At 65.4% G+C, this 56,246-nt stretch carries 54 protein-coding genes (2 of these 54 running past the window's edge); 24 read left to right on the top strand and 30 right to left on the bottom strand.

What is annotated here, in order from left to right:
- A protein-coding gene (hemW, locus tag LX81_RS03245) for a radical SAM family heme chaperone HemW (RefSeq protein ID WP_111535851.1) crosses the window boundary here: on the top strand, nt 1-1,030 show its 3' portion. Its footprint begins 137 nt before the window's first position; only the last 1,030 of its 1,167 coding nucleotides appear in the window; its start codon lies beyond the left edge, outside the window; it ends in the stop codon at nt 1,028-1,030.
- Here hemW and LX81_RS03250 read toward each other — a convergent pair.
- From LX81_RS03250 to hemJ, 7 genes are all read right to left on the bottom strand, one after another.
- Nucleotides 1,027-1,920, bottom strand: a complete 894-nt coding sequence (locus tag LX81_RS03250) for a ParB/RepB/Spo0J family partition protein (protein WP_111535852.1) — start codon at nt 1,918-1,920, stop codon at nt 1,027-1,029. The genes hemW and LX81_RS03250 overlap by 4 nt on opposite strands.
- Nucleotides 1,921-1,933: 13 nt before the next feature.
- A complete protein-coding gene (locus tag LX81_RS03255) occupies nt 1,934-2,740 on the bottom strand; it encodes a ParA family protein (protein ID WP_111536024.1) in 807 nt (268 codons plus the stop codon).
- On the bottom strand, nt 2,733-3,317 hold the full coding sequence (gene rsmG / locus LX81_RS23285) for a 16S rRNA (guanine(527)-N(7))-methyltransferase RsmG (protein WP_111535853.1): 585 nt from the start codon (nt 3,315-3,317) through the stop codon (nt 2,733-2,735). Before rsmG ends, LX81_RS03255 begins: the two co-directional genes overlap by 8 nt.
- Nucleotides 3,317-5,179 carry a tRNA uridine-5-carboxymethylaminomethyl(34) synthesis enzyme MnmG gene (gene mnmG / locus LX81_RS03265; protein ID WP_308418328.1) on the bottom strand — a complete coding sequence of 621 codons (1,863 nt, stop codon included), beginning with the start codon at nt 5,177-5,179 and terminating at the stop codon, nt 3,317-3,319. The genes rsmG and mnmG overlap by 1 nt, the downstream gene beginning before the upstream one ends.
- A gap of 9 nt (nt 5,180-5,188) precedes the next feature.
- Nucleotides 5,189-6,487 (bottom strand): tRNA uridine-5-carboxymethylaminomethyl(34) synthesis GTPase MnmE, encoded by a 1,299-nt coding sequence (gene mnmE, locus LX81_RS03270; protein WP_111535855.1) that lies wholly within the window; start codon nt 6,485-6,487, stop codon nt 5,189-5,191.
- A 15-nt stretch (nt 6,488-6,502) separates the two neighbouring features.
- Nucleotides 6,503-7,774, bottom strand: a complete 1,272-nt coding sequence (gene rho / locus LX81_RS03275) for a transcription termination factor Rho (RefSeq protein WP_111535856.1) — start codon at nt 7,772-7,774, stop codon at nt 6,503-6,505.
- 110 nt (nt 7,775-7,884) lie between these two features.
- Complete coding sequence (gene hemJ, locus LX81_RS03280) at nt 7,885-8,334, bottom strand: protoporphyrinogen oxidase HemJ (RefSeq protein ID WP_234822470.1); 450 nt, start codon at nt 8,332-8,334, stop codon at nt 7,885-7,887.
- Nucleotides 8,335-8,717: 383 nt separating this feature from the next.
- Between hemJ and LX81_RS03285 the strand changes: the two genes are divergently transcribed.
- Genes LX81_RS03285 through dnaQ form a run of 4 tightly spaced genes read left to right on the top strand, consistent with a single transcriptional unit; the run spans nt 8,718 to nt 11,419 of the window.
- Entirely contained in the window at nt 8,718-9,311 is a 594-nt protein-coding gene (locus LX81_RS03285; RefSeq protein ID WP_111536025.1) for a Maf family protein, read from the top strand.
- On the top strand, nt 9,308-10,144 hold the full coding sequence (locus LX81_RS03290; RefSeq protein ID WP_111535858.1) for a shikimate dehydrogenase: 837 nt from the start codon (nt 9,308-9,310) through the stop codon (nt 10,142-10,144). The genes LX81_RS03285 and LX81_RS03290 overlap by 4 nt, the downstream gene beginning before the upstream one ends.
- Entirely contained in the window at nt 10,141-10,740 is a 600-nt protein-coding gene (gene coaE / locus LX81_RS03295; RefSeq protein WP_111535859.1) for a dephospho-CoA kinase, read from the top strand. Before LX81_RS03290 ends, coaE begins: the two co-directional genes overlap by 4 nt.
- Nucleotides 10,733-11,419: a DNA polymerase III subunit epsilon gene (gene dnaQ / locus LX81_RS03300; protein ID WP_111535860.1), complete on the top strand. Its 687-nt coding sequence runs from the start codon at nt 10,733-10,735 to the stop codon at nt 11,417-11,419. Before coaE ends, dnaQ begins: the two co-directional genes overlap by 8 nt.
- Before the next feature lie 6 nt (nt 11,420-11,425).
- Here the strand turns inward: dnaQ and secB are convergent, their stop codons facing one another.
- Together secB and LX81_RS03310 are read right to left on the bottom strand one after the other, a co-directional pair.
- On the bottom strand, nt 11,426-11,941 hold the full coding sequence (gene secB / locus LX81_RS03305; protein WP_111535861.1) for a protein-export chaperone SecB: 516 nt from the start codon (nt 11,939-11,941) through the stop codon (nt 11,426-11,428).
- Nucleotides 11,942-12,009: 68 nt separating this feature from the next.
- Nucleotides 12,010-12,516, bottom strand: a complete 507-nt coding sequence (locus LX81_RS03310; protein WP_111535862.1) for an FxsA family protein — start codon at nt 12,514-12,516, stop codon at nt 12,010-12,012.
- A 109-nt stretch (nt 12,517-12,625) separates the two neighbouring features.
- Between LX81_RS03310 and LX81_RS03315 the strand changes: the two genes are divergently transcribed.
- From LX81_RS03315 to LX81_RS03325, 3 genes are read left to right on the top strand one after another with little or no spacing between them, the layout of a single operon-like run.
- A complete protein-coding gene (locus tag LX81_RS03315) occupies nt 12,626-13,294 on the top strand; it encodes a Tim44/TimA family putative adaptor protein (protein WP_111535863.1) in 669 nt (222 codons plus the stop codon).
- On the top strand, nt 13,294-14,322 hold the full coding sequence (mltA, locus tag LX81_RS03320) for a murein transglycosylase A (protein WP_111535864.1): 1,029 nt from the start codon (nt 13,294-13,296) through the stop codon (nt 14,320-14,322). The genes LX81_RS03315 and mltA overlap by 1 nt, the downstream gene beginning before the upstream one ends.
- Nucleotides 14,323-14,326: 4 nt before the next feature.
- Nucleotides 14,327-14,914, top strand: coding sequence for a Smr/MutS family protein (locus LX81_RS03325; RefSeq protein ID WP_111535865.1), 588 nt, complete (start codon nt 14,327-14,329; stop codon nt 14,912-14,914).
- On the opposite strand, the gene LX81_RS03330 is transcribed toward LX81_RS03325, so the two are convergent.
- The 11 genes from LX81_RS03330 to regB form a co-directional block, all read right to left on the bottom strand.
- Nucleotides 14,894-16,117, bottom strand: a complete 1,224-nt coding sequence (locus LX81_RS03330; RefSeq protein WP_111535866.1) for an MFS transporter — start codon at nt 16,115-16,117, stop codon at nt 14,894-14,896. The two genes, LX81_RS03325 and LX81_RS03330, sit on opposite strands and share 21 nt — an antisense overlap.
- A gap of 59 nt (nt 16,118-16,176) precedes the next feature.
- Complete coding sequence (gene hslU / locus LX81_RS03335) at nt 16,177-17,481, bottom strand: ATP-dependent protease ATPase subunit HslU (protein ID WP_111535867.1); 1,305 nt, start codon at nt 17,479-17,481, stop codon at nt 16,177-16,179.
- A 73-nt stretch (nt 17,482-17,554) separates the two neighbouring features.
- Nucleotides 17,555-18,115, bottom strand: coding sequence for an ATP-dependent protease subunit HslV (gene hslV, locus LX81_RS03340; RefSeq protein ID WP_111535868.1), 561 nt, complete (start codon nt 18,113-18,115; stop codon nt 17,555-17,557).
- A 69-nt stretch (nt 18,116-18,184) separates the two neighbouring features.
- On the bottom strand, nt 18,185-18,505 hold the full coding sequence (gene trxA, locus LX81_RS03345; RefSeq protein WP_111535869.1) for a thioredoxin: 321 nt from the start codon (nt 18,503-18,505) through the stop codon (nt 18,185-18,187).
- Between the two features lie 54 nt (nt 18,506-18,559).
- On the bottom strand, nt 18,560-21,901 hold the full coding sequence (gene addA, locus LX81_RS03350) for a double-strand break repair helicase AddA (protein WP_111535870.1): 3,342 nt from the start codon (nt 21,899-21,901) through the stop codon (nt 18,560-18,562).
- Complete coding sequence (gene addB / locus LX81_RS03355; protein WP_111535871.1) at nt 21,898-24,855, bottom strand: double-strand break repair protein AddB; 2,958 nt, start codon at nt 24,853-24,855, stop codon at nt 21,898-21,900. The genes addA and addB overlap by 4 nt, the downstream gene beginning before the upstream one ends.
- Entirely contained in the window at nt 24,848-25,531 is a 684-nt protein-coding gene (locus LX81_RS03360; protein WP_234822472.1) for a nucleotidyltransferase family protein, read from the bottom strand. The genes addB and LX81_RS03360 overlap by 8 nt, the downstream gene beginning before the upstream one ends.
- Nucleotides 25,528-26,517 (bottom strand): aminoglycoside phosphotransferase family protein, encoded by a 990-nt coding sequence (locus LX81_RS03365; protein ID WP_111535872.1) that lies wholly within the window; start codon nt 26,515-26,517, stop codon nt 25,528-25,530. The genes LX81_RS03360 and LX81_RS03365 overlap by 4 nt, the downstream gene beginning before the upstream one ends.
- Nucleotides 26,510-26,995, bottom strand: a complete 486-nt coding sequence (tsaE, locus tag LX81_RS03370) for a tRNA (adenosine(37)-N6)-threonylcarbamoyltransferase complex ATPase subunit type 1 TsaE (RefSeq protein ID WP_111535873.1) — start codon at nt 26,993-26,995, stop codon at nt 26,510-26,512. The genes LX81_RS03365 and tsaE overlap by 8 nt, the downstream gene beginning before the upstream one ends.
- A gap of 40 nt (nt 26,996-27,035) precedes the next feature.
- Nucleotides 27,036-28,595 (bottom strand): PAS-domain containing protein, encoded by a 1,560-nt coding sequence (locus LX81_RS03375; protein ID WP_111535874.1) that lies wholly within the window; start codon nt 28,593-28,595, stop codon nt 27,036-27,038.
- Between the two features lie 81 nt (nt 28,596-28,676).
- Complete coding sequence (gene regB / locus LX81_RS03380) at nt 28,677-30,098, bottom strand: sensor histidine kinase RegB (RefSeq protein ID WP_111535875.1); 1,422 nt, start codon at nt 30,096-30,098, stop codon at nt 28,677-28,679.
- A gap of 152 nt (nt 30,099-30,250) precedes the next feature.
- Between regB and LX81_RS03385 the strand changes: the two genes are divergently transcribed.
- Nucleotides 30,251-30,805, top strand: coding sequence for an ActR/PrrA/RegA family redox response regulator transcription factor (locus tag LX81_RS03385; RefSeq protein ID WP_111535876.1), 555 nt, complete (start codon nt 30,251-30,253; stop codon nt 30,803-30,805).
- Between the two features lie 3 nt (nt 30,806-30,808).
- On the opposite strand, the gene LX81_RS03390 is transcribed toward LX81_RS03385, so the two are convergent.
- The gene (locus LX81_RS03390) at nt 30,809-31,681 is read right to left on the bottom strand and encodes a LysR family transcriptional regulator (protein ID WP_111535877.1); all 873 of its coding nucleotides are present in this window, start codon (nt 31,679-31,681) and stop codon (nt 30,809-30,811) included.
- A gap of 217 nt (nt 31,682-31,898) precedes the next feature.
- Between LX81_RS03390 and LX81_RS22090 the strand changes: the two genes are divergently transcribed.
- On the top strand, nt 31,899-32,060 hold the full coding sequence (locus tag LX81_RS22090) for a hypothetical protein (RefSeq protein WP_170133835.1): 162 nt from the start codon (nt 31,899-31,901) through the stop codon (nt 32,058-32,060).
- On the opposite strand, the gene LX81_RS03400 is transcribed toward LX81_RS22090, so the two are convergent.
- Complete coding sequence (locus LX81_RS03400) at nt 32,057-32,647, bottom strand: HD domain-containing protein (RefSeq protein ID WP_111535879.1); 591 nt, start codon at nt 32,645-32,647, stop codon at nt 32,057-32,059. The two genes, LX81_RS22090 and LX81_RS03400, sit on opposite strands and share 4 nt — an antisense overlap.
- Nucleotides 32,648-32,789: 142 nt before the next feature.
- Here LX81_RS03400 and ahcY point away from each other — a divergent pair, with 142 nt between their 5' ends.
- The 4 genes from ahcY to LX81_RS03420 all read left to right on the top strand — a co-directional run bounded on the left by ahcY (nt 32,790) and on the right by LX81_RS03420 (nt 36,212).
- Nucleotides 32,790-34,181, top strand: a complete 1,392-nt coding sequence (ahcY, locus tag LX81_RS03405; RefSeq protein ID WP_111535880.1) for an adenosylhomocysteinase — start codon at nt 32,790-32,792, stop codon at nt 34,179-34,181.
- Entirely contained in the window at nt 34,181-34,783 is a 603-nt protein-coding gene (locus LX81_RS03410; protein ID WP_111535881.1) for a pyridoxamine 5'-phosphate oxidase family protein, read from the top strand. Before ahcY ends, LX81_RS03410 begins: the two co-directional genes overlap by 1 nt.
- Before the next feature lie 36 nt (nt 34,784-34,819).
- On the top strand, nt 34,820-35,158 hold the full coding sequence (locus tag LX81_RS03415; protein WP_111536027.1) for a DUF2853 family protein: 339 nt from the start codon (nt 34,820-34,822) through the stop codon (nt 35,156-35,158).
- A gap of 70 nt (nt 35,159-35,228) precedes the next feature.
- Nucleotides 35,229-36,212, top strand: coding sequence for an FUSC family protein (locus LX81_RS03420; RefSeq protein WP_170133836.1), 984 nt, complete (start codon nt 35,229-35,231; stop codon nt 36,210-36,212).
- A 21-nt stretch (nt 36,213-36,233) separates the two neighbouring features.
- Here the strand turns inward: LX81_RS03420 and LX81_RS03425 are convergent, their stop codons facing one another.
- From LX81_RS03425 to tsaD, 3 genes are all read right to left on the bottom strand, one after another.
- A complete protein-coding gene (locus LX81_RS03425) occupies nt 36,234-37,379 on the bottom strand; it encodes a glycosyltransferase (protein ID WP_111535883.1) in 1,146 nt (381 codons plus the stop codon).
- A gap of 127 nt (nt 37,380-37,506) precedes the next feature.
- On the bottom strand, nt 37,507-37,929 hold the full coding sequence (locus tag LX81_RS03430) for an EVE domain-containing protein (RefSeq protein ID WP_111535884.1): 423 nt from the start codon (nt 37,927-37,929) through the stop codon (nt 37,507-37,509).
- Nucleotides 37,926-39,008, bottom strand: a complete 1,083-nt coding sequence (tsaD, locus tag LX81_RS03435; RefSeq protein ID WP_111536028.1) for a tRNA (adenosine(37)-N6)-threonylcarbamoyltransferase complex transferase subunit TsaD — start codon at nt 39,006-39,008, stop codon at nt 37,926-37,928. Before tsaD ends, LX81_RS03430 begins: the two co-directional genes overlap by 4 nt.
- A gap of 57 nt (nt 39,009-39,065) precedes the next feature.
- Here tsaD and LX81_RS03440 point away from each other — a divergent pair, with 57 nt between their 5' ends.
- The 4 genes from LX81_RS03440 to LX81_RS03455 all read left to right on the top strand — a co-directional run bounded on the left by LX81_RS03440 (nt 39,066) and on the right by LX81_RS03455 (nt 44,458).
- Nucleotides 39,066-39,770, top strand: a complete 705-nt coding sequence (locus LX81_RS03440) for a uroporphyrinogen-III synthase (RefSeq protein WP_111535885.1) — start codon at nt 39,066-39,068, stop codon at nt 39,768-39,770.
- Nucleotides 39,771-39,831: 61 nt separating this feature from the next.
- Entirely contained in the window at nt 39,832-41,148 is a 1,317-nt protein-coding gene (locus LX81_RS03445) for a COG4223 family protein (RefSeq protein ID WP_111535886.1), read from the top strand.
- A gap of 11 nt (nt 41,149-41,159) precedes the next feature.
- A complete protein-coding gene (locus LX81_RS03450; protein WP_111535887.1) occupies nt 41,160-42,776 on the top strand; it encodes a heme biosynthesis protein HemY in 1,617 nt (538 codons plus the stop codon).
- 128 nt (nt 42,777-42,904) lie between these two features.
- Nucleotides 42,905-44,458 carry a substrate-binding domain-containing protein gene (locus tag LX81_RS03455; RefSeq protein WP_234822473.1) on the top strand — a complete coding sequence of 518 codons (1,554 nt, stop codon included), beginning with the start codon at nt 42,905-42,907 and terminating at the stop codon, nt 44,456-44,458.
- A 15-nt stretch (nt 44,459-44,473) separates the two neighbouring features.
- Here the strand turns inward: LX81_RS03455 and dnaJ are convergent, their stop codons facing one another.
- Both dnaJ and dnaK read right to left on the bottom strand, forming a co-directional pair.
- Nucleotides 44,474-45,628, bottom strand: coding sequence for a molecular chaperone DnaJ (gene dnaJ, locus LX81_RS03460; protein ID WP_111535889.1), 1,155 nt, complete (start codon nt 45,626-45,628; stop codon nt 44,474-44,476).
- Nucleotides 45,629-45,705: 77 nt separating this feature from the next.
- Complete coding sequence (gene dnaK / locus LX81_RS03465) at nt 45,706-47,625, bottom strand: molecular chaperone DnaK (protein WP_111535890.1); 1,920 nt, start codon at nt 47,623-47,625, stop codon at nt 45,706-45,708.
- Between the two features lie 209 nt (nt 47,626-47,834).
- Here dnaK and LX81_RS03470 point away from each other — a divergent pair, with 209 nt between their 5' ends.
- The 5 genes from LX81_RS03470 (at nt 47,835) to LX81_RS03490 (ending at nt 52,722) form a co-directional block, all read left to right on the top strand.
- Nucleotides 47,835-48,458, top strand: a complete 624-nt coding sequence (locus tag LX81_RS03470; RefSeq protein ID WP_111535891.1) for an alpha-ketoglutarate-dependent dioxygenase AlkB family protein — start codon at nt 47,835-47,837, stop codon at nt 48,456-48,458.
- A gap of 97 nt (nt 48,459-48,555) precedes the next feature.
- Nucleotides 48,556-49,353, top strand: a complete 798-nt coding sequence (gene cysQ / locus LX81_RS03475) for a 3'(2'),5'-bisphosphate nucleotidase CysQ (protein WP_211322699.1) — start codon at nt 48,556-48,558, stop codon at nt 49,351-49,353.
- A gap of 68 nt (nt 49,354-49,421) precedes the next feature.
- Complete coding sequence (galU, locus tag LX81_RS03480; RefSeq protein WP_111535893.1) at nt 49,422-50,309, top strand: UTP--glucose-1-phosphate uridylyltransferase GalU; 888 nt, start codon at nt 49,422-49,424, stop codon at nt 50,307-50,309.
- Between the two features lie 12 nt (nt 50,310-50,321).
- Entirely contained in the window at nt 50,322-51,305 is a 984-nt protein-coding gene (gene galE / locus LX81_RS03485; RefSeq protein WP_111535894.1) for a UDP-glucose 4-epimerase GalE, read from the top strand.
- A 16-nt stretch (nt 51,306-51,321) separates the two neighbouring features.
- The gene (locus tag LX81_RS03490; protein ID WP_111535895.1) at nt 51,322-52,722 is read left to right on the top strand and encodes a sulfotransferase family protein; all 1,401 of its coding nucleotides are present in this window, start codon (nt 51,322-51,324) and stop codon (nt 52,720-52,722) included.
- Nucleotides 52,723-52,729: 7 nt separating this feature from the next.
- Here LX81_RS03490 and pncB read toward each other — a convergent pair whose 3' ends face one another.
- On the bottom strand, nt 52,730-54,022 hold the full coding sequence (gene pncB, locus LX81_RS03495) for a nicotinate phosphoribosyltransferase (protein WP_111535896.1): 1,293 nt from the start codon (nt 54,020-54,022) through the stop codon (nt 52,730-52,732).
- A gap of 146 nt (nt 54,023-54,168) precedes the next feature.
- Between pncB and LX81_RS03500 the strand changes: the two genes are divergently transcribed.
- A complete protein-coding gene (locus LX81_RS03500; RefSeq protein ID WP_211322700.1) occupies nt 54,169-55,359 on the top strand; it encodes a GAF domain-containing sensor histidine kinase in 1,191 nt (396 codons plus the stop codon).
- Here LX81_RS03500 and arfB read toward each other — a convergent pair.
- Nucleotides 55,356-55,790 carry an alternative ribosome rescue aminoacyl-tRNA hydrolase ArfB gene (arfB, locus tag LX81_RS03505; RefSeq protein WP_111535897.1) on the bottom strand — a complete coding sequence of 145 codons (435 nt, stop codon included), beginning with the start codon at nt 55,788-55,790 and terminating at the stop codon, nt 55,356-55,358. The genes LX81_RS03500 and arfB overlap by 4 nt on opposite strands.
- Nucleotides 55,791-56,212: 422 nt before the next feature.
- On the bottom strand, nt 56,213-56,246 hold the 3' end of the coding sequence (locus LX81_RS03510; protein ID WP_111535898.1) for a queuosine precursor transporter. The gene runs 587 nt beyond the window's last position; only the last 34 of its 621 coding nucleotides appear in the window; the start codon falls outside the window, past its right edge — the gene reads right to left on this strand; it ends in the stop codon at nt 56,213-56,215.

The following is a 56,246-nucleotide window of genomic DNA, read 5'->3' on the forward strand; positions in this document are numbered from 1 at the left end:
TTCCGCGTGGCGCACGGCGTTTCTCGGAGAAGTCGCACGCGCGGCCGAGGAGATTCCGGATCGGATCGTCGGATCGGTGTATTTCGGCGGCGGCACGCCAAGCCTTATGGATCCGCGGACGGTCGGCGCAGTGATCGACGCGATCCGTCGGCACTGGCGGACGGTCAACGACGTGGAAATCACACTGGAGGCAAATCCGACTTCCGTGGAAGCTAACCGCCTCCGGGCCTACAAGGACGCAGGTGTAAATCGAATTTCCATGGGTATTCAGGCCCTGAACGATACGGACTTGAAAAGGTTGGGGCGCCTGCACAGCGCGACGGAGGCCCGGACCGCCTTCGGAATCGCCAGGCAAACTTTCGACCGGGTCAGCTTCGATCTTATCTATGCAAGACAGGATCAAAGCTTCGAAGACTGGAAGACAGAACTCGATCAGGCGCTCGACATGGCGGCCGATCATCTTTCGCTCTACCAGTTGACGATCGAAGACGAAACGGCCTTCGGCGAGCGTTTCCGCCGCGGCGGCCTCCACGGTCTTCCCAATGAGGACCTTTCCGCCGATCTCTTCGAGTTGACGCAAGAGATGACAGAGGCCGCCGGAATACCGGCTTACGAGATCTCGAACCATTCCGTACCGGGGGCACAATCCCGGCACAACATGGTCTATTGGACTGGGGGAGATTGTCTCGGAATTGGCCCTGGAGCTCACGGTCGATTGACGTTGAACGGGCGGCGCCATGCGACGGAGGAGATCAGCAGTCCTACCGCATGGCTCGCGGCTGCACGCGAGGGCCAAACGAGTGCGAGAACCGTATTAAGTCAGAAGGACGCTCAGGAAGAGCTGTTGCTCATGGGACTGCGGATTCGGGAGGGCGTCGCCCTTACCGCCCTCGATCAGATTGAGGGTCTACAACAGAAGGTTGCGAACCTCCGGGATATAGACTTGGTGGACGTCACAGACGGCCGTTTGAGTACGACCAAACGAGGTCGGCCTCTTCTGAACGGAATTCTTCGGGAAATACTGGCTTAGGCGTTTTGGCTTTCTGACAAGATCCGGCAGAGGTCGTCGAGTTCGGTTAGATTGCGGTAGGTAATCACAACCTTCCCCGATTCACGTCCCGGCTTGTGCTCGATGGACACTCCCATGCCGAGGTTCGCCTTCAAATCGCTTTCCAACGCCCGCGTGTCGGCATCCTTTTCGCGGACCTCGCCGCCATCCGAAGAGCGCGGCCGGGTTTTTGGTTTTCGCGTCAGCGTTTCGACATCCCGCACCGAAAGGTTTTTCGCCACAATCTGGCGAGCAAGTTCCGACGCGTTCTCAAGGGGAACGAGCGCTCTCGCATGGCCAGCGCTGAGCTTTCCCTGCGCAAGAAGGGCAAGAACGTCCGCCGGAAGATTAAGTAATCTCAATGCATTAGCGATGTGACTACGGCTTTTCCCCAATGCCGTTGCCATTTGCTCCTGAGTATGTCCGAATCGCTCCATCAGCTGACGGTATCCGGATGCTTCGTCGACGGGATTGAGATCCGATCTCTGGATATTCTCGATGATCGCGACTTCAAGCACCTCGGTATCGTCCAGCTCACGAACGATCACGGGGACATCATGTTTCTGCGCGATCTGTGCGGCACGCCACCGCCGCTCCCCGGCGACGATCTGATAGCGGTCCCCACCTTCCGGATGGCGGCGAACGATTAGCGGCTGGATGATCCCCCGCTGGGAAATCGACGCCGCCAGCTCTTCGAGGCTTTCGGATTCGAAGCTACGTCTCGGCTGGTCCGAATTCGGCTCAATCTGCTCTATCGGAATGTGCATCTCGGGAACTCGGCGACGTTCCTGTTCTCCGTCGTTGTAATCGACGTCGGCCATTAACGCCGTCAAACCACGACCCAACCCTCTGCGTTCTCGTTTTTCCATCATCCAGGCTCCCAGGTTATGCCGCAGTCGCTTTAGTGCGTGACGTCAATTCGAGCGCCAGATCCCGGTATGCGAGACTACCTTTCGAACCTGTGTCGTATTGCAAGACAGGAAGAGCGTGCGAAGGTGCTTCACTCACCCGTACATTTCGCGGAATGATCGTCTTGAACACGAGTTCACCGAGAGTTTCTCGCGCATCAACAAGTACTTGCTGGGCCAGCCGATTACGGCCGTCAAACATGGTCAAGACCACCCCCTCGATACGTAAGTCCGGGTTTGCGCTCTGCCGAACCTCGCGAACAGTAAGCATTAATTGTGATAAACCTTCCAGTGCAAAGAACTCGCTCTGTAGGGGAACCAGAACAGAATGCGCAGACACCATCGCATTCACTGTCAAGAGGCTGAGCGACGGAGGACAGTCTATAAGAATAAAGTCTAAATTCAGCTCATCGACATCCGAAGAACGAAGAGCATCGCGTAATAAGAACGAACGATTCTTACTCTTGTACATTTCGATATCTGCAGAACTCAAATCTGCAGTAGCCGGTACGATGAATAGGCCGTCAATATTTGTCTTGTGTAAAACAGCGGCTAATGACCTGCCCTCTAAAATAAGATCGTAGGTCGTCAATTCACGATCATTACTCTCAAGGCCTAACCCAGTCGATGCATTTCCCTGGGGGTCAAGATCGATGATAGCAACGCGGTGGCCGACCTCAGCTAACGCAGCACCAAGGTTGATTGCAGTGGTCGTCTTCCCAACACCACCCTTCTGGTTGACGATTGCGATGACCTTTCGGTACCCCGAATCACGATCAGGCATGACGGACATTCCCTAATTCCAGGATCATCGAACCCGCGCCATTCTTACTCTCATGTTTGATTAGTGAGAAGTCCCATTCCGCCCTCGCGTGCTCGATTTCGTAATCGGCATTCTTACCCTTAAGGAAAAGGTATTTTGATGAGGGTTTCGCATGCTGGATACCGAGAGCAAATAGCCTATGTAGCGGCGCAAGAGCGCGAGCGATCACAATGTCCGCTTGGATTGGCGCTACATCCTCAATTCGTGCGTTTAAAACAGTCGCAGAAATTCCGACGTCTTGGCATACTGTGCTCAAAAAAACTGCCTTTCTCCGATCAGATTCGATCATGTTCACATGTAGATCTGGGCGGGATAAAGCAACGACAACTCCCGGGAGTCCCCCGCCAGAACCCATATCACAAATACTGTAAGGCTCTGCCGGTATATACGAGCATAAGCGGTGGCAGTCCGCGATATGTCGACACCAAATAACGCGCTCATCCGTTTTAGAGATGAGGTTGATTGTCGAATTCCACTTCAGGAGTAGCTCGACATACCGGTTTAGCTTCTCCCTTGTTTCACGTGAAACATATAACATCAGGCGGGAATATTTGCATTTCGAACAGCAAAAATTAAGGCATTCAAGGCGACCGGGGTCATACCTTCAATCCTTGACGCCTGCCCGATACTCTCAGGCTGAACTCGCAGAAGTCTTTCCGTGATTTCGTGAGAAAGCCCCGCGACTTCGCTGAAGTTGAAGAACTTCGGCACTTTCAGGTCTTCGAAACGCTTCAGACGCAAGATGTCGCTCGATTGCCGGTCTATATAATTCGAATACAGTGCCTCCACGCGAAGTTGGTTCCAAATACCGGTCTCGATCTCCGCGAGGACAGGTCGAATACTTTTGAGGCTCTGATGAGCTATGTTGGCGCTCGAGAGAAGCGAATACACGCTTCTGCGCTTACCGCTTTTTGATGACGGGCCACCGATTTTCTGGACTTCCCCGTTAGAAAGCGTTTCACCGTCTGTGATATCCTTGGCCCTGTTCAACAATCGCAATTTCTCTTCAAATTGGGAAAATCGGTTTTTACTGACCAGGCCAAGTACCTCGGCCGCGGGAGTAAGGCGCTGATCCGCGTTATCGGGTCTAAGGGTCAATCTGTACTCGGCGCGAGACGTGAACATCCTATAAGGCTCTGAAACGCCTTTAGTTACTAGGTCATCGATAAGAACTCCAATGTATGATGACGTGCGCGAAAATCTGAATTGGTCCAGACCTCGAGCGACTAGTACGGCATCTATAGCTGCCGCCAAACCCTGCGCAGCAGCCTCCTCGTAGCCCGTCGTCCCATTGATTTGGCCTGCAAGCCACAAACCTGGGAGCGCGGTTACCTGGAGACCAGTATCTAGAGACCGAGGGTCAACATAGTCGTACTCGATGGCGTACCCGGGCTGGGCGATCTCCGCACGGGCTAAACCCTCAATCGCGCGAACGAACTCACGCTGGATATCTAACGGCAGGGACGTTGAGATACCGTTGGGATATACTAGCGGCGAATTCAATCCTTCAGGTTCAAGAAAGATCTGGTGTGAACTCTTTTCGGCGAAGCGAGAAATTTTGTCTTCAACAGAGGGGCAGTAGCGAGGGCCTTTCCCGGTAATTGCACCACTATGCATTGCGGAGAAAGCGAGATTACTTGCAATGATTTCGTGTACGGCGGAATTCGTCGCGGTGATCCCGCAACTTAGAATCGGATTCTGTGGTGCTTTGCTTTGAAAGGAGAGCATCGTAGGGTCGGGGTCACTATTCTGAAACTGAAGCGACGCCCAGTCAATTGACGAAGAAACGATGCGAGGGGGGGTTCCGGTCTTTAGACGACCCAATTCGGTGCCCGCATCTTTCAGCCGGTCACTAAGCCGATTCGATGCCCTATCTCCAATCCTGCCCCCGGAGCGAGTTTCCCGCCCCATATGTATCACGCCATTCAGAAAAGTTCCGGTGGTAAGGATGACTGCATTGCACCTTACCTCCGTGCGATCTTCGAGTTTTACACCGCAAACACGGCCCGCTACTGTCAGAACATCTTCAACGGTTCCAGCAATGATGGAAATGTTCTGTTGCGACCTCAAGGTTTCCTGGACTGCGCAGCGATATAGCTCGCGGTCGACCTGAGCTCGTGGCCCGTGAACCGCTGGTCCTTTACTCCGGTTGAGAAGGCGATAGTGGATTGCAGCTTTATCGGCGCATAGGGCCATCAGTCCACCCATCGCATCGATCTCTCGAACAAGATGTCCTTTTCCCACGCCGCCAATAGCAGGGTTACAGGACATTACACCGATGGTTTCGGGCTTCTGTGTGATCAAGACGACGTTGGCACCCATACGGGCGGCTGCGTATGCCGCTTCGACGCCAGCGTGCCCCCCACCAACGACGGCGATCGTTTCGACCTCTTGTTTCACGTGAAACACCTATTTGCCGATACAGAAGGATGTGAAGATGTCTCCCAATACATCTTCTACGTCGATTCTGCCAGTGATACCGTCCAGGATAGCGATAACGGTCCTGAGCTTTTCCGCGCCAAACTCGTACTGTAACGGATTACCGGCCAAGTCATCGAAACCAATGAGCGCAATTACAGCATCTTTTAGTGCCACGAGATGTCGTTTTCGGGTGAAAACGCTTTCAATCGGGACGACCTCCACAAGCCGATCCGCTATGGTGGAGAGCAGTTCTGCGATGCCTTTGCCGGTCAATCCCGAGACTTTGATCACGGGAAAACTGGGGTCCAGCTCATGTGTAGATAGATCAGCTTTAGCGTGCAAAACAATATCGCGAGTATCGAATGGCTGTGCTCTGGCTGGTTCATCGGTTAGATAAATCCGAAGGTCGGCTTTCTTGGAACGATCCCGCGCAAGCGCAATTCCCGCGCGCTCGAGATCATCCTGTGAGTCCCGCAATCCAGCAGTGTCGAGGAATGTCACCGGTAAACCGCGTATGTCAGTACGCAGTTCGATCACGTCTCGCGTAGTCCCGGCAATCTCGGAAGTCAGAGCCACCGGTCGCTTGGCGATGGCATTCAGGAGTGTCGACTTACCGACATTCGGTGGACCGATGATGGCAACCTCAAACCCGTCGCGAACACGTTCGGCCGATGAAAATCTGAAAATCTGCATCTCAAGATCAGACTTCAGTGATGCCACCCCCTTCATGACATCCGACCAGACGTCCTCCGGGATATCTTCGTCGGAAAAGTCTAAGCTGGCCTCAAGCAGTCCGGACATGGCAATCAACTGATCACGCCAAGACTGAACTAGGTCCGACAGTTCTCCGGAGAACACCCTTTGTGCTTGCTGGCGCTGAGCTTCGGTTTCCGCATCGATCAGATCGGCAAGGCCTTCCACCTGAACGAGATCGAGACGGTTGTTCATAAGTGCACGGCGCGTAAACTCTCCCGCATCCGCCATTCGGAAGTCGGGCAAAGCTTGGAGTTCAGATAAGAGCGCGCCGACGACTGCTATGCTCCCATGAACCTGGAATTCCACGGAGTCCTCACCCGTGAAACTTGCAGGATTCTGAAAAGTAACGATTAATCCGACGTCTAGTACAGATCCATCGGCTCGACGAACTGTTCGTAGGGCAGCTCGATTGGGCTCCGGCAATGAGCCGATCAGACGTGCGCAACCATGGAGCGCGGATGGGCCCGAGACACGAACGATCGCCACACCCGACTTCCCGGGTACTGTCGCCTGGGCAAATATCGTATCCATGCGAACATCAGCCGATCAGGTGTTCATCGAGTCGAAAAACTCTGAATTGTTCTTCGTCTGCTTGAGCTTGGACAGCAGGAACTCGATCGCGTCGGTCGTGCCCATCGGATTGAGGATACGACGCAGGACGTAGGTCTTCTGAAGGTCCACCTTCTCGACCAGCAATTCCTCTTTCCGCGTCCCGGACTTGAGGATGTCCATCGCGGGATAGACGCGCTTGTCCGCGACCTTGCGATCCAGGACGATCTCGGAGTTGCCGGTCCCCTTGAACTCCTCGAAGATCACCTCGTCCATCCGGCTGCCAGTATCGATCAGCGCCGTCGCGATGATCGTCAAGGAACCGCCTTCCTCGATATTCCGGGCTGCACCGAAGAACCGCTTCGGCCGTTGCAGAGCATTCGCATCCACACCGCCGGTCAGGACCTTACCGGAGCTCGGTACGACCGTGTTGAACGCGCGTCCAAGACGCGTGATGGAGTCGAGAAGAATGACAACGTCCCGCTTGTGTTCGACGAGTCGCTTGGCCTTCTCGATCACCATCTCGGAGACGGCGACATGCCGCGTGGCCGGCTCGTCGAAGGTCGAGGAAACGACTTCGCCCTTTACCGAGCGCTGCATATCGGTCACCTCTTCGGGCCGCTCGTCGATCAGCAGGACGATGAGATAGCACTCGGGGTGATTGGCCTCGATGGAATGGGCGATGTTCTGGAGAAGCACCGTCTTGCCGGTCCGGGGAGGGGCAACGATGAGCGAGCGCTGGCCCTTTCCGATCGGAGCGACCAGGTCGATGATCCGCGCCGACTTGTCCTTGCGCGTCGGGTCGTCGATTTCCATGTTCAGGCGCTCGTCGGGATAGAGCGGCGTCAGGTTATCGAAGGCGACCTTGTGACGGGCCCGCTGCGGATCCTCGAAGTTGATGGCCTCCACATCAATGAGTGCGAAATAGCGCTCCGACTCGTCCGGCCCCCGGATCACGCCGGAAATGCTGTCTCCCGTCCGCAAAGCGTATTTGCGGATCATGTCCGGCGAGACATAGATGTCATCCGGACCGGGCAGGTAGTTCGCCTCCGGCGAGCGCAGGAAGCCGAAACCGTCCTGTAGCACTTCGAGGACGCCGTCACCGCCGATCACCCATTCCTCGTCGGCCCGCTCCTTAAGAATGGAGAACATCATCTCGCCCTTGCGCATGGTCGAGGCGTTCTCGATCTCGAGATCCTCGGCGAGGGACAGCAGATCCTTCGGGCTCTGCGCCTTAAGGTCGGCGAGATTGAGGCGATCTTGGGTCATCTGAAATCCAGACCTGGCGTGAGGCCAGCTTACGTATCGTTTGGGGAAAATGCGGCCGGACGGCTGCGGGACGGGGCATACCCCGGTTTCTGCGGTTCTGTCAATCGCGCTTAGAACGGCCGGACAATGACCGAGATCACGATGACGACGAGAAGAAGCGTGGGTACCTCGTTCATCGCCCGATAGTACCGACCGCTGCGATACGCGGGATTCTCGGCCAGATGGCGCCTTTGCGCCGCACACCACATATGAAAGCCGGTCATCGCAAGCACGGCAGCGGCTTTCGTCCACGGCCAAATCGCTGACCAGTCGATCAATCCCGGCAACAGAACCATGGTGAGCCCGAATACCCACGTGGCAATCATGGCCGGATTCATGATCGCCTTGAGGAGGCGCGTTTCCATCGTTCGGAACAACGCTTCCCGATCCGCTTCGCCGGACGCCGCCTCCACGTGGTAGACGAAAAGGCGGGGTAGATAGAACAACCCGGCCATCCAAGCGACAACGGCGATCACGTGGAGCGCCTTGATCCAAGGATAGTATGGATAGAGCCAAGCCATGAAGCCCTCTTCCATAGAATCAGAAGTAAAGAAAAGGATGATGATGTGTTTGTAGCCGGGATAAGCAGGGCATCTCGGTTCTCCTGATGTGATCCACAAGGGTGTCGCGATGTTCCAGGCCGACCAGAGTGTCTCCTCTAAATTTGTGGATAAACCGAAAAGTTATTCTTCATAAGGTACTTACGAGATTGAACCCTGTGCAGAAATAGTCCGGGACTGGGGACTTCTCGTGCCTCGTACAACCTGCGACCACGAGGCGGGACAAAGGCTGTCCACGGGGATAAACGATGCCGAAAGTCGGCCCGGATCCGGGGTTGTCCTCAGACGTATTCGATGCGGAGATCTGTCACCGCAATCCGCGCCGAGTTATCCACGGAGTCATCATGCCTTTGGTCCTTGCTTCCACGTCTTCGACGCGCCTCGCGCTCTTGCGGGCGGCGGGCCTCGATGTCGAAGCCGTTGCGCCGCGCGTTGATGAGGAGTCGATCAAGGGGGCCTTGGTGGCGGAAGGCGCCACGCCACGCGACATCGCCGATGCCTTGGCCGAAGCAAAATCGCGCAAGGTGGCCGCGAGATATCCGGACGGCATCGTCTTGGGATGCGACCAGACCCTCGAGCATCGCGGCCGCCTGATGTCGAAATTCGGCGACGAAACCGATGCGCGCGAAGGGCTGCGCATGCTTGCAGGTCAGACGCATCATCTCCATTCCGCGATCGTTGCGTACGAGGATACGCGTCCGGTCTGGCGCCATGTCGGGACCGCCCGGCTCGAAATGCGAGACCTGTCCGGCTCATTCATCGATGACTACGTTTCTCGCAACTGGACGGAAATCCGCGATTGCGTTGGCGGCTACCGCCTCGAAGGGGAGGGGATCCGCCTCTTCCGTGCCGTCGAAGGGAATTACTTCGACGTTCTCGGCCTGCCGATGATCCCGCTCTTGTCGTGGCTAACCGACCGGGGCTATCTGGCATCATGAGACCGGATCATGTGCCCCTGGCGGGCGTCATCGGAACCTCGGTGGCACAGAGCGCTTCGCCGAAACTTCATCGCTTTTGGCTCGATCGATTGGGGATTGCAGGCCATTACGTGCCGCTGCAGATCGAAAGCCAGGATTTGGAGCGGATCGTATCGCTTCTCCCGCGCATGGGTTTCGTCGGGGCCAATGTGACAATCCCCTACAAGGAACAGGTCCTCGAGCTTGCCGACAGCGTCTCCGATCGTACACGGCGGATTGGCGCAGCGAATACGTTGCGCTTTCTCGACGACGGCGCGCTTCACGCAGACAACACGGATGGCGAGGGGTTCATCGAAAATCTCCGTCAGGGTGCGCCCGGATGGACGGCCTCCGATGGACCTGCCGCGGTATTTGGCGCGGGCGGCGCGGCGCGGGCGGTGATCGTCTCCCTTCTCGATGCAGGTGCCCCCGAGATTCGATTGAGCAATCGCACGCGCGATCGGAGCGAGGCATTGAGAAAGGAATTCGGCCCCGCAATCATGGTGCAGGATTGGCCTTCAGCGGAAGACATGCTTCCGGAAGTCGCTCTCGTAGTGAATACCACCTCGCTCGGCATGACGGGCAAGGCCCCGTTTCCCTTCGAACTCAGGAACCTGCCGGAGACGGCGCTGGCCTGCGATATCGTCTACACCCCCCTCGACACGCCGTTTCTCCAGGCCGCGCGGCGGCGGGGTTGTCGCGGTGTCGACGGGCTCGGGATGCTGCTCCACCAGGCGGTGGCGGGGTTCGAGGCATGGTTCGGAACGCGTCCTGTCGTGGACGCCGCGGCCCGGAACGCGATCCTGTCGTCATGAGGCGGCCCTTTCTCATTGGACTGACTGGATCGATCGGAATGGGAAAGTCGACCGCGGCGAGGATGTTCCAGGAGGCGGGCGTGCCGGTCTGGGATGCGGACGCGGCGGTTCGCGATCTTTACTCGCCCGGCGGGGCAGGGGTCGCGGCGATCGAGCAGATCAGGCCAGAGGCCGTCGTGGACGGCGCGGTGGACCGTGCGGCTCTCAAGGCCTGGATCGCGGAGGATGCCACGGCCCTTCGTCAAGTGGAGCGGATCGTTCATCCGCTGGTGGCACAGGATCGCGCGGCCTTCGTCGCCGGAACGGAGGAGCGGATGGTCTGCCTCGACATCCCCCTTCTTTTCGAGGGAGGTATGGAGGATCAGGTCGATATCGTCGTAGTCATCTCCGCTCCACCCGAAGTTCAGAAGGAGCGCGTCCTTTCCCGGCCCGGCATGACGGAGGCCCAGTTCGACGCCCTTCTCGCGCTACAGGTGCCGGATGCGGAAAAGCGGGCGCGGGCGGACGTCGTCATCCCCTCGGTCGATCGAGAGGAGACGCGGCGGCATATCAATGAACTGGTGCAGAAATTGACGAGGGAACTGCCGGATGCGTGAGATCGTCCTCGATACCGAAACGACAGGCTTCGAGCCGGAAACGGGCGACCGGATCGTCGAGATCGGCGCGGTGGAGTTGAACGGTCACGTCCCGACGGGCCGGACATTTCACGTCTACATCAATCCCGAACGCTCCATGCCGAATGACGCGTTCGAGGTTCACGGTCTTGGCGACGACTTCCTGCGGGACAAACCCGTATTCCGCGACGTGGCGAAAGATTTCCTCGACTTCGCGGGAGATGCGAAGCTCGTGATCCATAACGCCGCTTTCGACATGAAATTCCTCAATGCCGAGCTCGGATGGGTCGGGGCGCCGACCCTCGCGCCCGATCGGGCGCTCGATACGCTCGCGATCGCGCGGCGCCGCTTTCCGGGATCGCCGGCCTCGCTCGACGCACTCTGCCGTCGTTTCGGCATCGACAATTCCTCGCGTACGCTGCACGGGGCGCTGCTCGACGCGGAGATCCTGGCGGAGGTCTACCTTGAACTCATCGGTGGTAGACAGCCCGACTTCAGCCTGTCGGCCGGACAGGACAGATCCGGCGGAGGCACGGTCGCCGAATGGCGGCCGCAGCCGCGTCCCGGACCGCTCCCATCTCGCATCACGGACGACGAGCGTGCCGCACATGCCGAGTTCGTCGCGCGGCTCGGGGACGGCTCCGTGTGGACCCGCCCCTGAGGAAAGTCAGGCCGAGGGCGTCTCTTCGGATTTCTGCGCGGCGGCCTGACGCTGCGCGATACCCTGCCGGTAGAGGGAAACGAAGTCGATCGGCTCGAGATTGAGCGCCGGGAAGCCACCGTCATGCGTGACGTCGGCGACGATACGGCGGATGAACGGAAACATCTGCCGCGGCCCCTCGATCAGCAGGAACGGGTGCAGCTGTTCGTTAGGCACGTTGGACGTGGCGAAAACCCCGCCATATTCGAGCTCCATCACGAAGAGCGTGTCGTCGCTCTCCTTGTTCTTCGACGTGATGGTGAACTTGCCGATGATCTCGTATTGATCGTTATCGCCGCGCTTCTTCGCATCGAGGCTCACCTGAACCGACACGTCGGGCTTGACCTCTCCGCTGATCGGTTTGCGCGCGACGATATTCTCGAAGGACAGATCGCGGATGTATTGCCCGAGCGGGCGCAATTGCGGGGTCGGCGGCACGCTGCCGTTCGGCGTGGCGGCGGTCTTCGTTTCACTATCGGCCATCGGAAACTCCGGTATGAATTCGGCTGGCGTCGGACCTATCAGGTTCTGCGCTGCGTCTCAATGCCGCCTCACCGGCGGGTCCAGCCCGACGGGCGGCGGTTTGGGTCGGGTTCGGGGATGTCGACCTCGTCGTATTCGCCCTCGATCACATCGCCGTCACCGGTCGTGCGCGAATGCGGTCGCGAGCCCTGTGCACGTGTGGGGCCGGCGCCCGGACCGAAGGACTGAACTTTCACGCGGGTGCGCAGGAACTCGAAGGCCGCACGTCGGACGGCCGGAACCAGAAGGGCAAAACCCAACGCATCGGTGAAAAATCCCGGTGTCAGCAGGAGGACGCCCGCGACGAGGATCATCGCCCCATGCGCCAGCGGCTCGGACGGATCACGCATGTCGTTGAGAGAACGGCGTAATTCCGCAAGCGCCAAGGCTCCCTGCGAGCGGACGAGGGTGGTTCCGATGATGGCCGTCACGAGCACGATCGCCAGCGTCGGCCACAGGCCGAGGAGACCGCCTACCTGGATGAACAGGGCGATCTCGATGAGGGGGATCGCGATAAAGGCGGCGAGCAGCTTCACGTGGGTTCTCCTTCCAGACGGGCCGGGAGGTGGACTCAACCCCGGCTCGGTCCTACATAGGAACCCACAACGATCGTTAGCAACGGGTTCGCCCAGATCCGAGGTACGAATGAGTTCTGCCGTCATCCAATTGCTGGTGCTTGCGGGTATCGCGATCTTCCTGATCGTGCGCCTGCGCGGTGTGCTCGGCACCCGTGACGGTTTCGAGAAGCCCCCCGTGAGCGGGCCGACCGACGGCGCCCGGTCGCGGACGAACCGCCCCGAATTCGAAGTGATCGAAGGCGGGCCCGATCGCGACATCACCGATCATGTCGAGGACGGATCGGAATCGGCGAAGGCCCTCGCTAGCATGAAGATGGCGGAGCCGGGCTTCGATGTCGGAGAGTTCCTGAGCGGGGCGCGGGGTGCCTACGAGATGATCCTGTCGGCTTTCGAGAAAGGTGACATCTCGGGCGTTCGTGAACTTCTCGATCCGGACGTCGCCGAGGCTTTCGATGCCGTCATCGCCGACCGCGAGGAGAAAGGCCTGACCGTGCAGTCCGAGATCGTCGGTGTGCGCGACGTCGAACTTTACCGCGCCTCTTACGGTCGCGACACGCATCTGGCGGAGATCACGGTCCGCTTCCTCGCGGAACTGACGGCGGTGGTCAGAAATGCCGAAGGCGAGATCGTCGAGGGCGATCCGAACGAGATCAAGCGCCAGCGCGACACGTGGACCTTCGCGCGCAAGATGGGTGTCGACGATCCGAACTGGCAGCTGGTCGCGACGGGGGAATAATGCGGGCGCTGCTCCTGGCCTTGTCATGCCTGGCGTTCGCGCCCGCGGCATCGATGGGGCAGGAGACGCGTCACGAGATTGTCAACTTCGCCTCGCTTGAGGGCTGGGCGGAGGACGATCATCGCGCGGCGCTCGATGTCTTTCTTTCAACCTGCCGCGACATGCGCGATCCCGACTGGCTGACGCTCTGCGCGCTCGGAGCAGAGCAGCGCGATAATGCGCGGCAGTTCTTCGAATTGTTCTTCCGACCTGTCCTGATCGGGAACGACGATACGATGCTCTTCACCGGCTATTTCGAGCCGGAACTGAACGGATCGCGTTATCGTGGAGGCAAGTATCAGTATCCGCTCTACGCCTTGCCGGAGGAAGCGGAGGATGGATCGTGGCTCGCCCGCGCGCAGATCGAGACGGAAGGTCTTCTCGACGGGCGCGGACTGGAAATTGCCTGGATCGACGATCCGGTCGATGTCTTCTTCCTGCAGATACAGGGTTCGGGCCGCGTGCGGCTCGATGACGGCACCTCGCTCCGCGTGGGCTATGCCGGCAAGAACGGTCACGATTACCGTTCCATCGGTCTCGAGCTCGTCCGGCGTGGAGAATACGATGAGCACGAGGTCTCGGCCGATAACATCCGCAACTGGGTCAAGCGGAACGGGGAGGAGGGCCGGGCGCTCCTGAACCACAACCCGTCCTACACCTTCTTTCGCGAAGTGAGCCAGGTTCCTGCGGAGAAGGGTCCGCTCGGCGCGATGAACCGCTCGATCACGGCATTGCGGTCGATTGCCATCGATCCCACCATTATCCGCCTCGGGACCCCCGTCTGGATCGAGAAGGAGGGGGTCGAACCGATGCACCGTCTGATGGTGGCGCAGGATACCGGCTCCGCGATCAAGGGTGCGCAACGGGCCGACATCTTCTTCGGCACTGGTGAGGATGCGGGTCGGCGCGCCGGTTACGTGCGCGACGGGGGTCGGATCGTGACGCTGATGCCGATCCAGCGGGCCTACGCGCTCGGCACCGGATTCTGAGCGAATGGCACGGCGTCGGGAGCCGCGCGGCCTCAGGCCCGACGAACTAGAATTGTGGCGTCAGGTCAAGCGGACCGCGACACCCCTGCGGGAAGAGCCGGCCTCACCCCCGCCCGCGCGTCTTGCGCCGTCCCCGGTCCGGCAGAACCCGCAACGCCCGGCGTTCGAGATCGAACCGTTCCGCGTCGGCGAACGCACGAACTCCTCCCGCGGCCCGGATCCGGCGCCCTCGGTCCTGCCGCCCGTCCGCATGGACGCCAAGGCATTCGGACGGATGCGACGCGGCAAGCTCCGGGTCGAGGGACGGATCGATCTGCACGGGCTCCGGCTCGACGAAGCGCATCCGCTGCTCCTGCGGTTCGTGAGGGAGTCGCAATCCGCCGGCAAGCGCTTGGTCCTTGTGATCACCGGCAAGGGACAGGGGGGCGGAGAGGCCCCGTTTCCGGCAACCCGTGGCGTGCTGCGCCGTCAGGTGCCGATCTGGCTTGCCTCGGCCCCCGTCGCCGCTCTTGTCCTGCAAGTTACAGAGGCGCACCGGACCCATGGCGGTGGAGGGGCATATTACGTCTATCTACGCCGCGGCGGACTGTAGGACACGTGATCTGGCGATGCCTACCGCGACCAACGCGGACGTAAGGACGAAATAGACAGCAATCCCCGCGAACTGATCCTCAAGGATCACACCGGCGTCGATCAGCAATCCGGTCAGCGCGGGTCCCAAGGCGGTTCCGAACACCATGATCGCCGCCGCGAGCGACCGGATCGCGCCCATGTGCCGGGTCCCGTAGAATTCCGCCCAGAAAGCGTTCGGCACGACCGCGTTCATGCCTTGCGTCATTCCCATGAGGCCGATGCAGATCGCCGCCAGCGGCAGGGTATCCGCAAAGGCAAGTCCGACGAACCCCAGGGCCATCGGCATCTGATAGAGCGGCATGAGACGCGCGGTTCCGACACGATCGACGATCGGGCCCGAAGCGAAGACCGTGACCATCGCGGCGGCGGTGAAGACGGGAAAAAGCGCAACGAGTTCGAGATGGGTGAACCCCTTCGTTTCCGCCAGGTGGACCTGGTGGAAGAAGAACGCTGTCCCGAATGCGGCGGGGGCAAGGATTGCAGGGGCAATGAACCAGAAGAGGGGGTGGCGCAGCATCTCGCCCCGCTGCCAGTGTCGACTACCCATGCCCGCGCTCTGCGGATCCTCGGAGATGGATTGCGGTGTCCGCTCGAGCCTCAGGAGCGGCCAGAGGAGCGGGACGACGGCGAGGACGATGCAGGCCGCGACGATCCAAAGTTCACGCCAGCCCGTAAGCGGCATCGCCGATACGAACGCCAGCGGCAACAGGGCGGATCCGGCCTCGACGCCCACGGCCGAGATCGAAAGCGCCAGCCCCCGCCGCGCAACGAACCAGCGCGCCATCGCGACCGCGGCTACGAGGACGCACATCCCCTGTCCGCAGAGCCGGAGCGCAGAGATCGCCATTCCGAGGATCACCGGCCCCGGCGCCATCGCCATCACGACACAGGCCATCGCGAGAAGCCCGAGGACGATCGGACCGATCACGCGGACGCGGAACCTGTCCGTGGCGGCGCCCGCGAACACCATCACGATCGCCGAAGCGGTCGTGGCGATGGAATAGAGAATCCCCCAACCACCGTTCGAGAGCGCGAACTCCTCCCGGATCACTCCGCCGAAGACGGAGATGAAGAATGTCTGTCCGAAACTCGAGCAGAACGTCAGGAGCACGCCGACGAGCAGGAACGGCGCGTTGGAACGAAGGAAGGTGAGAAAGGGCATGGCCCCTTTGACGCCCGTTTCGCGGGAAACGGAAGTCCGAAAGGCCGTTTCCCGCGACGTCAGAGAACGTAGCGGCTCATGTCCGTGGAGCGGCTGAGTTCGCCCAGGTGCTTCTCGACGAAATCGGCATCCACCGTGATCTTCTCGCCCGAACGATCGGGCGCCTCGAACGAGAGTTCCTCGAAGACGCGCTCCATCACGGTATAGAGCCGCCGCGCGCCGATATTCTCCACGGCGGTGTTCACCTCCGCTGCGATACGGGCGAGCGCGGCGATACCGTCGTCGGTGAACACGACCTCGACCTCCTCCGTGCCGAGAAGTGCGGTATATTGCCGGGTCAGCGCGTTGTCCGTCTCCGTCAGAATCCGGACGAAATCCGCCTCGGTGAGAGCGCGGAGTTCGACGCGGATGGGCAGACGGCCCTGAAGTTCGGGCAGCAAATCCGAGGGCTTGGCGACGTGAAAGGCGCCGGAAGCGATGAAGAGGATGTGGTCGGTCCGGACCTGGCCATGCTTCGTCGCGACGACCGTACCCTCGATCAGCGGCAGCAGATCGCGCTGCACGCCCTCGCGACTGACCTCGCCGCCACGGGCATCCTGCCGCGCACAGACCTTGTCGATCTCGTCGAGGAAGACGATACCGTTCTCCTGCACCGCCTCGAGCGCGGACTTGGTCACGCTCTCGTCGTCGAGAAGCTTGTCGGCCTCCTCGCCCAGGAGCACCTCGTAGCTGTCCGCGACACTCAGGCGCTTGCGCACCTTGCGGCCTTGGAACGCCTTGCCGAAGAGATCGCCGATATTCAGGCCGCCCTGTCCGGGGGGCATGCCGGGGATCTCCATGTTCCCCATCGGGTTCGACGTGTCGGCGACCTCGAGTTCGATCATCGTGGCGTCGAGTTCGCCGGCGTGGAGCTTCTTGCGGAACATCTCCCGCGTGCCCTCGCGGGCGTTCTCACCCGCGATGGCGTCGATCACGCGCTCCTCGGCATTGGCTTCCGCCTTCGTCTTCACGTCCTCGCGCATGTGATCGCGGGTCATGGTGATCGCCTGCTCGACCAGATCGCGGATGATCTGCTCCACGTCGCGGCCGACATAGCCCACCTCGGTGAACTTCGTCGCCTCGACCTTCAGGAACGGGGCGCGGGCGAGCTTGGCGAGGCGGCGCGAGATTTCCGTCTTGCCGACGCCGGTGGGTCCGATCATCAGGATGTTCTTGGGATAGACCTCGTCCTGCAACTCCGCGCTGAGCTGCTTGCGCCGCCAGCGATTCCTGAGCGCCACGGCCACGGCGCGCTTGGCGTCCTTCTGGCCGATGATGAAGCGGTCGAGTTCGCTGACGATCTCGCGAGGGGTCAGGTCGGTCATGGCGGGCCTTCGGTCTGGTTTGAGGCGGCAGAGCTAATCATTCGGGCCCGTCTCGCAAGCGGGCAGGGCAGGCTCACGTGCCCTCGAGCGTCTCCACGGTCAGGTTTCCGTTGGTGTAGACGCAGATATCGGCCGCGATCTTCATCGCGCGGCGGGCGATCGCCTCCGCGTCTAGATCGGTCTCGATCAGCGCCCGGCCCGCGGCGAGGGCGTAGTTCCCACCCGATCCGATCGCGGCAATGTCGTGTTCCGGCTCGAGCACGTCGCCCGCGCCGGTGACGACGTAGAGTTCGCTGCCGTCCGACACGATCAGCATCGCCTCGAGCTTCTGGAGATACTTGTCGGTGCGCCAGTCTTTGGCCAGCTCGACCGCCGCGCGCTGGAGCTGCCCGGGCGTCGCCTCGAGCTTCTTCTCCAGCCGCTCGAGGAGCGTGAACGCATCTGCGGTAGAGCCCGCGAAGCCCGCTATGATCTCCGCCCCGCCGGGGTTCAGTCTGCGCACCTTGCGCGCCGTGCCCTTGATGACGGTCTGGCCGAGCGTAACCTGTCCGTCACCGGCGATGACCACCTTTCCGCCCTTCCGCACGCCGACGATGGTCGTTCCGTGCCAACCCGGAAAATCCTGTTCCGCCATGATCCCTCACGCCTTGGGTCAAAGAAAGAGGGCGCCCGGAGGCGCCCTGAATGGAGGTCTGCACGCAGCTCAGATCTCGCTGTCGATCCAGCTCGTGAGCGCCGCCTTGGGCTTGGCGCCGATCTGGTTGGACACGATCTCTCCGTCCTTGAAGAGAAAGAGCGCCGGGATGCCGCGGACGCCGAGCTTCGCAGGCGAATCCGGGTTCTCGTCGACATTTACCTTCACGATCTTCACCTTTCCCGCGTATTCTTCGCTGATTTCCTCGAGGGCGGGGCCGATTTGCTTGCACGGACCGCACCATTCCGCCCAGAAATCGACGACCACGGGAAGGTCGGCGTTCCGGACCTCGGCATCGAAGGTCGCATCGGTGACGGCTGTGGTGGCCATGACGTATCTCCTGATGAGGGTTGAAGCGCTACGTAGGGACGGCCCCGGAACCCGTCAAGCGCAGACACCTGCGCGGAACGCAGCGAGCACCCTGTCCGTCGGCAGCCGCATCAGCGTCGCGTTCGCGGTCCAGAGGAGCGCGGTCTCGATCCGCGCATGGGGATAGAGCGCGCCGAGCGCGGTGGCGTAGGCCCCCATCTGTCGCAGGAGTCCCTCGGGCACGTCCGCCGCGCTTTCGGGAATCGTCCGGTTCGACTTGTAGTCGATGGCGAGGACATGGGTCTCCGTCACGATCAGCCGGTCGATCGTACCAAATATCGCCCGTCCCCCGGGCCCCGGCGCGGTGATGTCGACCTCGACGAGGGCGGGCTGCCGCAGCACCTCCCGCAGGTCCGGTTCCGTCAGCACGCGCCGCGCCTCCGCGAGATACGTGTCGATCTCCTGCGACGAGAGGCCCTCGCGTGCGAAAAGCCGCGTCGCCGTCGCGTCCCAGCCCTCCGGGTGGTCCGGTACGAGGGTTTCGAGCAGGAGGTGGAGGTATCGCCCGCGCCGCAGCACCGCCTCCTCGTCGGTTTCCACGATCTCTCCGGGCAGCGCCTTCGCGCCGCCGAGGTTCGAGGGCGCGAGGAGACCTGGCGCCGGGTCCGGTACCGGAAGGTGGGCGTCGATCCAGTCGGGTGGAACCAGCTCGCTCGGGGTCGGTCTGACGAGTGCGTTGACCGGGCCGGCGTTCCAGTCATGCGCCTCGTGGCGTCGGATCGGCCCCCAGGGCGTCTCGACCTCCGCGGGATCGAGGCGGTCGAGACCGTCCGCGATGTCGCCGTACCATGTCCCCTCGGTCTTGTCGGGATCGCCCGCGCCGCAGACGATCAGCCAACGCTCCGCCCGGGTCATCGCGACATAGAGGAGCCGCGCGCGTTCGGCGGCGTCGGCGACCTTGATCCGGTCGAGCGCCGCCTCCATCGCGAGTGGCCGTTCGCCGGCCGATTGCCTCCAGAGCATGAGGCCCCCGTCCGCGGGCAGGATCTGCTGGCGAACGTCCTCCCGCGCGGACATCGTGTCGGGCAGGATCACGATGGGCGCCTCGAGCCCCTTGGCGCCGTGGATCGACATGACGCGGAGCTCTCTGCCCGACCCGTCCGATTGTCGCTTGATCTCCACGTCGTCCACATCGAGCCATGCAAGGAACCCCATCAGGCTCGGGATCTCGATCCCCTCGAACCGCAGTGCCTCGTCGAGGAGCCGGTCGATCGGATCCTGCGCCTCCGGACCCAGGCGCCCGAGCAGCTTCTCCCGGCCGCGGTGACGCACGAGGAGCCGCTCGATCAGGTCGTAGGGCCGCACGTAATCGGCCGCGTCGCGCAGGTCGTCGAGCACGGCGAGGGTCTCGGGGAACTCCTCGCGCCGGGCGCGCAACGTTTGCCAGAGATAGGCTTTTCCGCGACCGTGGGCGAGGCGGTAGAGCGCATCCTCCGACCAGCCGAAGAGCGGGGAGCGCAAGGCCGTGGCGAGCGACAGGTCGTCCTCCGGCGTCACGAGGAAGGCCAGCACCGCGCGGATGTCGCGGACCGCGAGGTTGCGCCCGAGTTTCAGGCGATCCGCCCCCGCGATGGCGAGCCCTGCCGCCTTGCAGGCCCGGACAATCTCGTGAAAGAGCGGCCCACGGCTTCGCAGGAGGATCAGGACGTCTCCTTCCGTGATCAACCGCCGTCCCTCACCCTCGGGGATCGTCTCGCCGGCGTCGATCATCGTGCGGATCGCCCCGGCAATCCGACCGGCGAGCCGGACACGCGCATCGCTCGGCGTGACGATATCGACGGGATCGTGGAATTCGGGCTCGTCATCGCCCGCTTCGTCCGGTTCGACAGGCCAGAGATCGACGCGACCCGGCAACGTTTCGTGGAAGGCCAGATGGGACACTTCCGGGCCGAGGGCGCTCGTCCCGGCGGCGAAGACGGCATCCACTGCCTCGAGGATCGCGGACGAGGAGCGGAAGGAATGGCGCATGTCCCGGCGCCGCAGCCAGTCGTCGTCCCGCGTCGCCGAGAAGCGGTCGTGCATCCCGTCGAACCCCTCGGGATCGGCGCCCTGGAAGGAATAGATCGACTGCTTCTTGTCGCCCACGACGAAGAGGGTCCGGATCGTGCCCTCCCGTGCCCCCTCGCCTGAGACGAGCTCGCGGGCGAGCGCCTCGATCACCTGCCATTGCGGCGGCGAGGTGTCTTGCGCCTCGTCGACGAGGATGTGATCGATCCCGCCATCGAGCCGGTAAAGCACCCAATCCGCGACATCGCGCACCGTCAGCAGATCGCGTGCCTTCAGGATCAGGTCGTCGAAATCGAGCCAGTTGCGCGCGGCCTTCCGCGCGGCGTAGCGCGGCAGGAAGGCATGGGCGAAGCGGTAGAGCGCCCGCGTCCGCTCGAACGTGGCGAGCGCTTTCAGCCCCTCCTGCGCCTCCGCCACGCGGTCCATGAAGTCGTGGAGCTCGTCGGCGACAGGGGCCAGCGCCTCGACCGCCTTCTTGTGGTTTCTCTGTGGAAAGTTGGAGGATTTCGACTGCCCGGCCCGGTCCCCCGAGGCGTAGAGGAACATGCCCGCCAAAGTCTTGAACGTGTCGCGGTCGGGCGACCGGAGGTCAAGCGCGAGAAGGTCGGCCGCGAATTGCCGGTAGCTCGGGCTCTGGTCCGACAGGCATTCCGAGACCGCGACGACGAGGTCCGTCTCGTCACCCCGGAACGCGCGGGCCCGGATCGCGTCGGCATCTTCGCCGACCTCCAGACCGAGCAGATCCCGAAGGACGGTCTCGTCGAGCGGGCCGGACAGGGCGTCCCGCCGACCTGCGATCTCCGACACGAGCGCGTCCATCTCGATCCCGCTCTGGTGGAAGGCGAGATCCGCCATCGCGCCCGGATCGTCGAGCGCGACATCCTCAAGGCATTCGGCCCGGATCCGTGCCGCGTTGCGATCGTCCATCTCCTGGAATTGCGGAGACACGCCCGCTTCCAGCGGAAAGCGACGGAGCAACGACGCGCAGAAGGAATGGATCGTCTGGATCCGCAGGCCCCCCGGCGTCTCGATCGCGCGGGCAAAAAGCCGCCGCGCATTGGGCAGATCCGCCGTTCCGGCGGCACCGAGCTCGGCAAGCTGGCCGGTCAGTTTTGCATCCGGAAGCATTGCCCATTCGCCCAACCGTCGGAAGAGCCGGTTCTGCATCTCCGACGCCGCCGCTTTGGTATAGGTCAAGCAGAGGATGTTCTGCGGCGGCGTTTGTCCGAGAAGGAGCCGCGCGACCCGGTCGGTGAGGACCCGCGTCTTGCCCGATCCCGCATTGGCCGAAAGCCAGGTCGAGCTTTGGGGATGGGCCGCATCGACCTGGAGACGTGTCGCTTCGTTCATCCGACCCGCTCCGGATGCGGCTCGTCGCTCTCGCCCCATTCCCCGTGCCGCGCAAGATGGTCGAAATCGTAGCTGTGACCCATCCGCTGCATCAGCCGCCGGGAGGTATACCCCTTCTCCGGGCTCGCATAGGCTTGAAGGAGCGCAGTCAGGTCGGCGAGCGTCGCGTCGGGGTCGAACGAGTGTTTCGCGTCCGGATCCCTCAAGTCATGCGGCGTATCCGACGGGCTGGTGCCGAGGGAGATGTGGCAGATTGCGCCGACCCGGCCCGCCTCGACACCCTCGAACCCGCCCGCCTCCGCGATGATCGCCTCGAGGAGAAGCTGCCGGTCGAAAAGCTGCATTTCCTTGGGCGTCGGTGCCTTGCCAGTCTTGTAGTCGTAGAGGACGAGGGTGCCGTCCACGCGCCGATCGATCCGGTCGGCCTTGCCGTGGAGCGTGACGCCGGTGCCCGGCACGGGGTACGTCGCGCGCCGTTCGAGTGCCACGGGTGCCGCATCCATGCGCCGTCGCCGCTCGCCTTCCACCATCCAGTTGGCGAGCCGGGCGAGCCGCGCGCGGAAGAGCGCCCGGGTGCTCGGCCAGGGCACCTCGGCCGCGAGGACCGCGTCGGCGTGGTGCAGGAAGCGCTTTGCCGCGTCGGGGTCGTCGGGCGCATGGTCCGGTCCGAAGGCGTGTTCGAGGATCTCGTGAAACACGATCCCGCGAAGCCGCGCATCGGGTTCCGGCCGCAAAGGATCGAGCGCGGCGAGCCCCAGAACATGGCGCGCGTAGATCGCGTAGGGATCGCGGACGAGCGTCTGGACCTCCGTGATCGACAAACGATCGGGCCGGGCCGCGACGGGTGGGCAGGGCGATGGACGACGTGCTCGCGGCGCGGGAATCGTCGCCCCGTCGAGATGCGCGGCGAGGTCGAGCCAGCGTCGGCCCCGCGCCCGCATCCCGGCCAGCGCCTCCGGTCCCCGTGTGAGGGGCAGGCCGTTCAGGAGGTTCGTAAGCCGGTTCAACCAGCGCGAGGCAACGCTCTCGGCCTCCGCGTCGCGGAGCGCGCGGGTGATCACCACTTCAGGCGCGGCCACCGCCTGCTGGAAATCGTGCGCAGCAAGCCCGATCCGACGGTCGGGCAGCAGGAGTCCCGCCTCATGCCGCATCTTTCGGTTGAGCCAGGGATCGGGTGCCGGCCGCTCGGGCCATGTGCCCTCGCTGAGCCCGCCGAGGATCACGAGGTCCGCGCCCTGTACGCGCGCCTCGAGCGTACCCCAGATCATGATGTCGGGATGTGTTCGTGCCGCTTCCCTGACAGGCTCCGCACCGTTCATCACACTGTCGAAGAGCCGGGCGTAGTCGCGCGGGGTCATGTCGCCGCCCGCGTCCGCATCGATATCGATCGCGTCCATCACCGCACGGGCCTTCGGTCCCGCCTCCGCCTCCCAGAGCGCACCGCTGCCGTGACCCGTGGGGCCACGGGCGAGCGCCTCCGCGAGGCTTCGGTGACGGGCGACAAGGGTGGCGAGGGCGGCCGTGTCGATAGCGTCGAGGGCGAAGACGGTCGTCTCGAGCCAGCTGATCCAGTCGGTGACTCCCGGATCCTCGCGTTTGTCGGCCCACTCCTTCAGGGACGCAATGTCGGGGAACGGCGCGCCCGTTCTCCGCAGCCACAGCTCCAGGTCGCGCGTCCGCCGCAGGTGATCGCCGCGCCCGGCCTCCCCGGTATGGACGAGGGGGTGCTTGAGCAGACCAAGGAGCGCTTCCGGCGTCATCCGCTGACCCATTTCGTGCGCGATCTGACGCAGGAGCCGGCCCGGGGCGGAGAGGGCGAGCGGGCGCCCGGCGCTGTCGTCGGGCACGATGCGCCAGCGGTCGAGCGCGGCCGTGACCTGCCGGCTTAGCATCCGGTCGGGCGTGATGAGCGCGGCCGTGACCCCGCGCTCCGCCGCGTCGCGCAGGACGAGCGCTATGGAGAGCGCTTCGGCCCGGGTGTCCGGCGCCTCGATCAGGCTCATGTGCTCCGTGGCCGCGACGAGATCGCCGAGGGAGGGTCCGTCGCGCATCCACTGGTCGGTGACGGGCGCCGGGCGCAGCGCCATGGAAACGAGGCGGTTCCGCGCGGGTACCGGGTCGGCGCCGTGCCAGCATTCCACGTCCTGAGGCGAAAGGCCCAGATCCGCGACAAGGCGGGCGAAGCGGTATTGCGGATGGTCCTCGCTCGCCATCGGATCGCCGAGCGCTTCCCAGATGTCGCCGGGCAGCGTGAAGTCGAAGCCGGGCAGGATCACCGCGCCCTGCGGCAGCCGCGCCACCGCCCGCATGAGGAGCGCCGTTGCGCCACGCGACCCGGTGGAGCCCGCGAGGATCACGGGGTGGTCGGGCGGATCCGTCTCCCACCGTGCGGCGAGGCGTTCGACGGCGCGCCGCTGCCGGGCTTCCGGGTCGAGCGGGGCCTCGCCCTCGAAATAGCGACCCACGATGTCGATGAAGGCCAGGGCGCGCTGCCAGTGCCCCGAAAGATCGGACACGTCGAGGGCGCGCAGCTTTTCCGGTGGAACGCCCTCTCCCTGCATCTCGTCGAGAAGGACGGCGAGACTGTCGGCAAGATCGAAGACCGCGCCCTCGGGGGCGAGCCGCGGATCGCGCTCGATGAGCGCGCCGACGAGGCGTGCCAGTTCCAGGCGGCGGCGAAGCGCGCTCGCGGACTGTGGCAGGTCGTCGAGCGCGGGGTCGGCGGCAAGGTCGGTGACAAGCCGGATCCGCGGCAGGAGCCGGGCGGGGCCGGCGGCGAAGATCTCGACGAGACGGCGTTGCATCCGCCGCGTATTGACGAAGAGGCGGCACCGCGCCCAATCCTGCGGAGGGCGATGCCCGAGCCGATCCTCGAGGCCCGAGACGAGACCGGCCGGGAAGTCGGCTCCGGGCGGCAGACCGAAGAGCCGCGGACGGGTATCCGTTTCAAACATCGAGACGAAGCGCCTCGGCCGCCGCGATCCCGCCGGGATGGCCCGCATCGACCCAATGCCCCGGATGGACGATGCCGAAGAGGCGCCCGTTTGCGGCGAACTCGTCCCAGAGCCGCGCGACGGAGAAGACGCGTTCGGATACGGCATGGATCGCCGAGGCATCGATGATTTGCGCGCCGGTATAGACGAGATCGCCCCCGCGCGTGAGCCGCCCGTCCGCCGCGCGAGCGAAATCGCCCGGACCGTCGCGGCCGTGGATCCGGCCGGGTTCGGCCAGCATCATCAGGGCGCCCATCCCCGGCCTCCAATGGCGCGCCAGGGCTGCGAGCGGGTTCGGCCCGGTCCAGACGATGTCGGAATTGAGCGTATAAACCGTCTCGGCGCCCAGAAGGGGCAGCGCCTGCCGCAATCCACCGCCGGTATCGAGGATCTCCGGCTCCTCGCGGGAGATCATCACGCCGCGATCCGCAAGATGGCGTTCGAGCGGTTCGGGCCGGTAATGCGTGTTGACCACGATCCGCGCGATCCCCGCCCCGTTCGCCAGGGCGAGCGCATGGTCAATGAGCGGACGGCCCGCAACGTCCACCATGGGCTTGGGCCGGTCCCGCGTGAGCGCTCCCATGCGGCTGCCGAACCCCGCGGCGAAGATCATCAGGGGAAGATCGCCCGCCATCATGCCGATCTCGCATGACGGGTGGCGTAGGGGGCGGGAAGAACCCGGTGGACCTGCGCCTTCAGATCTCCAAGCGCCGGATGGTCGAGGTCGCGCAGGAGGTATCCCCAGACCCGCGGCAAGAGCTCCAGATAGCCGGTCTTTCCCTGTTCCGCCGCGAGCTTCGCGAAAATGCCGAGAAGCCGAAGCTGCCGCTGCGCGCCCTGCACTGCATAGGCGCGGGCGAACGGCTCCGGATCACGCCCCGTGCGTGCCGCGAAGCGCCGGATCATTTCCCGCTCCACCGCCTGCGGCACGTCGCGACGCGCATCCTGCAGGAGGGAGACGAGGTCATAGGCGGGATGACCCGCGAGCGCGTCCTGGAAGTCGAGCATGCCCACTCGCGCGATACCCTCTCGTTCAGGCAGCCAGACAAGGTTCTGCACGTGATAATCGCGATGGAGGAGCACGATGGAGTCGTCCGCGGCCGCCGCGAGATCTGCCTCGAGCACAAGTTCGAGGGCAGTCCAATCAGTTTCGGACACGCGAAGTCCGGCCAGATACCAGTCCCGCGCGAGCCGGATCGCCGCGGCCATCGCCGGCGCGTCGTAGCTTTTGGCCCAATGCGGCGGAGCGTCCCGCTGCAGATGAGCGAGCGCGTCGGTCGCCGCGGCATAGAGGTCCGTCTCCATGTGCGGATCACGATCGAGAAGCGTGACGAAAAGCCCGTCGCCCAGATCCTCCATGAGGAGGAACCCGTGCTCCGGATCGGCCGCGATCTCCGCGGGCACGCTGATCCCCACGCCCGAGAGGTGATCGCGAACCCGGCGAAAAGGTGCGATATCCTCTCCATTCGCGGGATCGGCGTCCATCAGGATCGCCGTCTCCGGACCGCGGGCCAGTCGGAGATAGCGCCGTCGGGACGCATCCCCGGCGAGCGGATGTCGCCGCGTGGCGCCCCATCCGGCCTGGGCGAGGAACGTATCGAGGGCGGCCGCGCGGTCAGGCATGTGCCGCGTCCTCGAGACCGAGCCGTCCCGCCCAGTGGCGTTCATCGCCTGCAAGACGCGCGCGCCGTCCCGTCCCGGCCATCTCAAGCGTGAGGCGCAGCGCCGTGGCGGGCCTGTGCCGGCCCATCCGCTCGGGCCATTCGACGAGGGTCAGTGCGGTCTCCAGCGTGTCGAGGATCCCCAGCTCCTCGATCTCGTCGGGATCGCCGAGGCGGTAGAGATCGGCATGAACGATATCGAGCGTTCCGGCGGCATAGTTCTGGACGAGCGTATAGGTCGGGGACGGCACGTCCTCCACCCGTCCGAAGGGCGTCTGCAGCCTCTGGATGATGGCGCGGGCGAGGTGACTCTTGCCGGCGCCCATCTCGCCCGAAAGAAGCACGCAATCGCCGGCCCCGAGCACACCGGAGAGCGCGCGGGCGAAATCGTCCGTCGCCGCGATATCGGGAAGATCGAGCGTTCGGGTCAACTCCGGCATGGCCGCACCTTGCCGCCGCCCGATCCGCGCCGCAAGCGGATTAGGCCTTGATGCGATGCACGGATTCGCGACGCTCGCCGAGTGGGATCAGCTTGCCGGACGCGCCTTGCTCGAAGCGGACGAGCGTGCCCGCATCGGGCAGCGGCGCCAGCGTGACGCGGATCGGCCGGCCCGAGCGCATCTGCACCTCGCCCGACCATTCCGACCGCTCGCGCCCCGTCGACAGGAAGACCCGCGCATCGCCCCAGATCGGCGTGGGCTCCGTCATATGGGTCCAGGTGCGCAACGCATCGGCGGCGCTGATTTCTGCAAAACCGCCCATCGGCTCGATCTCCCACATCGCGTCATAGGCCTCGTTCGACATGACGAGGGTTCCGCCGCTGTCGAAGACCGCGATCGCTTCCTCGAGCGCGTCGAGCACCGCGTGGCCCGTCTCGATCTGCGCGCGGAACTGTTTCGTCAGGCGCAGCTCGGCGCTGATGTCCTCGAAGAGGAAGGCCACGGCGCCGCCGGGCTGCGGCCGCCCGCTTACGCGGTAGGTGCGACCGCCGGAAAGGTGCCACATTTCCGCATAGGTGCCGTTCGCCGCGGAATGCTCGATGTCCTGCACCGTCTCGCGCCAGTTCGCGGCCTCTTTCGGCTCCGGCATGACCCGGCGCACGCGCAGCGCGTCGAGAAAGGAGTCGAGCGAGGGCCGGGAGATCAGCAGGTCCGAGGGGAGTGAGGTCAACTCGCCCAGTGCCGGATTCGTCAGGATGAGCTGGCGGCGCCGGTCGAAGACGGCAAGTCCGATATCGAGGTGGGCGAAGGTGTTCGAGAAGCTCTGGACGAAGCTGCGGAGCGATTCCTCCGCCGCGACGAGCGCATCTGCAGGCGTGGCCGACAGGACCATGTCGCCGTCGAGCGCCACGGCATGGCAATCGTACCACCCCCGCTCTCCTCCACCCGCGATCTGCAGGCGCACGGGGCCCCGCGTGCGCCCCTCGATGCGCCGGAAGAGCGGGGGCGGCGGCCAGGTGCCGGTATCGCCGAGCTTCTCCGCCTCGACGATCTGAAGGTAGGCGCGGTTGACCCAGGTGATCCGTCCCTCCGCATCCTCGCGCCAGATCGGATAGGGCAGGCTTTCCCCGATTGCCCTTAGGCCCTCGAGCTCGCGTTCGATCGCCGCGTGCAATCCGCGGTCGAGGGTCACCGCGTCGCGCTCCGCATCCTCGAGCGTGAGGCGCAGCCGCGGCCCCTCCACGCCGATCGCGAGGCTTCGCACGCCATCGCGCGAGACTACATGCGCGATGCGCCGCCGTTCGGCCGACCGAAGTGTCGCGGGCAGATCGGGAAATTCTTCCCCGAGGACGGCCATCAGCCGGGCATGGGCCGAGCCGTCGGAGCCGAGGCTGTCGAGGTAATCCTGTGCAGGCCCGGAGAGATCGACGAGCGTCTCCCCTTCGAAGAGGAAGACCGTCCGAGCGTCCCTCGCGTCTGCGGCACCGAGCTGCATCTTGCGCCGCGATTGCCGCCAGAGAACGAAACCCGCGCCCGCGCTCGCGGAAAGCGCGCCGACGAGGCCCATGAGAAGGATCGTATGAACGTAGGCCTCGACCAAGACGCGATTCCCCGGTTGAACGCTTTCACCGGGACCCTGCAATCTTAACGTTAACCGAGGCTTAAATCCCGCAAGCGCGGCTCATTCCGCGATGGGGGCGTTCTCCTCGAACCCGTTTCGCTCCGCAGCCGGTACGTCGATATCCTCCCGCTGCCATGTCGTCGTGACGAGCGCTCCCACTCTTGCTCCGGCCGATGCACCTATGTTGAGGAGCGGATGGCCGTTCGCGAAGGTCAGTTCCGCACCAGACCGCTCGAGCAAGGTCTTTGCGATGAAGAGCCCGAGGCCCATGCCCTCGTAGCGTTCGCGCCGTTCCCCGGCCTGTTCGGTTCCGCGCCGCTTGCGCAGGAACGGATCGCCCAGGAAAGGCAGCAGGTCCGTGGGATAACCCGGCCCGTCATCGGCGATCCGGAGCATGATCTCGGTATCGCTCCAGCGGATGTCGATCCAGACCGTCGTCTTGGCGAAGTCGACGGCGTTCTGCACGAGATTGCGGATCCCGTGGACGATCTCGGGACGGCGCAGCACGACGGGCTGGTGCGGCTCGGCCGCTGGCTCCGCGATAATGTCAAAGAGGATGGCGATCCCGCGATTCTGATGCGGCTCGGCCGCCTCCTCCACCACGGTGCTGATCGGAAGCCGCGTGATCAGCTCGTCGCGCTTGCCCGATTGCCCCATGGAACGCAGGATCACCCGGCAGCGCTCCGCCTGCTCGCGGATGAGGCGCGCATCGGCGCGCTGTTCGCCGTCGAGATGCGGGTCGTCCATCATTTCGCCCGAGACGACGGCGATCGTGGCGAGCGGCGTGCCGAGTTCGTGCGCGGCGGCCGCGACGACACCGCCCAGATCGGTAAGCTTCTGCTCGCGCGCCAGCGCCATCTGCGTGGCCGAGAGCGCGTCCGCCATCGCCGTGATCTCGCGCGTGACCCGTCGCGCATAGGCGGCCTGGAAGATGATCCCCACGACGATCGCCGACCAGAACCCGAACAGGAAGATGGCGGGCAGGCGAAGCACCTGGCCGTCATGCGTGGCGAGCGGCATGTTCATCCAGTCGATCAGGGTGACGAGCACGACCGCGACGACGCCCAGCACGACCGTGGCCCGCCCCCTCAGGGTCGTGGCGGCGATCGCGATCTGCGCGAGGATCAGGACGCTGAAGGGATTGTGCAGACCGCCCGTCAAGGCGAGCAGACTCGTGAGCTGCACCATGTCGAAGGCCAGAACACCCGCCAGCTCCCGCTCGCTCAGCCGTTTCGTCTCGGGAAAAAGGAAGATGGCGACGAGATTGGTGATGATTGCCGCGCCGATCGCGAGATAGATCAACCCGATCTGCGGCCTCAGATCGAAGATCTGAACGCCCACGACCACGGCGAGGAGCTGCCCCGCGATCGCGATCCAGCGCAGCAGGACGAGCGTACGCAGCCGGACCCAGTTCGACCGGCGCGCGGCGGCGAAGACGGGATCGACCGTATCGGAAGATGAGAGGAGACGGGAATAGGGCATCCCCGTACAGCTTATCGCCCCGTCCTGCAGGTTCAATGGCGCGTGACCCCGGCATGCCGGGGCACGATGCCGCTCCGCCCGATTTGACGGTCCTCCCGCCAGACTTAGATAGCTTCTAAAGAAGCGATGGGTCGGTTCGAGGAGCGCTGGATATGGCAGAAGCGGCAGAGGACCGGATGGGCGAGGACAAGACGCTGCTCCTCGTCGACGACGACGAACCGTTCGTCAAGCGGCTCGCCCGCGCGATGGAGAAGCGCGGCTTCGAGGTGGAGACGGCAGAGACCGTGGCCGAGGGCCGGAACATGGCCAAGGCCCGCCCGCCCGCCTATGCCGTGGTCGATCTCAGGCTCGGCGACGGCAACGGGCTCGATGTGGTGGAGGCGATCCGGGAGAAGCGCGAGGACAGCCGGATCGTCGTGCTGACGGGCTACGGGGCGATCGCGACCGCGGTCGCGGCGGTCAAGATCGGCGCCACCGACTATCTCTCGAAGCCGGCCGACGCCAACCAGATCACCGCCGCGCTTCTGTCCGACGGCGAGGACCTGCCGCCGCCGCCAGAGAACCCGATGTCGGCCGACCGCGTCCGCTGGGAGCATATCCAGCGCATCTACGAGCAATGCGACCGTAATGTGAGCGAGACGGCGCGCAGGCTCAACATGCACCGACGTACGCTGCAACGCATCCTCGCCAAGCGCTCGCCGCGCTGAGCCTCAGGCCTTCGCCTCCCGCCGAAGCCAAGACATCAATGTCCTGAGCGGTCCGGTCGCGCGGTCCGCGCGGGTCAGCATGTGGTAGGCCAGATCGGTGTTTGTCTCCTCGTAGACGATTTCCAGATCGCCGCGCGCGATATCGGCATCGGCGATGACGCGCGGCACGATGCCGAGGCCGAACCCCGCGCGCACCGCCTCAAGCGCCATGGAGATGGTCGGAAAGCTTCTTACGGACACCCGATCGATCTCCAGCCCGTTCTGCTCCGCCCAGAGCAGGTCCTCCGCATTGTTGGCTTCGGTCAGGAGGTCGTACCCGGCGAGATCGGACAGCGTCGTGATCGGTCGGGCGATCAGACCTGGCGTCGCGACGACCGCGTGCGCCGCGTCGAGGATTCGTTCGGACACCACGCCGGTCCAAGGCCCTCGCCCGTACCTCAATGCCATGTCGTAGTTCTGCGCGCGCAGATCGACGACGTCGGGAGAGGGAATGAGTTCGAGCTCCAGTCCGGGATGTTCCGCCCAGAGCTTGCCGATCCGGGGCATCAGCCAGTTCGCCGCGAGAGACGGCGTGAGGGCGATCCGGAGCGGTCGGTCCTCGTGACGCCGCAGCAGCGCGGTCGCCGCCGCGCCGACGATCCCGAACCCCTCCGCGAGCGCATCGGCGAGGGCCCGTCCCTCCGGGCTCACCTGCATGCCTGCGCCTTCCCGCATCATGAGGGCGCAGCCGAAATGTGCCTCGAGCCGCCGCACGTGCTGCGCGATCGCGGCATGGGTGACGTTGAGTTCCCGCGCCGCTGCGGAGAGGGAGCCATGACGCGCCGCCGCCTCGAACCCGCGTAGCGCCTGCAGAGATGGGACGTCGCGCCAATCCATTATAAGTTCAGCTTACAACCCGGAATACTTCCTGACTCGCCCGATCTGCGAAAGTCCCTCATCATTTAAAGTATGGAAAGTGGAAGGAAGCAAGATCATGTTAGACTTCATGACAAGGTGGCGGTCGATCCTCAAGCCCCGGACGACGGGGCAGAAGCGCGGAATATCGCTCTGGGCACAGCGCCCTGACGGGTCCGACAGGCGATAGGGGGCGATCATGCTGACCATTCTGGCCGACAGCTTCACCATCGCCGCGCGGCAAGGCGGATGGGCCAGGGGATACGCGCCCTCCGTCCCCGAACCCCGGAAAGGGTGGAAAACCGAAAGAGACGTCGCGCATCTTCGCCGCGAACGGGAGGAAGAGGACGTGACGCGCTAGAGCTGCGCCATCAACTCCGCGTGCCGCCCGGCGAAGGCGGCGCGCACGTCCCGCGGGGGCCTCAGGACGATGTCGAGCCCGTCCGTCAATTCGCGGTTCGGGCGGCCGAAGAAGCGATTGGCCTCGGCCTCCGAGAAACCCGCGATCTGCACTGCCTCGAGCCAGGCGGAGATCCGGTCCGCGGCCTTGATCTGCCGCTTGACGCCCGGCGGAATCGTCGCGGGCAGGCTGAAACGGATATGGATCGCCCCGGCGAGCCGCGCGTCGAGCGCGCCGTAATCCGGGCCGACCGCCGCCTTCACCGGAGAGATCATGTCGCCGATCACGTATTCGGGCGCGTCATGGAGCAGTGCTGCCAACTGCCAGCGCGGCTCCGGCCTCGTGAATTTGCGGGAATAGATCGCCTCCACGAGCAGCGAATGCTCGGCCACGGAATAGGGGTAGTCGCCCTTTGTCTGTCCGTTCCAGCGCGCTACGAAGGCGAGGCCGTGGGCGATGTCGCCCACTTCGATGTCGAGGGGCGAGGGATCGAGGAGGTCGAGCCGTCGGCCCGACAGCATCCTTTGCCAAGCGCGGGTCGGTTTCATGGGGATCGTTCCAGGAGGCGTGCGTCCGTCCCCGTTTCCCGGTTTCGGGCCCGCGCGTCAATCGGCGCACGGCGCGCGATTGCCCCTTCGTCCGGGCGGTGGTAACCGAGCCGCCAACCGCATGGATGCGAGGAGAGGGCACATGGCCAAGGATTACATCGTCAGGGATACCGGCCTCGCGGGCTATGGCCGCAAGGAAATCGATATCGCGGAGACGGAGATGCCGGGGCTGATGGCGCTCCGCGCGGAATACGGAGCCGATAAGCCGCTTTCGGGCGCCCGCATCGCCGGCTCGCTCCACATGACGATCCAGACCGCCGTCCTGATCGAGACGCTGGTGGCCCTGGGCGCGGAGGTTCGCTGGGCCTCGTGCAACATCTTCTCCACGCAGGATCACGCCGCGGCCGCGATCGCCGAAGCCGGCGTGCCGGTCTTCGCGATCAAGGGCGAGACGCTTGAGGAATACTGGGCCTATGCCGACCGAATCTTCGATTTCGGCGACGAGCCCGCGAACCTGATCCTCGACGATGGCGGCGACGCGACGCTCTATATCCTCCTCGGGGCCCGCGTCGAGGCTGGCGAGGAGGACCTCATCGCCGTTCCGAAATCGGAGGAGGAGACGGCCCTCTTCGCGCAGATCCGCAAGCGTATGAAGGAAAGCCCCGGCTGGTTCGCCCGCCAGCGCGAGGCGATCCGCGGTGTCTCCGAGGAGACGACGACCGGCGTGCATCGCCTCTACGAGCTGAAGAAGCAGGGCGGGCTGCCCTTCCCGGCGATCAACGTCAACGACAGCGTCACCAAGTCGAAGTTCGACAACAAGTACGGCTGCCGCGAGAGCCTCGTCGACGGCATCCGCCGCGCCACCGACACGATGATGGCCGGCAAGGTCGCGGTCGTCTGCGGCTACGGCGACGTGGGCAAGGGCTCGGCCGCCTCGCTCCGCGGCGCGGGCGCGCGGGTGAAGGTGACGGAGGTCGATCCGATCTGCGCGCTCCAGGCGGCGATGGACGGGTTCGAGGTGGTGCTCCTCGAGGAGAACCTCGACGCAGACATCTTCGTCACGACCACGGGCAACAAGGACGTCATCCGCATCGAGCATATGCGCGAGATGAAGGACATGGCGATCGTCGGCAATATCGGCCATTTCGACAACGAGATTCAGGTGGCGAACCTGAAGAACCACAAGTGGACCAACATCAAGGACCAGGTGGACATGATCGAGATGCCGTCGGGCAATCGGATCATCCTCCTGTCCGAGGGGCGGCTCCTCAATCTCGGCAACGCCACCGGCCACCCGTCCTTCGTGATGTCGGCCTCCTTCACCAATCAGGTCCTGGCGCAGATCGAGCTCTGGAAGAATGGCGGACAGTACGAGAACGACGTCTACATCCTGCCGAAGCATCTCGACGAGAAGGTCGCGCGTCTCCATCTCGACCGGATCGGGGTCAAGCTCACCACCCTCGACGCGGAGCAGGCGGCCTATATCGGCGTCACGCCCGAAGGCCCGTTCAAGCCGGAGCACTACCGCTACTGATGGAACGGATCGCGGATATCGCGGAACTGGATGCGATCTACGGCGATCCGGTGCCGCGCTCCGTCACCAAGGTCCGGCACCGCATCACCCCGCTCTACGCCCGATGGATCGCCGCGTCCCGCTTCGCCGTGCTCTCCACGGTGGGGCCCGAGGGGACCGATGCGTCACCGCGCGGCGAGGATGGGGCGGTGGCGCATGTCGCCGATGAACGGACGCTGTGGCTGCCTGACTGGTCCGGTAACAACCGGGTCGATTCGCTCAGGAATATCGTGCGCGACCCTCGGGCGAGCCTGATGTTCCTGATCCCCGGCAACGAGAACGTCGTCCGTGCGAACGGCCGGGCTGCGGTGACCGCCGAGCCCCGGCTGACAGAAACCTTCGCACGGGACGGGAAACTGCCGCGGACGGTCATCGTGCTCGACGTGCAGGAGATCTATTTCCAGTGCGCGAAGGCGGTCATGCGCTCCGGCCTCTGGACGCGCGAGCCGGATGGCGCCGACGTTCCCAGTGCCGGTGACCTGCTCCGCGAGGTCGATCCGGATTTCGATGCCGAGGCCTACGATACCGGCTACGAGGCCTTTGCCCGCCCGCGCCTGTGGTAGAGGATGGGCGCGCAAGGCAAGCGAATGGAGGACCAGATGCCCGACCGCGACAAGATCATGGGAAGTGCGATTTCCGACCTGAAGGAGATCGAGGACAATCCCGACATGACCCTTCTCGACCGGATCGTCGCGGATCTCATGCCGGAGATCGAGGATCGGGGCGAGCGGCTCGTCTCCGATTCGGATCGTGACGAATTGCTCCGCATCCGGGAGGAGTTCCTGATCGGACGGCTCGGCCTCAAGGACGACGAGAGCCTGATGGGCGGTATCCAGAAGGCGATCCGGCTCTATCCCCGGGCGGAGCCGGAAAAGCAGCGGGCCGTGGTCTATTACCTCCTCGTCAAGCATTTCGGCAAGGAAGACGCCTACGCCTGACTGCCCCGGGCTGGCCGCGTGATCCCGCGCGGGCTAGATGCCACGGGGACGGAAGACGGGGATGGTCGGGATGATCGAGAAGGCGAAGGCGTTGATCGCCACGAATGGCGCGCCGATGCCATGGGCGACCGTCGCGATCACCTGCGCGGCGATCGCGGTGCCGCCGCTCGTCGCAATCCTGACGATGGGCCGCGTCGGTGCCGTGGCTTTCCTCGCCTCACTCCCCGCCCATCTGGCCGCAAAGGACGAGGGCGTACCGCTCGGTGCGCTCGTTACCCTCTTCATCGGAATGGCCGGCATTCTCAGCCTCGGCGATCCGGAGATGGCGCTGATCGTCGCGCCGCTTCTCGGGATGATGGCGGGGATCTGCGGCCATTTCGGCTTCGCACGCCCGGCGATCCGCGGGCTCATCACCTGGACGGTCTTCACCGCGCCGATTATCTCTCCCGACGACAAGCCGCTCCTCCTTCTTCTCTACATCGCCGCGATGGCCTGGAGCCTCGCCGTCACGCGCATCTTCGGCCAGACCCACACCACGGGCGAGGAGGAGCCGGAGCGCGACGAATACGCGCTCGTCTTCGGGACCGTCATGGCCGTGGGGCTGTTCCTGTCCGTCTTCGTTGGCGGGCGCTTCTTCGGGGAGCACGGCTTCTGGTTCCCGCTCACCTTCGTGGTCCTGTGCCTGCCGCCGCATGGCGAGCTGTTCTCGCGCACGATGAAGCGGACGATCGGGACCGTGCTCGGAACCGCCGTGGCCTTCGGCATCGCCCTGATCTCGCATGCGCCGTGGCTGGTCTTGACGGTCGGGGCGCTGTCCCTGCCGCTGGCCTTCCGGTTCCTGCCGTCGAACTACACGATCTTCACCGCGCTCCTGACCGTGTCGGTGCTCGAACTCCTCGCGCTCGCCTCCGAGTTCAACCAACTCGCGATGGAGCGGCTGACGACCATGGGCGCCGCGGCCGTCATGACGCTCGCCCTTGGCGCGTTGGGCGCGGGGTGCCTGTGGCTCTGGAAGCCCGACACGATCCGCGCCCTGCAGAATCCGGCCGATTGATCCCGGCCGCGCGAGGCCGTCTCAGGCGAGGAGGGCCGGTCTTTCGAGCGCGAAATGCTCCGACACCTCGTCGACGAAGCGGTCCGTCTCGATATAGTCGCGCGCCTTCGCGAAGGCCGTCTCCGCGATGCGGCGACACCTCTCGGGATCGTCGAGCGCGGCGCGGACCACATCCTCCAGATCGGAGAAATCCCACTTGACCGGAAGGTAGGTCTCGCCCGGCACGTAGAGGTCGGGACATGTCTCGAGATGGCCCATGTCTGGCTTGACCAGCACGGCCCCCGTCATGAAGGCTTCGAGATCGCGCCAGCAAAGCTCGCCATAGCCGAACGGGCTCCAGCACAGGCGCGCCTGACGCATCTCGGCGAGGAAAGCCTTCCGGGGGATGCGACCGTCGGGCGTCTGGCGGATTCCGTCGATCCCGCGCGCCGCCTCCTCCGCATGGAGCCGCATCGCCTGGTACCAAGGCGAGCCCCGCGTCGCGAGCCGACAATGAAGGTCGATCGGACGATCCCCGCCCACCGGCGATTCGCCAAGGAACCCCGCCGCGAGCGTCGGATCGAGCAGGAAGTTCGGAGCCAGAGCGAGCCGGTCGAGAAGGTCGGCGGGCGCCTCCCAGTCCACGACCGGCGCCTCGAGGCCATGGAGCGCGGAATAGTAGTCGACGAGGTTCGTATCGCCGCGGAACGGCTGCGTGAACGCGCTGCGATCCTTGAAGAGCGCCTTGCGCTGGTAGAGATCGATATGGGGCGCGACGAACCGCCCGAGCCGGAGATCGCAATGCGCGGACGGATCGAGGAACACGATCCGCGCGGACCGGTTCGTCGAGCGGCAATCCGCCAGCGCGCGTTCGAGCGTCGCCGGATCGACGGTGAACCAGGGCTGCACCACGATGACGTCCGCCGAATGGTCCGCGTCGCCGGCGAGGAATTCGTCCACGGGCCGCAGGCTCAGCGCGACGCCGTATCGCTCCTTCAACGTCTCTTCGTATTTCACGTACGGATAGATCAGCGACCAGCTGATAACGTTCGGATGGTAGTAGATCGCGACCCTGGTTCGCGCGTCCGGCGGAAAGGTCCGTCCGAAAAGCGAATTGGAAAATTGGCTGACAGGTCTCTGAAACCGGCGCGCGCCGGCTGCCCGTTTCAGGGCGAAGATTGGATTCATGGGAGAACTCCCGGACTCACTCGATACAGGAAAACAACAGGTTAACTATGGCTAGAATGGCCCAGACGGGTTCGCCCCGTAAAGGTTAACCAGAGGACATCATGCAGATTTCCGGAAAATTTCGCCCCTAGCGCGAATCGATCCCACCCAACCCGCAGACGATCTCCCACTGGTCGTCCGTGACCGGCTGGACGGAGAGGCGCGAATTCCGCACCAGCACCATGTCGGCGAGTCGCTCGTCGGCCTTCACCGCATCGAGCGTGACGGGACGCGGCAGAGGTGCGACCGCCTTTATGTCGACGCATTCCCAGCGTTCGTCGTCGGTCGTACTGTCAGGATGCGCGGCGGCGATCACCTCGACGATGCCCACGATCTCCCGGCTCGTCTGCGAGTGATAGAAGAAGCCCCGGTCGCCGACCTCCATCTCGCGCATGAAGTTGCGCGCCTGGTAATTGCGCACCCCGTCCCATTCCTCGCCCGCATCGCCCTTCGCGACCTGCTGGTCCCAGCTCCAGGTGGAGGGTTCGGATTTGAACAGCCAGTATCTCATGCCTTTGCTCCCTTCTTGCCGCTGCCGAGGATCGGCGCCGCCTCGGCGTCGAGCGGCCAGCGCGGTCGTGCGACGAGGTCCGTATCGCCCCTGTGCCCGGCACGGTACCGCTCGATTCCCGCCCAGGCGATCATCGCGGCATTGTCGGTGCAGAGTGCGAGCGGTGGCGCGACGAAGGCCGTGCCGTGCCGCCGCGCGACCTCCGCGAGCGCGCCGCGGACGGTGCCGTTCGCCGCGACGCCGCCCGCCACGGCGAAGGCCGCGGGACGAAATCCGCAGGCGGCGAGCGCCCGGTCGGACTTCTCGGCCAGCACGTCCGCGATGGCGGCCTGGAAGCTCGCGCAGAGATCGGCCTGCGCGCCCATGGGCAGGGCGCCATCCTTCAGCTCGGCGTCGCGCGCGCGGATCATTGCGGTCTTCAGGCCGGAAAAGGACATGTCACATCCCGCCCGGTCGAGAAGCGGGCGCGGCAGCGCGATGCGCGGCGTCCCCGACCGCGCGGCCGCCTCCACCGCCGGGCCGCCCGGCTGGCCGAGGCCCAGCAGGCGCGCGACCTTGTCGAACGCCTCCCCCGGCGCATCGTCGATCGTGCCGCCGAGCCGTTCGAATCGCTCCGGACCGTGCACGGCGAGAAACTGGCAATGACCGCCAGAGACGAGAAGAACGAGATAGGGGAAGTCCACCCCGTCGGTGAGCCGGGGGGTCAGCGCATGGCCCGCGAGATGGTTGATCCCCAGGAGCGGCTTGTCCGCCGCCGCCGCGAGCCCGCGCGCGAACATCGTACCCGCGAGCACGCCGCCGATGAGCCCGGGCCCCGCCGTCACCGCGACCGCGTCCACCTCCGCGAGCGTCACGCCCGCGACCGCCAACGCCTCCTCGGTACACAGGTCGAGCTTCTCGACATGGGCGCGCGCCGCGATCTCCGGCACGACGCCGCCATAGGCCGCATGCAGCGCCGCCTGTCCCGCGACCACGTTCGAGAGGATCTCCGGCTGCCGCCCGGGGGCGTGCCGGACCAGGGCCGCGGCGGTATCGTCGCAGCTCGATTCGATGCCGAGGATCGTCAGGGGGGCGGTCATGGGGAGCCTGTTGCGCGGAAGGTGCGCGGGGCGTAGCACTGGGCGCATCCTAATGCCATGCCCCCGAGGCTTCGCCTGACCGCTCCGCCCCTGATCCTGTCCCGCCCGGAGGCGCAGTCCCGCCGCTTCGCGCTCGAGGCGCGGCGCGCGGGGATCGACGGCGCAATTCTCATTTCTCCGGTCCTGCAGGTCCATCTCGATCCACCGGCGGCGCTGCCTCCGGGCGATCTCGTCCTGTCCTCCGTTCACGGGGTCGCCGCGGCGCGCGATCTTTCCGGGCGGCGCGTCTGGGCCGTCGGTGCCGCGACGGCCCGCGCCGCCCTGGCGGCGGGCGCGGATCTGCAGCAGACCGCTCCCGACATCGCGGCCCTTGCAACGTTGCTCCTCGCCGCGCGGCCGGAGCGGGTCGTCCATCTCCGCGGCACGCATGTCGCCGGATCGCTGATCGAGGACCTCTCGGCGGCGGGTATACGGGCCGAGGGGATCACCGTCTACGACCAGGCGGCGCGGAGGATCAGCGATGCCGCGCGCCGCGCGATCGCGGCCGGCCCGGTGCTCCTGCCGCTCTTCTCGCCCCGTTCCGCCGCCTTGCTGGGGGCGGAGGTCGATGGTCCGCCCGTCGCGGCACGGGTTCTCGCGATCAGCGCGGCGGCCGCGCGGGCCTGGCCCTGGCCCGGCGAGGTGCGGATCGCCGCGCGGCCCGACGGGCGTGCGATGCTCGACGGATTGCGCGGGCTTGTTGACCGCGAGGGGGACCGTTAAGCTACCCGAGGTCTTCGAGACCGACGGGCCCCGGGGCCCAGGTAAGAAAGGATCGTGCCCAGTGGCGAAACCCGACGTTCCCCCTTCCGACAGCTCATCCTCCGACAGCCGGGATCCCGACGCGACCGAATCCCGGGAGGACATCGTGGAACCGGGGACGTCCGAGAGCGAGCCCGCCGCGCCGGGCGAGACTTCCGCCATGACGACCGACGTCGTCACCGATTCGTCCGAGCCCGAAGACCGGTCCGATCGCGAGACGATCGTGGCACGCGATCCCGAACCGCGCCGCTCGGGCAGCGGCGGTGCCTTCGCGGCGGCGCTCCTCGGCGGGTTTCTCGCCGGGGCCATCGGCTATCTCGCCGCCTATTACACCGAGTTCGGCCTCTTCGACGGGGGCACCGACGACATCGCCGCGTCGATCGAGGCGCAATCGGCGCGGATCGGCCAGATCGAGGAGACGCTCGGCGCACCCGACGAGAACGCGGCGCGCCTGACGGCTTCCGAAGACGCCCTTACCCAGACGGGTGGCCGGATCGATACGCTCGAGGGGCGCATCTCCGAACAGCAATCGCGGATCGACAGCCTCGAGGAGGCCCTGGGCGGCCTCGGCGATGGCGGAGAGGGCAGCGACGCCCTGGCCGCGCTCGACGCCGCCTCGCAGGAACGCGTCGCCGATCTCACAAGCCGGATCGACGAGTTGCAGCAAACGGTCTCGACCCTCTCCGACGAGGTCTCCACCGAGGACGGGCCGTCGGATGCGGTCACCGCGCTGCAGCAGCAGGTCGAGACGCTCTCGACGCAAGTGTCCGATCAGGCAGCGCGGATCGAGGATCAGGCGAGCCAGATCACGGCCGCGCGCGATGCCGCCACCGAGGAGACGCGGCGGATCTCGTCCGAGGCCGCGATCGCGGAAATCGGGGCGGCGGTCGAGAACGGCACGCCCTTCGCCGAATCCGTCGCGGCCTTCCAGACGGCGAGCGACATCCCCGTCCCCTCCGCCTTCGTGGAGAATGGCGGGACCGGCGTCGCCACGCTCGGTGCGTTGCAGCGCGATTTCTCCGACGCCGCGAGAGACGCCCTTTCCGCGTCGATCTCCGAGACGGCGGGCGATGGCGCGATCGACCGGATCGGCGCGTTCCTGCGTGCGCAGACCGGCGCCCGGTCGCTCGGCGAGCGGGAGGGGAGCGGCGCGGACGCGATCCTGTCGCGCGCCGAGGCCCGGCTTCAGGACGGCGAATTGCAGGCCACGCTCGACGAGCTCGGGGCATTGCCCGAGGCGGGTCGAAATGCCATGTCGGACTGGATTTCGCGGGCAGAGGCCCGTCTCCAGACCAGCGAAGCCGTCGCGCAGGTGTCGCAATCCCTAAACGGTAATTGAGGACGAACGCGATGCTCTGGTCCCTTCTCAAGATCGTCCTCTTCTTCTTTGTCGTCGCGGCGCTCGCGCTCGGCGCGGAATGGCTGATGGAGGCCGAAGGCACGCTGCGCCTGGCCTTTGCCGGCACGGAATTCACGCTCGGCCCGCTTCAGACGGTGATCGCGGTCCTGCTCCTCGTCCTCGCGGTCTGGATCGTTCTCAAACTTCTCGGCCTCCTCGTCGCTTTTCTGCGGTTCGTGAACGGGGACGAGACGGCGGTGACGCGCTACTTCTCCCGCAATCGGGAGAAGAAGGGCCTGAACGCCCTCGCCGACGCCCTCCTCGCGCTCGCCTCTGGCGAGGGGAAGGAGGCACAGGCCAAGGCGCAGCGGGCGGAGCGCTATCTCGACCGTCCCGACCTCACCAAGCTCCTCCTCGCCCAAAGCCACGAGATGACGGGCGAGACGGGAAAGGCGGAGGCCGTCTACAAGCAACTCCTCGAGAACGACCGGACCCGCTTCGTCGGCGTGCGTGGCCTGATGAAGCAGAAGCTCGACGCGGGCGACACCGCGACCGCCCTGGCCCTCGCCGAGCGGGCCTTCGCGCTGAAGCCCAAGCACGTTGAGACGCAGGACACGCTCCTGCGCCTGCAGGCGGCCAAGCACGATTGGTCGGGCGCCCGGAATACGCTCGGGGCAAAGCTCAAGCATGGCAGCCTGCCGCGCGACGTCCACCGCCGCCGCGACGCGGTCTTGGCGTTGAGCGAGGCGCGCGATCTCGTGGCCGACAATACGACGATCGAGGCGCGGGAAGCCGCGATCGAGGCGAATCGCCTGTCGCCGGACCTGATCCCCGCGGCCGCAATGGCCGCCCGCGGCTATATCGCGCGCGGACAGAACCGCTACGCCACGCGGGTGTTGAAGAAGGCATGGGACGCGCAGCCGCATCCCGACCTCGCGGCCGCCTTCGCCGAGATCGCACCCGAGGAGACGCCGGAGCAGCGCATCCGCCGCTTCAACACGCTGACGAAGCTGAAGCCCGACCATCCCGAGACGCGGATGCTGCTCGCCGAGCTTCACATCGCCAACGAGGATTTCCCGGCGGCCCGACGGGCGTTGGGCGACCTCGCCACCGCCTCTCCGACGGCGCGGTCGGTGACGATCATGGCCGCGATCGAGCGTGGCGAGGGGGCGGACGACGCGATCGTTCGCGGATGGCTCACCAAGGCGGTCAATGTCCCCCGCGGCCCGCAATGGGTCTGCGGAAATTGCCACGCGGTCCATTCGAGCTGGGATCCGATCTGCGGCAATTGCGGGGCCTTCGACACGCTTGCCTGGACGGAACCGCGCGAGGGGGTCGTCGCGATGCCGTCGCAGACCGAGATGCTGCCGCTCATCGTCGGTCAGGTCACGAAAGGGCCCGGCCCGGTTGTGGACGAGGAACCGACGGCGTCCGCAGCGCCCGACACGCATTCGGCCGAGGCAGGCGTACCGCCCGTTGATACCGCGCCGCCCGCGTCGAAATCCGACGAGGCCCGACACGCCACCGACGAACCGCTCCAGACGTCCGAGACCGGCAAGCCGGACGTGCCCGAGGCGGAGATCGTCGGTCCCGAACGCAGCGGCGCCGAGAAGAGCCGCGACGCCTGACGGTACCGCTCTGCACGGCTAGGACGACACATGGCCGGGCGCATCCCGCTTGAGGCGATTTGTGCAGTTGAACAATCGCCCGGGCCCCCTGAAACTTCGCGAAGGTTCGGGAGGGGAAGAGGCGGCACATGAGTATTCGTCGGATGGTCTGGGGCGCGGCGCTCGCCGTCGCCGCGCCGTTCGGACCTGCCCTCGCGCAGGACGTCACCCTGACCTCGCGGGAGGGCGGTCTGGTCGTCTCGGGCGAATTGCTCGGCTATGACGGGACCTTTCTCCGCCTCCTGACCGAACATGGCGAGGTGAGCGTCGATGCCTCCGGCGTGACCTGCGACGGCGCGGCCTGCCCGGATCCCGAGCGCTTCGTCACGTATCTGTCCATTTCCGGCGCGGCCTCCGCAGGCCAGGCGCTCTTGCCTCCCCTGATCGAGACGTTCGCGGCGCGAAACGGCTTCGACCTCGCGCGCGAGGAACGCGGAGCGGGCCTGCGCTACACGATGACGGGCCGTGGATCGCGCGGGGTCGTGGCCGTCTTCGATCTGACCCTTTCGACGAGCGCGGAGGGATTCGCCGATCTCCTTGCCGGGGACGCGGATATGAACCTGTCGGACCGGGAGATCCTGCCCCGCGAAGCGGCGCTGGCGCGCGTTGCGGGCCTCGGCGATCTGACCGCTCCGGGGCGAAGCCGAATCGTCGCGCTCGACGCGCTGGTCCCGGTCGTCGCCGTCGGCAATCCCCTGAAGGAGATCTCCCTCACCGACCTGCGCGATGTGGTGGGCGGTGCTCTGCAGGACTGGTCGGATCTCGGCGGGGCCGAGGCGCCCGTTGCCCTCCATCTCGGACCGTCGGGCTCGGGGCAGGATGTGACGCTGTTCCGGCAGCTCTTCGGTGGCGACGCGCCCGCCACCATCGCGACGACGCGACACGAGACTGGCGCGGATCTCTCGGCGGCGGTGGCCGAAGACCCGCTCGCCCTCGGGATCGTGCCCTTCTCCGCGCTCGGCAACGCCCAGGTCGTGGCGCTTCGTGGGCCCTGCGGCATCGCGTCCGAGGCCGAGATCCGCACGCTGAAGAGCGAGGATTATCCTCTCACGACCCCGATCTTCCTCTACAGCCCCGCGCGGCGTTTGGCGCCGATCGCCCAGTCCTTCCTCGACTACGCCGTCTCGCCCGCCGCGCAGGCGGTGGTGCGGCGGACGGGATTCGTGGACCAGTTTCCCGAATCGGTGCCGATCGCGGAGCAGGGCGACCGGTTCCTCGGCGCGATTCTCTCCGCGGGCGACGGGGTTTCCCTCGACGATCTGAAGGACATGGTCGAGGCGATCGCGGGCCGGTCCCGGCTATCGATCTCGTTCCGCTTCGAGGATGGATCGAGCCGGCTCGACGCTCAATCGCGCTCGAACGTCGCGCTCCTGGCGCAGGCCGCGTCTCGGGGGGTGTTCGACGGCCGCAGCCTTCTCTTCGCGGGGTTCAGCGATGCGCAGGGCCCGGCCTCGACGAACCGGCGTCTCGCGGGGCGGCGGGCCGAAGCGGTGCGCGCCGCGGTCGTCGCGGCAGCCGACCTCACCGGTCCGCTATCGCCGTCCTTCGAGACCGCCGCCTTCGGGGAGGCGATGCCGATGGCCTGCGACGACGCGGCCTGGGGGCGCCGGGTCAATCGCCGTGTCGAGGTCTGGCTCGACTGAACCGCGCCGGGCGGTTCAGCCCTTCATCCCGTCCCAGAACGTCTTCACCTTGCGGAAAAAGCCGGAGCTTTCGGGATTGTTGTGCTCGCTCAGGTCGTCGAACTCGCGCAGGAGCTCGCGCTGACGGCTGGTGAGGTTCACCGGCGTCTCAACGGCAAGCTCGATATACATGTCCCCCGCGCCGGCGCCGCGCAGCCGCGGCATCCCCTTGCCGCGCAGGCGCATCTGCTTGCCCGACTGGCTGCCTGCCGGGATCTTTACACGCGACCGTCCGCCGTCGATCGTGGGAACCTCGATGTCGCCGCCAAGCGCCGCGGAGGCCATGGAGACCGGCACGTGGCAGAAGAGATTCTCTCCCTCGCGGGTGAAGAGCGGATGCGCCTCGACCTCGATGAAGATGTAGAGATCGCCCGACGGCCCGCCGCGCAGGCCCGCTTCCCCCTCGCCGCCGAGGCGGATCCGGGTGCCGGTCTCGACACCCGCGGGGATGTTGACGCTGAGCGCGCGATCCTTCTCGACGCGTCCGGCGCCGCCACAGACGTTGCAGGGATTCTTGACGATCTGACCCGCGCCCGAACAGGTGGGGCAGATCCGCTCGACCGTGAAGAAGCCCTGCTGCGCGCGTACCTTGCCCATGCCCGAACAGGTGGGGCAGGTCGCGGGCTCCGCGCCGCCTTCGGCGCCGGTCCCGTGGCAGGTGTCGCATTGCACCGCCGTCGGTACGGTGATCGTCTTCTGCAGTCCGCGATGGGCCTCCTCGAGGCTGACGCGCAAGTTGTAGCGCAGATCCGCGCCCCGCGTGGCCCGCTGTCCGCCGCCACGGCGCTGCCCGCCCATGATGTCGCCGAAAAGATCGTCGAACACGTCGGAGAAGGCCGAGGCGAAATCGCCCTGACCGCCATAGCCGCCGCCCGGGCGCCGCTGACCGCCACCGCCCATGCCGCCCTCGAAGGCCGCGTGGCCGAACCGGTCGTAGGCCGCCTTCTTCTCGGCATCCTTCAGGACGTCGTAGGCCTCGGCCGCTTCCTTGAACTGCGCCTCGGCCTTGGGGTTGTCGGCATTCCGGTCGGGGTGAAGCTCCTTGGCCTTCTGGCGATAGGCCTTCTTGATCTCGTCCGCAGAGGCACCCTTCGACACGCCCAGAACGTCGTAGAAATCGCGTTTTGCCATGAATCTATCCGTCCTTTCCAAACAGGAAGACCGGCCCGAACATCATCGGACCGGCCTCCCCTGTCGGTGAACACGTCTCAGGACGCGCGCTTGTCGTCGTCGAGATCCTCGAAATCGGCATCGACGATGTCGTCGTCGGAACCGCCGCGCTCCGCGTCGGCATCCTCGGCGTCGCCCTTGTCGGCCTTGGCCTGCTCCGACTTGTAGATCGCCTCGCCGAGCTTCATGGCGCTCTCCGTGACGTTCTGGATGCCGGAGCGGATCTTGCCCGCGTCATCCGTCTCGAGCTGCTCCTGCAGGTTCGAGATGGCGAGCTCGATCGCCTCGACGGTCGTCGGATCGACCTTGTCCTTGTGCTCCTCGAGCGATTTCTCGGTCGAGTGGATGAGGCTCTCGGCCTGGTTCTTCGCCTCGACGAGGTCGCGCCGGCCCTTGTCGGCCTCGGCGTTCTCCTCGGCATCCTTGACCATCTTCTCGATCTCGTCGTCGGAAAGACCGCCCGACGCCTGGATCGTGATGTTCTGCTCCTTGCCGGTGCCCTTGTCCTTGGCGGAGACCGAGACGATGCCGTTCGCGTCGATGTCGAACGTCACCTCGATCTGCGGCAGGCCGCGCGGCGCGGGCGGGATGTCCTCGAGGTTGAACTGGCCGAGCATCTTGTTGTCGGCCGCCATCTCGCGCTCGCCCTGGAAGACCCGGATCGTCACCGCGTTCTGGTTGTCCTCGGCGGTGGAGAAGATCTGCGACTTCTTCGTCGGGATCGTGGTGTTGCGGTCGATGAGACGCGTGAACACGCCCCCGAGCGTCTCGATGCCGAGCGACAGCGGCGTCACGTCGAGCAGGACCACGTCCTTCACGTCACCCTGCAGCACGCCCGCTTGGATGGCGGCGCCGAGGGCCACGACCTCGTCGGGGTTGACGCCCTTGTGCGGCTCCTTGCCGAAGAACTTCGTCACTTCCTCGACGACCTTCGGCATCCGGGTCATGCCGCCGACCATGACGACCTCGTCGATGTCGCCGACGGAGATGCCCGCATCCTTGATCGCGGCCTTGCAGGGATTGATGGAGTTCTTGATGAGATCGCCCACGAGGCTCTCGAGCTTCGCACGGGTCAGCTTCATCACCATATGGAGCGGCTGCCCGTTCGAGCCCATGGAAATGAACGGCTGGTTGATCTCGGTCTGGGATGAGGACGACAGCTCGATCTTGGCCTTCTCGGCGGCCTCCTTCAGACGCTGCAGCGCCATCTTGTCCTTGGTCAGGTCGGCGCCGTGCTCTTTCTTGAACTCGTCGGCGAGGTAGTTGACGATCCGCATGTCGAAATCCTCACCGCCGAGGAACGTGTCCCCGTTGGTGGACTTCACCTCGAAGAGGCCGTCGTCGATCTCGAGGATCGTGATGTCGAACGTGCCGCCGCCGAGGTCGTAGACCGCGATCGTCTTCGTCTCTTTCTTGTCGAGACCGTAGGCCAGCGCCGCCGCGGTGGGCTCGTTGATGATGCGCAGCACCTCGAGGCCCGCGATCTTGCCCGCGTCCTTCGTCGCCTGCCGCTGCTGGTCGTTGAAATAAGCGGGAACCGTGATGACGGCCTGCGTCACCTCCTCGCCGAGATAGGACTCGGCGGTCTCCTTCATCTTCTGCAGGATGAAGGCGGAGATCTGGGAGGGGGAATACTTGTCGCCGCGCGCCTCGACCCATGCATCGCCGTTGCCGCCGTCGATGATGTCGTAGGGGAGGTTCTTGCGGTCCTTCGCGACTTCCTCGTCGTCGGTCCGGCGCCCGATCAGGCGCTTGACGGCGAAGATGGTGTTGTCGGCGTTCGTCACGGCCTGACGCTTCGCGGATTGGCCGACGAGCCGCTCGTCCTCGGTGAAGGCGACGATCGACGGGGTGGTGCGGGCGCCCTCGGCGTTCTCGATAACGCGGGGCTGGCTGCCGTCCATGATGGCGACGCAGCTGTTGGTCGTTCCAAGGTCGATGCCGATGACTTTGGCCATGTTTCGTGTTCCTCTTCTTAAGGCGATGTTCCTGCGGGCCGGCCCATCCTTCGGCACCGGTCCGGCGATCCCGGTCTTCTCTATTGTCGTTTTGCCGGATTTTCCGCCCCCGGCTGCGGCGTCTGCGGTATATAGGAGGCGCATTTCTGGCCTGCAAGCGCCGCTCAGGGGCGTTTTTCGGCCCCGCTGCAAGGTTTGGGGGAGGGAACATGGCGGCTCATGACCTGCGTGGCGTGACGCTTCTCAAGGGCGCTCTCGACGCCGCCGGACAGGCCGCGCTCGTGGCCGAGCTGCGCGCCGTCGCCGCAGCCGCGCCGCTCTTTCACCCCGAGACGGCGCGGGGGCGGAAGATGTCGGTGCGCATGACCTCGGCCGGCCGGCTGGGCTGGGTGTCGGACCGGCGCGGCTACCGCTACGAACCCGCCCATCCGCAGGGCATGGCCTGGCCCGAGATCCCGCCGCGGCTCCTGACGCTCTGGGACGCGGTCTCGGGAAGCGCCGTGCCGCCCGATACCTGCCTTCTCAACTATTACGGCGAGGGCGCGCGGATGGGGCTGCATCAGGACCGCGACGAGGCGGAGCTGCACCATCCGGTCGTCTCCCTCTCGCTCGGCGACGAGGCGCTCTTCCGGGTGGGCAATGTCGAACGCGGCGGCAAGACGGAGAGCGTCTGGCTCGCCTCGGGCGATGTCGCGGTCCTTTCGGGCGCCGCGCGGCTCGTCCATCACGGGATCGACCGGATCCGGTTCGGCTCCTCGCGGCTCCTGCCGCAGGGCGGGCGGATCAACGTCACGTTGCGCGTCGCGGGTGCAACCGGCACAGACTCGCCCTGAGCGGACGGCCTCGCGGCACTCCCAGCTTGCCGTTTCGGGTCGGTTTGACCATAAGTGCGGCCGAATGGGGCGTAATTGCAACGACGGAGAATACTTCTTGGACCATCAGAAACTCCAGAACGTCATGCGGCGTCTCGCGCTCGAAGCGGGCGACGCGATCATGGAGATCTACGGATCGGAGGATTTCGACGTCCGCGAGAAGGACGATTCGAGCCCCGTGACCGCCGCGGACGAAGCCGCCGACCGGCTGATCGCCACAGGCCTGCGGCAGGCCTTCCCTGAGGTCGCGCTGGTGACCGAGGAGCAGTCCGCCTCCCACGGGCAGAACGTCTCCACCTTCTTCATCGTCGATCCCCTCGACGGGACCAAGGAGTTCGTGCAGCGTCGCGGCGACTTCACCGTCAACATCGCCTATGTCGAGGAAGGACAGCCGATCCGCGGCGTCGTCTATGCCCCGGCGCGGGAGCGGCTTTTCTACACCGACCCGGTCGGCCATTCGGTCGAGGAGACGGGACCCTTCGACAAGGACATGCCGGGCGAGACGAAGCCCCTGCGCGTGTCGGAGCCCGACAATTCCGCCCTGATGGTCGTGGCCTCCAAGTCGCACCGCGACGCGGAGACGGACGCCTATATCGCCCGATACGCCGTCCGCGACATGACGAGCGCGGGCTCCTCGCTCAAGTTCTGCCTCGTCGCGACCGGGGAGGCGGACCTCTATCCGCGCCTCGGCCGGACGATGGAATGGGACACGGCCGCGGGCCATGCGGTGCTCGCGGGCGCGGGCGGGGCCGTCGTGCGGTTCGAGGATCACCGGCCGCTCGACTACGGCAAGGACGGGTTCGCCAATCCGTTTTTCATCGCGTATGCCCCGGGCGTCCGGCTGTATCCGGCCTGAGGAACGATTCACGGCGCCATCCGCTTTCGACATGGCAAAACAATGCGAAAAACCTAAAGGGACGAGAAATGGCTCAAGCGGTAACGAAGGCGGTCTTTCCGGTCGCGGGTCTCGGAACACGGTTCCTGCCGGCGACGAAGTCGATCCCGAAGGAGATCATGACCCTCGTGGATCGACCGCTCATCCAGTACGCGATCGACGAGGCGCGCGCGGCCGGCATCACCGACTTCATCTTCGTCACCTCGCGCGGCAAGTCCGCGCTCGAGGATTACTTCGATTCCGCCCCGGAACTCGAGGCCGCGCTGAAGCAGAAGGGCAAGACCGAGCTGATGGAGGTGCTGGAGCACACCAACATGCCCTCGGGCGCCATCTCCTACGTGCGCCAGAAGGAGGCGCTCGGCCTCGGCCACGCCGTCTGGTGCGCGCGGCGGCTCATCGGCGACGAGCCCTTCGCCGTGATCCTGCCCGACGACGTCATCAAGGGTGAGACCTCCTGCCTCAAGCAGATGGTCGATGCCCATGCCGAGACGGGCGGCTGCATGATCGCCGCGATGGAAGTGGAGCCCGACAAGGCGTCCGCCTACGGCATCCTCGACGTGGAGGAGCGCAACGGCAACGTCCTGAAGGTCAAGGGCATGGTGGAGAAGCCCGCGGCCGAGGACGCGCCGTCGAACATCGCCGTCATCGGCCGCTACATCCTCACGCCGTCCGTTCTCGACCGGATCGACAAGCTCGACCGCGGCGCGGGCGGCGAGATCCAGCTTACCGACGCGATCGCGGCGGAGATCGGCAACGATCCCGGCGTCAGCGGTCTCGTCTTCGAGGGCGACCGCTACGATTGCGGCAACAAGGGCGGTTTCCTGCAGGCCACGGTGGCCTTCGGTCTCGACCGGCCCGAGTTCCACGACGAGTTCGCGGCCTTCCTGCGCGACCTTCCCTCCTCCAAGCTCGCCTGAACGGAGCCGCCGATGACCACGATCTTCGTCACCGGCGGCGCCGGCTATATCGGGTCGCATGCCTGCAAGATGCTGGCACAGGCGGGCTATACCCCCGTGGCGGTCGACAACCTCTCGCTCGGCTGGCGCGACGCGGTGAAGTTCGGCCCGCTGGTGGAGGTCGACCTCCTCGACCGCCCGGCCCTCGACCGCGCCTTCGCGGAGCATCGTCCGGCGGCGATCATGCATTTCGCCGCGCTCTCCGACGTGGGCCGGTCGATGAAGGAGCCCGGTGAGTACTGGCGCGTCAACGTCGGCGGCTCGCTCAACCTCATCGAGGCCGCGCTCGACGCGGGCTGCGACCGTTTCGTCTTCTCCTCCACCTGCGCGACCTACGGCGATCAGGACGGCGTCGTCCTCGACGAGGAGACGGTGCAGAAGCCCATCAACGCCTATGGCGCCTCGAAACGCGCGGTCGAGGAGATGCTCGCGAATTTCGGCGCCACCCACGGGCTCCGCTCGGTGATCTTCCGCTACTTCAACGTCGCGGGCGCCTCGCCGGAGGGCGACGTGGGCGAGCATCACCGCCCCGAATCGCACCTGATCCCGCTCATGCTCGACGCGATCGACGGCAAGCGGCCCGCGCTCACCGTCTACGGGAGCGACTATCCCACGCCCGACGGCACCTGCATCCGCGACTACGTCCACGTCATGGACCTCATCGACGCGCATGTCCGCGGCCTCAAGTGGCTGGAGGACGGGGGAGAGAGCCGCGCCTTCAATCTCGGCACGGGCTCCGGCTTCTCCGTGCGGGAGGTGATACGGCGCTCCGCCGCGGTCACGAACCGGGAAGTGCCCATCGTCGAGGGGGAGCGGCGTCCGGGCGACGCCACGGCGCTCGTCTCCGGCTCCTCTCGCGCCCGCTCGGAACTCGGCTGGACGCCCGCGCGCTCCGATCTCGACACGATGATCGCCGATGCCTGGCGGTGGCACCAGAACGGGCATTACGACCAGTGATCGCCCGGGCCTGATCATGGGCGACGTCACCAGCTTCATCCTGATCGCGGCGATGCGAACGGGATCGAACTTTCTCGAGGCGAACCTGCGCCAGATCCCCGGCCTCACCTGCTGGGGAGAGGCCTTCAATCCCCATTTCGTCGGCAGCGCCGGCCGCAAGCAACTCGCCGGCGTCACGCTCGCGGAGCGGGAGGCCGATCCCGCCCGCCTCCTCGACGCGCTCGCGGGGGCGAGTGACGGCATTCCGGGCTTCCGGTTCTTCCCCGGCCACGATCCGCGCGTGCTCGACCGCTGCCTCGCCGACCGCTCCTGCGCCAAGATCATCCTTACCCGCAACCCGCTCGACAGCTTCGTGAGCCTCGAGATCGCCCGCGCCACGCGGCAATGGCGCCTCAAGGAAGGCGCGGAGAAACGCAGCGCCCGCGTGGCCTTCGACCCCGACGCCTTCGCCGCCTATCTCGACCGCCACGCGGAGTTCCGGTCCGGGATCGATCGTGCGCTCAAGGAAAGCGGCCAGGCCGCCTTCCGCCTCTCCTACGAGGAGGCGGGCGATCCGGCCGTCTTGAACGGCATCGCGCGCTTCCTCGGGCTCGAGGCCCGGGTGGAGCGGTTCGAGACCCGCAGCCGGGTGCAGAACCCCGAGGCCCTCTCCGAGCGCGTGACGAATTACGAGGAGATGCTCGCGGCCCTCGGCCGTCTCGACCGCTTCGGCCTGGAGCGGATGGCGGAAACGCCCCGCCCGCGCCCCGAGGCGCCGGTCCGCTTCGTCGCGCCCCCGCGCACGCCCCTCGTCTATCTGCCCGTGGCGGGTGGCCCGTCGGGCCGGATCCGCGCCTGGCTCGCCGCGCTCGACGGCATCCGGCCCAAGGACCTCGAGACCGGAGAGGATCGCACCGCGCTCGGGGAGTGGACGGCGGCCCGTCCCGGCCATCTCGCCTTCACCGTGCTGCGGTCCCCCGCGCGGCGCGTCCACTCCGTCTTCTGCCACCATCTCCTTAACCCGGAGGGCGGGCGGTTCCGCGAGATCCTGCGCGAAAGCTTCGGCGTCCCGCTGCCCGATGGCCCGCCCGGTCCCGACTGGGACCTCGCGGCGCACCGGCAGGCCTTCGCGGCCTTCCTCGATGTGGCGGAGGCCAATCTCGCCGGGCGGACCAGCATGGGCGTCGATCCCGCCCTCGCGGAGCAGTCGGAGCGGCTCCGCGCGATCTCCGACCGCCGCGCGCCCGACCTCGTCCTGAGGGAGGAGGAGCTCGAGACGGCGCTGCCCGCCCTCGCCGCGCGGATGGGGCGGGAGGCCCGCTACGAACCCGCGCCCCCCGAGCGGCCCTTTCCGCTCTCGGACGTGCTCGACGAAGCGCTGTCGGCCCGGATCGCGGCGATCTACGCCCGCGACATCGCGCTCTACGGCCTCTCCTGAACGCCGCTCAGACCACGACCTCCAGCCGCTCCTGCGCGCCGACGCCGAAGACCCGCTTGTAGCGTTCGACCTCCGCCGCGGGCCCCATCGCCTTCTCGGGATTGTCGCTGAGCTTCACCGTCGGGTGCCCGTCGGCGGCGACGGCCTTGCAGACGAGGGAGAAGGGCGCGAGCCGGTCGCCCGCCACGAGGCCACGGAAATCGTTCGTCAGAAGGGTGCCCCAGCCGAAGGAGACCCGGACCCGCCCCGCGAATTGCGCGTGCAGCTCCCCGATCTTCTCCACGTCGAGCCCGTCGGAGAAAATCACCAGCTTCTCGCGCGGATCCTCGCCCCGCGCCTTCCACCACGCGATCGCCCGCTCCGCACCCTTGGCCGGGTCGCCCGAATCGATGCGGATCCCGGTCCAGCCCGCGAGCCAGTCGGGCGCCCCTTCGAGAAACCCCTCCGTGCCGTAGGTGTCGGGCAGGATGATGCGCAGGTTGCCCTCGTGCTCCTCATGCCAGTCCGACAGCACGTCGTAGGGCGCGCGGCGCAGGCTCTCGTCGTCGCGGGCGAGCGCGGAATAGACCATCGGCAATTCGTGCGCGTTCGTCCCGATCGCCTCCATGTCGCGATTCTTGGCGATGAGGCAGTTCGACGTGCCGGTGAAGGCGGAGCCGAGCCCCTCCTGCATCGCCTGCACGCACCAATCCTGCCACAGGAACGAATGCCGCCGTCGGGTCCCGAAATCCGCGATGCGGAGCCCGTCGATCCCGCGCAGGACCTCCACCTTCTCCCAGAGCTTCGTCATCGCGCGCGCATAGAGGATCTGCAGCTCGAAGCGGTCCATCGTATCGAGCACGGCGCGCCCGCGCAGCTCCATCAGCACGGCGAGCGCGGGGATCTCCCACAGCATCACCTCCGGCCACGACCCCTCGAAGGTCAGCTCGTACTGGTCGCCCTTGCGCTCGAGTTCGTAGGGCGGTAGGCGCAGCGCCTCGAACCAGTCCATGAATCCGGGCGTGAACATCTGCCGCTTGCCATAGAACGTATTGCCGCGCATCCAGGTGCTTTCGCCGCGGCTGAGACTGAGAGACCGGATATGGTCGAGCTGCTCGCGCAATTCACCTTCGTCAATCAGCCGGGCCAGCGGTATGGACGTGGTGCGGTTGATGAGGGAAAAGGTGACCTGCGCTTCTGGCTTCCGGCGAAAGACCGACTGACACATGAGAAGCTTGTAGAAATCCGTATCGATCAGCGATCTGACGATCGGGTCGATCTTCCAACGGTGATTCCAGACGCGTGTGGCGATGTCGACCATGATCCCCTCCGTTTGCCCCGTGACTTCTGCATGGCCTTGAGTACGCCTACAAGCCGGTCGTGCGACGCTTTGGCGCCCTGCACCGCCTGTGATAGACTGAAAGAACCGGACCTGATCGCTTTCGAGAACGAATTGTTTAGATACCCATGAACCTCGACGAAACGGAATTCTTCGACCAGGACATCCAGCGGATCCAGTTCATGGAGCAGGTGCCGCTGATCCTGGACGTCTGTGCGCAGGCGACCGGCATGGGGTTCACCGCTATCGCCCGCGTCACGGAGGATCGCTGGATCACCTGCGCGTCGCGCGACGACATCGAATTCGGCCTGCGGCCGGGCGACGAGCTCGACGTGGAATCGACGATCTGCAAGGAAGTGCGAACCGCCGAGCGGCTCGTCGTGATCCAGGACGTAGAGACCGACGCGGTCTATTGCGATCATCCGACGCCGAAGCGTTACGGGTTCCGGAGCTACATCTCGGTGCCGATCGTCCGCGCTTCCGGAGAGTTCTTCGGGACACTCTGCGCGATCGGTCTGCAGCCGATTAAGGACGATCCGGCCCGTGTGGTGGGATTGTTCAAGCTCTGCGCACAACTCGTCGGCGCCCAGATCGACACGTCCGAGATGCTCGAACAGAGCAATGACGCCCTTTCCTTCGAACGCGAGACGGCAAAACTCCGGGAGGAGTTCATCGCGATCGTCGGGCATGACCTGCGCAACCCGATCGCGGCGCTCGGGGCCGGTCTGCGGCTGATGGAGCGGCAGATGCCCGAGGGTCCGGCCCACGACATGCTGCCGGAGATGAAGCGCACGGTCCTCAGGGCCAACAAGATCATCGACAACCTGCTCGATTTCGCCCGTGGCCGGATGGGCGAGGGGATCGTCGCGGTCCGGCGCCGGGACGTGAATCTCTCCGAGGTGATCGAGGATGTCGCCTCGGAGATCCGCGCGGTCTCCCCCCATGAGGTGGAGGTCGATCTCGATCTCGACCGGCGCATTGATTGCGATCCGCAGCGGGTCGGCCAGCTCGTCTCGAACCTTTTGAGCAACGCGGTCACCCACGGGACGCTGGAAACCCCGATCCTGGTCCGCGGCCGTACCGACGAGGCCGCGCTCCACATCTCGGTGGAGAATTCCGGCGATCCGGTGACGCCCGAGATGCTGACCTCCCTGTTCCAGCCCTTCGTGCGCGGCGATCGGTCGAGCCAGAACGGTCTGGGCCTCGGTCTCTATATCAGCTCGCAGATCGCACGTGCCCATGGCGGCGAACTGATCGCCGAATCCGACGGCGGGAAAACGACCTTCACCTTCGTCATGCCGCTCGAGCCGGCGGGCTAGGCGTCCCGGCTGCCGGGATCGACGCGCCCCCGCATCGCCTTGACCTCGCCGCGGACCTTCTTCTCCTTCAGCCGCCGCTTCTTGGAGCCGAGCGTGGGGCGCGTCGCGATGCGCCGCTTCGGCCGCTCCGCCGCCGCGCGGACCAGCTCGGCAAGCCGGTCACGCGCGATTTCCCGGTTGCGCGCCTGGCTGCGGGTCTCCGCCACCTGAAGCACCAGAGCGCCGTCCCGCGTCCAGCGCCGTCCCGCGAGCCGGCGAAGCCGCATCTTGACCGGCTGCGGCAGGTTCGGGGACCGCTCCGCCTCGAAGCGCAGCTCCACGGCTGTCGCGACCTTGTTCACGTTCTGCCCGCCCGGTCCTCCGGACGTGCCGAACTGCTCGACGATCTCCCAATCCTCGATCGTGATCGCCGGGGTGATCTTCAATGCCATGCCTTCTCCCCCGGATCCGGATCGCGCGATGTGCGTATGCCGGTTTGCATACGTTCGGTGTACGCGCGGCATACGATGTATGTCCGTCCGGTGCACGCGAGCCGTACGTCCGACGCACGCGCGCTGCACCGATGCTGCACGCGCCGTGTACGTCCGGTGTACGTCCGGTGTACGGGTCACGCCCCTCCCTGAACGCGAAAAGGGCTGCCGGAAACCGACAGCCCTTCGAATGTTTTGGAGATGGGCCCGGTTAGAGCGGCGCCCAATCAGGGTTCTGTCACCTCAGGGTTTGCCCTCAGGCGATGGCCCCCATGACTGTTCCGACCTCATACTCCACCATCATTCTAGACACTGGACCACCTCCTTTCATTTGATTTCCGATAGGTAGAAGTTCGCACAGATTTTGCGTTTGTCAAAAGAAATTACGCTATCCGTGGGCCCGCTCTTCTCACGATG

The organism is Palleronia aestuarii (assembly GCF_003253995.1).
Taxonomy (GTDB): Bacteria; Pseudomonadota; Alphaproteobacteria; order Rhodobacterales; family Rhodobacteraceae; genus Palleronia; species Palleronia aestuarii.

Excerpts from the sequence above, each read along its gene's own strand:
- tsaD (WP_111536028.1), bottom strand. The coding sequence starts at position 39,008 with ATGACCGCCCCCCTGACGATCCTCGGCATCGAATCGAGCTGCGACGAT.
- LX81_RS03385 (WP_111535876.1), top strand. The coding sequence starts at position 30,251 with ATGGCAGAAGCGGCAGAGGACCGGATGGGCGAGGACAAGACGCTGCTC.
- LX81_RS03365 (WP_111535872.1), bottom strand. The coding sequence starts at position 26,517 with ATGCCTGACCGCGCGGCCGCCCTCGATACGTTCCTCGCCCAGGCCGGA.
- LX81_RS03490 (WP_111535895.1), top strand. The coding sequence starts at position 51,322 with ATGGGCGACGTCACCAGCTTCATCCTGATCGCGGCGATGCGAACGGGA.
- arfB (WP_111535897.1), bottom strand. The coding sequence starts at position 55,790 with ATGGCATTGAAGATCACCCCGGCGATCACGATCGAGGATTGGGAGATC.
- secB (WP_111535861.1), bottom strand. The coding sequence starts at position 11,941 with ATGGCCGATAGTGAAACGAAGACCGCCGCCACGCCGAACGGCAGCGTG.
- addB (WP_111535871.1), bottom strand. The coding sequence starts at position 24,855 with ATGTTTGAAACGGATACCCGTCCGCGGCTCTTCGGTCTGCCGCCCGGA.
- LX81_RS03420 (WP_170133836.1), top strand. The coding sequence starts at position 35,229 with ATGATCGAGAAGGCGAAGGCGTTGATCGCCACGAATGGCGCGCCGATG.
- tsaE (WP_111535873.1), bottom strand. The coding sequence starts at position 26,995 with ATGCCGGAGTTGACCCGAACGCTCGATCTTCCCGATATCGCGGCGACG.
- LX81_RS03400 (WP_111535879.1), bottom strand. The coding sequence starts at position 32,647 with ATGAAACCGACCCGCGCTTGGCAAAGGATGCTGTCGGGCCGACGGCTC.
- LX81_RS03255 (WP_111536024.1), bottom strand. The coding sequence starts at position 2,740 with ATGCCTGATCGTGATTCGGGGTACCGAAAGGTCATCGCAATCGTCAAC.
- trxA (WP_111535869.1), bottom strand. The coding sequence starts at position 18,505 with ATGGCCACCACAGCCGTCACCGATGCGACCTTCGATGCCGAGGTCCGG.
- LX81_RS22090 (WP_170133835.1), top strand. The coding sequence starts at position 31,899 with ATGCTGACCATTCTGGCCGACAGCTTCACCATCGCCGCGCGGCAAGGC.
- LX81_RS03500 (WP_211322700.1), top strand. The coding sequence starts at position 54,169 with ATGAACCTCGACGAAACGGAATTCTTCGACCAGGACATCCAGCGGATC.
- LX81_RS03470 (WP_111535891.1), top strand. The coding sequence starts at position 47,835 with ATGGCGGCTCATGACCTGCGTGGCGTGACGCTTCTCAAGGGCGCTCTC.
- pncB (WP_111535896.1), bottom strand. The coding sequence starts at position 54,022 with ATGGTCGACATCGCCACACGCGTCTGGAATCACCGTTGGAAGATCGAC.
- ahcY (WP_111535880.1), top strand. The coding sequence starts at position 32,790 with ATGGCCAAGGATTACATCGTCAGGGATACCGGCCTCGCGGGCTATGGC.
- LX81_RS03410 (WP_111535881.1), top strand. The coding sequence starts at position 34,181 with ATGGAACGGATCGCGGATATCGCGGAACTGGATGCGATCTACGGCGAT.
- coaE (WP_111535859.1), top strand. The coding sequence starts at position 10,141 with ATGAGGCGGCCCTTTCTCATTGGACTGACTGGATCGATCGGAATGGGA.
- LX81_RS03415 (WP_111536027.1), top strand. The coding sequence starts at position 34,820 with ATGCCCGACCGCGACAAGATCATGGGAAGTGCGATTTCCGACCTGAAG.
- hemJ (WP_234822470.1), bottom strand. The coding sequence starts at position 8,334 with ATGGCTTGGCTCTATCCATACTATCCTTGGATCAAGGCGCTCCACGTG.
- LX81_RS03425 (WP_111535883.1), bottom strand. The coding sequence starts at position 37,379 with ATGAATCCAATCTTCGCCCTGAAACGGGCAGCCGGCGCGCGCCGGTTT.
- LX81_RS03315 (WP_111535863.1), top strand. The coding sequence starts at position 12,626 with ATGAGTTCTGCCGTCATCCAATTGCTGGTGCTTGCGGGTATCGCGATC.
- LX81_RS03290 (WP_111535858.1), top strand. The coding sequence starts at position 9,308 with ATGAGACCGGATCATGTGCCCCTGGCGGGCGTCATCGGAACCTCGGTG.
- LX81_RS03455 (WP_234822473.1), top strand. The coding sequence starts at position 42,905 with ATGAGTATTCGTCGGATGGTCTGGGGCGCGGCGCTCGCCGTCGCCGCG.
- rsmG (WP_111535853.1), bottom strand. The coding sequence starts at position 3,317 with ATGTTATATGTTTCACGTGAAACAAGGGAGAAGCTAAACCGGTATGTC.
- LX81_RS03360 (WP_234822472.1), bottom strand. The coding sequence starts at position 25,531 with ATGATGGCGGGCGATCTTCCCCTGATGATCTTCGCCGCGGGGTTCGGC.
- addA (WP_111535870.1), bottom strand. The coding sequence starts at position 21,901 with ATGAACGAAGCGACACGTCTCCAGGTCGATGCGGCCCATCCCCAAAGC.
- LX81_RS03330 (WP_111535866.1), bottom strand. The coding sequence starts at position 16,117 with ATGCCCTTTCTCACCTTCCTTCGTTCCAACGCGCCGTTCCTGCTCGTC.
- regB (WP_111535875.1), bottom strand. The coding sequence starts at position 30,098 with ATGCCCTATTCCCGTCTCCTCTCATCTTCCGATACGGTCGATCCCGTC.
- LX81_RS03450 (WP_111535887.1), top strand. The coding sequence starts at position 41,160 with ATGCTCTGGTCCCTTCTCAAGATCGTCCTCTTCTTCTTTGTCGTCGCG.
- hslV (WP_111535868.1), bottom strand. The coding sequence starts at position 18,115 with ATGGCGGAACAGGATTTTCCGGGTTGGCACGGAACGACCATCGTCGGC.
- galU (WP_111535893.1), top strand. The coding sequence starts at position 49,422 with ATGGCTCAAGCGGTAACGAAGGCGGTCTTTCCGGTCGCGGGTCTCGGA.
- rho (WP_111535856.1), bottom strand. The coding sequence starts at position 7,774 with ATGACCCAAGATCGCCTCAATCTCGCCGACCTTAAGGCGCAGAGCCCG.
- LX81_RS03440 (WP_111535885.1), top strand. The coding sequence starts at position 39,066 with ATGCCCCCGAGGCTTCGCCTGACCGCTCCGCCCCTGATCCTGTCCCGC.
- mltA (WP_111535864.1), top strand. The coding sequence starts at position 13,294 with ATGCGGGCGCTGCTCCTGGCCTTGTCATGCCTGGCGTTCGCGCCCGCG.
- LX81_RS03285 (WP_111536025.1), top strand. The coding sequence starts at position 8,718 with ATGCCTTTGGTCCTTGCTTCCACGTCTTCGACGCGCCTCGCGCTCTTG.
- LX81_RS03390 (WP_111535877.1), bottom strand. The coding sequence starts at position 31,681 with ATGGATTGGCGCGACGTCCCATCTCTGCAGGCGCTACGCGGGTTCGAG.
- LX81_RS03250 (WP_111535852.1), bottom strand. The coding sequence starts at position 1,920 with ATGATGGAAAAACGAGAACGCAGAGGGTTGGGTCGTGGTTTGACGGCG.
- LX81_RS03430 (WP_111535884.1), bottom strand. The coding sequence starts at position 37,929 with ATGAGATACTGGCTGTTCAAATCCGAACCCTCCACCTGGAGCTGGGAC.
- dnaJ (WP_111535889.1), bottom strand. The coding sequence starts at position 45,628 with ATGGCAAAACGCGATTTCTACGACGTTCTGGGCGTGTCGAAGGGTGCC.
- dnaQ (WP_111535860.1), top strand. The coding sequence starts at position 10,733 with ATGCGTGAGATCGTCCTCGATACCGAAACGACAGGCTTCGAGCCGGAA.
- dnaK (WP_111535890.1), bottom strand. The coding sequence starts at position 47,625 with ATGGCCAAAGTCATCGGCATCGACCTTGGAACGACCAACAGCTGCGTC.
- mnmE (WP_111535855.1), bottom strand. The coding sequence starts at position 6,487 with ATGGATACGATATTTGCCCAGGCGACAGTACCCGGGAAGTCGGGTGTG.
- LX81_RS03325 (WP_111535865.1), top strand. The coding sequence starts at position 14,327 with ATGGCACGGCGTCGGGAGCCGCGCGGCCTCAGGCCCGACGAACTAGAA.
- galE (WP_111535894.1), top strand. The coding sequence starts at position 50,322 with ATGACCACGATCTTCGTCACCGGCGGCGCCGGCTATATCGGGTCGCAT.
- hslU (WP_111535867.1), bottom strand. The coding sequence starts at position 17,481 with ATGACCGACCTGACCCCTCGCGAGATCGTCAGCGAACTCGACCGCTTC.